At 73.0% G+C, this 55990-nt stretch carries 54 protein-coding genes (1 of these 54 cut by a window edge); 25 read left to right on the top strand and 29 right to left on the bottom strand.

Annotated features, from left to right (window positions below; genetic code table 11):
* Window positions 1–139: 139 nt before the first annotated feature.
* The 5 genes from fxsT to AB0K00_RS14575 all read right to left on the bottom strand — a co-directional run bounded on the left by fxsT (window position 140) and on the right by AB0K00_RS14575 (window position 5421).
* Window positions 140–2857: an FxSxx-COOH system tetratricopeptide repeat protein gene (gene fxsT / locus AB0K00_RS14555; protein WP_363520387.1), complete on the bottom strand. Its 2718-nt coding sequence runs from the start codon at window positions 2855–2857 to the stop codon at window positions 140–142.
* Window positions 2858–2869: 12 nt separating this feature from the next.
* Window positions 2870–3058 carry a hypothetical protein gene (locus AB0K00_RS14560; RefSeq protein ID WP_363520389.1) on the bottom strand — a complete coding sequence of 63 codons (189 nt, stop codon included), beginning with the start codon at window positions 3056–3058 and terminating at the stop codon, window positions 2870–2872.
* A 7-nt stretch (window positions 3059–3065) separates the two neighbouring features.
* Window positions 3066–4172 (bottom strand): cyclophane-forming radical SAM peptide maturase AmcB, encoded by a 1107-nt coding sequence (gene amcB, locus AB0K00_RS14565; RefSeq protein ID WP_363520392.1) that lies wholly within the window; start codon window positions 4170–4172, stop codon window positions 3066–3068.
* A gap of 32 nt (window positions 4173–4204) precedes the next feature.
* Entirely contained in the window at window positions 4205–4441 is a 237-nt protein-coding gene (locus AB0K00_RS14570) for a hypothetical protein (protein WP_363520395.1), read from the bottom strand.
* 143 nt (window positions 4442–4584) lie between these two features.
* A complete protein-coding gene (locus tag AB0K00_RS14575; RefSeq protein WP_363520398.1) occupies window positions 4585–5421 on the bottom strand; it encodes a universal stress protein in 837 nt (278 codons plus the stop codon).
* Between the two features lie 200 nt (window positions 5422–5621).
* Between AB0K00_RS14575 and AB0K00_RS14580 the strand changes: the two genes are divergently transcribed.
* Entirely contained in the window at window positions 5622–6641 is a 1020-nt protein-coding gene (locus tag AB0K00_RS14580) for a zinc-dependent alcohol dehydrogenase family protein (protein WP_363520400.1), read from the top strand.
* A 33-nt stretch (window positions 6642–6674) separates the two neighbouring features.
* Here AB0K00_RS14580 and AB0K00_RS14585 read toward each other — a convergent pair whose 3' ends face one another.
* Window positions 6675–7928, bottom strand: a complete 1254-nt coding sequence (locus AB0K00_RS14585; RefSeq protein WP_363520402.1) for an HDOD domain-containing protein — start codon at window positions 7926–7928, stop codon at window positions 6675–6677.
* Between the two features lie 388 nt (window positions 7929–8316).
* Between AB0K00_RS14585 and AB0K00_RS14590 the strand changes: the two genes are divergently transcribed.
* Window positions 8317–10701, top strand: a complete 2385-nt coding sequence (locus tag AB0K00_RS14590; RefSeq protein ID WP_363521029.1) for a phosphoketolase family protein — start codon at window positions 8317–8319, stop codon at window positions 10699–10701.
* Between the two features lie 210 nt (window positions 10702–10911).
* On the top strand, window positions 10912–11607 hold the full coding sequence (locus tag AB0K00_RS14595; RefSeq protein WP_363520405.1) for a hypothetical protein: 696 nt from the start codon (window positions 10912–10914) through the stop codon (window positions 11605–11607).
* A 25-nt stretch (window positions 11608–11632) separates the two neighbouring features.
* On the opposite strand, the gene AB0K00_RS14600 is transcribed toward AB0K00_RS14595, so the two are convergent.
* Window positions 11633–13864: a molybdopterin oxidoreductase family protein gene (locus AB0K00_RS14600; protein WP_363520407.1), complete on the bottom strand. Its 2232-nt coding sequence runs from the start codon at window positions 13862–13864 to the stop codon at window positions 11633–11635.
* 112 nt (window positions 13865–13976) lie between these two features.
* Window positions 13977–14906, bottom strand: coding sequence for a LysR substrate-binding domain-containing protein (locus tag AB0K00_RS14605; RefSeq protein ID WP_363520410.1), 930 nt, complete (start codon window positions 14904–14906; stop codon window positions 13977–13979).
* 73 nt (window positions 14907–14979) lie between these two features.
* Here AB0K00_RS14605 and AB0K00_RS14610 point away from each other — a divergent pair, with 73 nt between their 5' ends.
* Window positions 14980–15981: a DMT family transporter gene (locus tag AB0K00_RS14610; protein WP_363520412.1), complete on the top strand. Its 1002-nt coding sequence runs from the start codon at window positions 14980–14982 to the stop codon at window positions 15979–15981.
* Window positions 15982–16043: 62 nt separating this feature from the next.
* Here AB0K00_RS14610 and AB0K00_RS14615 read toward each other — a convergent pair whose 3' ends face one another.
* Both AB0K00_RS14615 and AB0K00_RS14620 read right to left on the bottom strand, forming a co-directional pair.
* The gene (locus AB0K00_RS14615) at window positions 16044–17648 is read right to left on the bottom strand and encodes an ABC transporter permease (protein ID WP_363520414.1); all 1605 of its coding nucleotides are present in this window, start codon (window positions 17646–17648) and stop codon (window positions 16044–16046) included.
* Window positions 17645–18538, bottom strand: a complete 894-nt coding sequence (locus AB0K00_RS14620) for an ABC transporter ATP-binding protein (RefSeq protein ID WP_363520417.1) — start codon at window positions 18536–18538, stop codon at window positions 17645–17647. The genes AB0K00_RS14615 and AB0K00_RS14620 overlap by 4 nt, the downstream gene beginning before the upstream one ends.
* A 59-nt stretch (window positions 18539–18597) precedes the next feature.
* On the opposite strand from AB0K00_RS14620, the gene AB0K00_RS14625 reads away from it, so the two are divergent.
* The 3 genes from AB0K00_RS14625 (at window position 18598) to AB0K00_RS14635 (ending at window position 20615) form a co-directional block, all read left to right on the top strand.
* On the top strand, window positions 18598–19155 hold the full coding sequence (locus AB0K00_RS14625) for a MarR family transcriptional regulator (protein ID WP_363520420.1): 558 nt from the start codon (window positions 18598–18600) through the stop codon (window positions 19153–19155).
* A gap of 78 nt (window positions 19156–19233) precedes the next feature.
* Window positions 19234–19788: a SigE family RNA polymerase sigma factor gene (locus AB0K00_RS14630; protein WP_363520422.1), complete on the top strand. Its 555-nt coding sequence runs from the start codon at window positions 19234–19236 to the stop codon at window positions 19786–19788.
* Window positions 19785–20615: a hypothetical protein gene (locus AB0K00_RS14635; protein ID WP_363520424.1), complete on the top strand. Its 831-nt coding sequence runs from the start codon at window positions 19785–19787 to the stop codon at window positions 20613–20615. The genes AB0K00_RS14630 and AB0K00_RS14635 overlap by 4 nt, the downstream gene beginning before the upstream one ends.
* A gap of 49 nt (window positions 20616–20664) precedes the next feature.
* Here AB0K00_RS14635 and AB0K00_RS14640 read toward each other — a convergent pair whose 3' ends face one another.
* Window positions 20665–21552, bottom strand: coding sequence for an RNA polymerase sigma-70 factor (locus tag AB0K00_RS14640; RefSeq protein ID WP_363520427.1), 888 nt, complete (start codon window positions 21550–21552; stop codon window positions 20665–20667).
* A gap of 177 nt (window positions 21553–21729) precedes the next feature.
* On the opposite strand from AB0K00_RS14640, the gene AB0K00_RS14645 reads away from it, so the two are divergent.
* On the top strand, window positions 21730–23070 hold the full coding sequence (locus AB0K00_RS14645; RefSeq protein ID WP_363520430.1) for an FAD-binding oxidoreductase: 1341 nt from the start codon (window positions 21730–21732) through the stop codon (window positions 23068–23070).
* A 24-nt stretch (window positions 23071–23094) separates the two neighbouring features.
* Here the strand turns inward: AB0K00_RS14645 and AB0K00_RS14650 are convergent, their stop codons facing one another.
* Window positions 23095–23472 carry an NmrA family NAD(P)-binding protein gene (locus AB0K00_RS14650; RefSeq protein WP_363520432.1) on the bottom strand — a complete coding sequence of 126 codons (378 nt, stop codon included), beginning with the start codon at window positions 23470–23472 and terminating at the stop codon, window positions 23095–23097.
* A 95-nt stretch (window positions 23473–23567) separates the two neighbouring features.
* On the opposite strand from AB0K00_RS14650, the gene soxR reads away from it, so the two are divergent.
* On the top strand, window positions 23568–24026 hold the full coding sequence (gene soxR / locus AB0K00_RS14655; protein ID WP_363520435.1) for a redox-sensitive transcriptional activator SoxR: 459 nt from the start codon (window positions 23568–23570) through the stop codon (window positions 24024–24026).
* Window positions 24027–24054: 28 nt separating this feature from the next.
* Here soxR and AB0K00_RS14660 read toward each other — a convergent pair whose 3' ends face one another.
* Window positions 24055–24690, bottom strand: coding sequence for a response regulator transcription factor (locus tag AB0K00_RS14660; protein WP_363520438.1), 636 nt, complete (start codon window positions 24688–24690; stop codon window positions 24055–24057).
* Window positions 24691–24862: 172 nt separating this feature from the next.
* On the opposite strand from AB0K00_RS14660, the gene AB0K00_RS14665 reads away from it, so the two are divergent.
* The gene (locus AB0K00_RS14665) at window positions 24863–25501 is read left to right on the top strand and encodes a hypothetical protein (RefSeq protein ID WP_363520441.1); all 639 of its coding nucleotides are present in this window, start codon (window positions 24863–24865) and stop codon (window positions 25499–25501) included.
* Between the two features lie 52 nt (window positions 25502–25553).
* On the opposite strand, the gene AB0K00_RS14670 is transcribed toward AB0K00_RS14665, so the two are convergent.
* Window positions 25554–27035, bottom strand: a complete 1482-nt coding sequence (locus AB0K00_RS14670) for an EAL domain-containing protein (protein ID WP_363520444.1) — start codon at window positions 27033–27035, stop codon at window positions 25554–25556.
* 187 nt (window positions 27036–27222) lie between these two features.
* On the opposite strand from AB0K00_RS14670, the gene AB0K00_RS14675 reads away from it, so the two are divergent.
* A complete protein-coding gene (locus AB0K00_RS14675; protein WP_363520446.1) occupies window positions 27223–27870 on the top strand; it encodes a GNAT family N-acetyltransferase in 648 nt (215 codons plus the stop codon).
* 75 nt (window positions 27871–27945) lie between these two features.
* Here the strand turns inward: AB0K00_RS14675 and AB0K00_RS14680 are convergent, their stop codons facing one another.
* Window positions 27946–28761: an NAD(P)H-binding protein gene (locus AB0K00_RS14680; protein WP_363520449.1), complete on the bottom strand. Its 816-nt coding sequence runs from the start codon at window positions 28759–28761 to the stop codon at window positions 27946–27948.
* 41 nt (window positions 28762–28802) lie between these two features.
* Complete coding sequence (locus AB0K00_RS14685) at window positions 28803–29597, bottom strand: NAD(P)H-binding protein (RefSeq protein ID WP_363520451.1); 795 nt, start codon at window positions 29595–29597, stop codon at window positions 28803–28805.
* A gap of 71 nt (window positions 29598–29668) precedes the next feature.
* Here AB0K00_RS14685 and AB0K00_RS14690 point away from each other — a divergent pair, with 71 nt between their 5' ends.
* Window positions 29669–30607 carry an AraC family transcriptional regulator gene (locus AB0K00_RS14690; RefSeq protein ID WP_363520454.1) on the top strand — a complete coding sequence of 313 codons (939 nt, stop codon included), beginning with the start codon at window positions 29669–29671 and terminating at the stop codon, window positions 30605–30607.
* Window positions 30608–30636: 29 nt separating this feature from the next.
* Here AB0K00_RS14690 and AB0K00_RS14695 read toward each other — a convergent pair whose 3' ends face one another.
* Entirely contained in the window at window positions 30637–31281 is a 645-nt protein-coding gene (locus tag AB0K00_RS14695) for a rhomboid family intramembrane serine protease (protein WP_363520457.1), read from the bottom strand.
* A gap of 39 nt (window positions 31282–31320) precedes the next feature.
* Between AB0K00_RS14695 and AB0K00_RS14700 the strand changes: the two genes are divergently transcribed.
* Window positions 31321–31887, top strand: coding sequence for a DUF488 domain-containing protein (locus tag AB0K00_RS14700; RefSeq protein ID WP_363520460.1), 567 nt, complete (start codon window positions 31321–31323; stop codon window positions 31885–31887).
* A gap of 43 nt (window positions 31888–31930) precedes the next feature.
* Here AB0K00_RS14700 and AB0K00_RS14705 read toward each other — a convergent pair whose 3' ends face one another.
* A complete protein-coding gene (locus AB0K00_RS14705) occupies window positions 31931–34135 on the bottom strand; it encodes a ricin-type beta-trefoil lectin domain protein (protein WP_363520463.1) in 2205 nt (734 codons plus the stop codon).
* Window positions 34136–34277: 142 nt separating this feature from the next.
* Window positions 34278–35219 (bottom strand): CehA/McbA family metallohydrolase, encoded by a 942-nt coding sequence (locus AB0K00_RS14710; protein WP_363520466.1) that lies wholly within the window; start codon window positions 35217–35219, stop codon window positions 34278–34280.
* Window positions 35220–35252: 33 nt separating this feature from the next.
* On the opposite strand from AB0K00_RS14710, the gene AB0K00_RS14715 reads away from it, so the two are divergent.
* Window positions 35253–36113, top strand: coding sequence for a macro domain-containing protein (locus tag AB0K00_RS14715; protein WP_363520469.1), 861 nt, complete (start codon window positions 35253–35255; stop codon window positions 36111–36113).
* A 21-nt stretch (window positions 36114–36134) separates the two neighbouring features.
* Here AB0K00_RS14715 and AB0K00_RS14720 read toward each other — a convergent pair whose 3' ends face one another.
* Together AB0K00_RS14720 and AB0K00_RS14725 are read right to left on the bottom strand one after the other, a co-directional pair.
* Entirely contained in the window at window positions 36135–36560 is a 426-nt protein-coding gene (locus AB0K00_RS14720; protein ID WP_363520472.1) for a DUF1801 domain-containing protein, read from the bottom strand.
* On the bottom strand, window positions 36557–37132 hold the full coding sequence (locus tag AB0K00_RS14725; RefSeq protein ID WP_363520475.1) for a TIGR03086 family metal-binding protein: 576 nt from the start codon (window positions 37130–37132) through the stop codon (window positions 36557–36559). Before AB0K00_RS14725 ends, AB0K00_RS14720 begins: the two co-directional genes overlap by 4 nt.
* Window positions 37133–37204: 72 nt before the next feature.
* Between AB0K00_RS14725 and AB0K00_RS14730 the strand changes: the two genes are divergently transcribed.
* A complete protein-coding gene (locus tag AB0K00_RS14730) occupies window positions 37205–37840 on the top strand; it encodes a PadR family transcriptional regulator (protein WP_363520478.1) in 636 nt (211 codons plus the stop codon).
* Window positions 37841–37851: 11 nt separating this feature from the next.
* Here AB0K00_RS14730 and AB0K00_RS14735 read toward each other — a convergent pair whose 3' ends face one another.
* Together AB0K00_RS14735 and AB0K00_RS14740 are read right to left on the bottom strand one after the other, a co-directional pair.
* Window positions 37852–39345, bottom strand: coding sequence for a M1 family metallopeptidase (locus AB0K00_RS14735; protein ID WP_363520481.1), 1494 nt, complete (start codon window positions 39343–39345; stop codon window positions 37852–37854).
* 131 nt (window positions 39346–39476) lie between these two features.
* Entirely contained in the window at window positions 39477–40817 is a 1341-nt protein-coding gene (locus AB0K00_RS14740; RefSeq protein ID WP_363520483.1) for a condensation domain-containing protein, read from the bottom strand.
* A gap of 214 nt (window positions 40818–41031) precedes the next feature.
* Between AB0K00_RS14740 and AB0K00_RS14745 the strand changes: the two genes are divergently transcribed.
* Window positions 41032–41682, top strand: a complete 651-nt coding sequence (locus AB0K00_RS14745; protein ID WP_363520486.1) for a GNAT family N-acetyltransferase — start codon at window positions 41032–41034, stop codon at window positions 41680–41682.
* Window positions 41683–41840: 158 nt separating this feature from the next.
* On the opposite strand, the gene AB0K00_RS14750 is transcribed toward AB0K00_RS14745, so the two are convergent.
* The 3 genes from AB0K00_RS14750 to AB0K00_RS14760 form a co-directional block, all read right to left on the bottom strand.
* Entirely contained in the window at window positions 41841–42257 is a 417-nt protein-coding gene (locus AB0K00_RS14750) for a hypothetical protein (protein WP_363520489.1), read from the bottom strand.
* Entirely contained in the window at window positions 42254–42472 is a 219-nt protein-coding gene (locus tag AB0K00_RS14755; protein ID WP_363520492.1) for a hypothetical protein, read from the bottom strand. The genes AB0K00_RS14750 and AB0K00_RS14755 overlap by 4 nt, the downstream gene beginning before the upstream one ends.
* A gap of 90 nt (window positions 42473–42562) precedes the next feature.
* Window positions 42563–43687, bottom strand: a complete 1125-nt coding sequence (locus AB0K00_RS14760) for a helix-turn-helix domain-containing protein (RefSeq protein ID WP_363520495.1) — start codon at window positions 43685–43687, stop codon at window positions 42563–42565.
* A 115-nt stretch (window positions 43688–43802) separates the two neighbouring features.
* On the opposite strand from AB0K00_RS14760, the gene AB0K00_RS14765 reads away from it, so the two are divergent.
* The 3 genes from AB0K00_RS14765 (at window position 43803) to AB0K00_RS14775 (ending at window position 47659) form a co-directional block, all read left to right on the top strand.
* Window positions 43803–44627 carry a hypothetical protein gene (locus tag AB0K00_RS14765; protein WP_363520497.1) on the top strand — a complete coding sequence of 275 codons (825 nt, stop codon included), beginning with the start codon at window positions 43803–43805 and terminating at the stop codon, window positions 44625–44627.
* A gap of 110 nt (window positions 44628–44737) precedes the next feature.
* Window positions 44738–45589: an alpha/beta hydrolase gene (locus AB0K00_RS14770; protein WP_363520500.1), complete on the top strand. Its 852-nt coding sequence runs from the start codon at window positions 44738–44740 to the stop codon at window positions 45587–45589.
* 36 nt (window positions 45590–45625) lie between these two features.
* Complete coding sequence (locus AB0K00_RS14775; protein WP_363520503.1) at window positions 45626–47659, top strand: cell wall-binding repeat-containing protein; 2034 nt, start codon at window positions 45626–45628, stop codon at window positions 47657–47659.
* Between the two features lie 7 nt (window positions 47660–47666).
* Here the strand turns inward: AB0K00_RS14775 and AB0K00_RS14780 are convergent, their stop codons facing one another.
* Window positions 47667–48503: a helix-turn-helix transcriptional regulator gene (locus AB0K00_RS14780; RefSeq protein WP_363520506.1), complete on the bottom strand. Its 837-nt coding sequence runs from the start codon at window positions 48501–48503 to the stop codon at window positions 47667–47669.
* A 164-nt stretch (window positions 48504–48667) separates the two neighbouring features.
* Between AB0K00_RS14780 and AB0K00_RS14785 the strand changes: the two genes are divergently transcribed.
* A complete protein-coding gene (locus AB0K00_RS14785) occupies window positions 48668–50092 on the top strand; it encodes an aldehyde dehydrogenase family protein (RefSeq protein ID WP_363520509.1) in 1425 nt (474 codons plus the stop codon).
* Window positions 50093–50095: 3 nt separating this feature from the next.
* Here the strand turns inward: AB0K00_RS14785 and AB0K00_RS14790 are convergent, their stop codons facing one another.
* On the bottom strand, window positions 50096–50842 hold the full coding sequence (locus tag AB0K00_RS14790; protein ID WP_363520512.1) for an SDR family oxidoreductase: 747 nt from the start codon (window positions 50840–50842) through the stop codon (window positions 50096–50098).
* 23 nt (window positions 50843–50865) lie between these two features.
* Window positions 50866–52125 (bottom strand): HDOD domain-containing protein, encoded by a 1260-nt coding sequence (locus AB0K00_RS14795; RefSeq protein WP_363520515.1) that lies wholly within the window; start codon window positions 52123–52125, stop codon window positions 50866–50868.
* Window positions 52126–52209: 84 nt separating this feature from the next.
* Between AB0K00_RS14795 and AB0K00_RS14800 the strand changes: the two genes are divergently transcribed.
* The 5 genes from AB0K00_RS14800 to AB0K00_RS14820 form a co-directional block, all read left to right on the top strand.
* On the top strand, window positions 52210–53214 hold the full coding sequence (locus tag AB0K00_RS14800) for an anti-sigma factor RsbA family regulatory protein (RefSeq protein WP_363520517.1): 1005 nt from the start codon (window positions 52210–52212) through the stop codon (window positions 53212–53214).
* 84 nt (window positions 53215–53298) lie between these two features.
* Complete coding sequence (locus AB0K00_RS14805; protein ID WP_363520520.1) at window positions 53299–54507, top strand: inorganic phosphate transporter; 1209 nt, start codon at window positions 53299–53301, stop codon at window positions 54505–54507.
* Between the two features lie 14 nt (window positions 54508–54521).
* Window positions 54522–54836 carry a hypothetical protein gene (locus tag AB0K00_RS14810; RefSeq protein ID WP_363520522.1) on the top strand — a complete coding sequence of 105 codons (315 nt, stop codon included), beginning with the start codon at window positions 54522–54524 and terminating at the stop codon, window positions 54834–54836.
* Between the two features lie 9 nt (window positions 54837–54845).
* The gene (locus AB0K00_RS14815) at window positions 54846–55163 is read left to right on the top strand and encodes a DUF3349 domain-containing protein (RefSeq protein ID WP_363520524.1); all 318 of its coding nucleotides are present in this window, start codon (window positions 54846–54848) and stop codon (window positions 55161–55163) included.
* An 84-nt stretch (window positions 55164–55247) separates the two neighbouring features.
* A protein-coding gene (locus AB0K00_RS14820; protein WP_363520525.1) for a phytase crosses the window boundary here: on the top strand, window positions 55248–55990 show its 5' portion. 535 nt of this gene lie beyond the right edge of the window; only the first 743 of its 1278 coding nucleotides appear in the window; its start codon is at window positions 55248–55250; its stop codon lies off the right edge, out of view.

The following is a 55990-nucleotide window of genomic DNA, read 5'->3' on the forward strand; positions in this document are numbered from 1 at the left end:
CGCCACCGACGACACGACCCTGCACACCACCATCGTGCTGGACGACCCGCCCGACCCGCTCAGCTGAGCACCGTCACGGTCAGCTGAGCACCCGTCCGCCGCGTGCTCCCGGGAGCACGCGGCGGACGGACGGCGCCCGTCAGGCGGGTCCGCGCAGGGCGGCCAGTTCGCTCGCCAGGGTCGTCGTCAGGACGTTGCCGGGGCCCAGCAACCGCATGCTGTCGGCGAGCGTCGCGTCGTACAGGGCGATCGCCTGCTCCGTCCGCCCGGCCGACGCGAGGGCACCGGCGAGGTTGGCGCGGGAGTACAGGATGGCGGGGTGGTCCGGGCCCAGCACCCGCACCCGGTCGGCCAGGACCGCCTCGTGCAACGCGACGGCCCGGTCGGGCTGCCCCGCCGAGGAGTACGTGTAGGCGAGGTTGTTCCGCGAGCCCAGCGTCACGGGGTGGTCGCTGCCGAGCACCCGCACCATGTCGGCCACGGTCTGTTCGTGCAGCGTGATCGCCTCGTCCAGGCGGCCGGTCGCCGCGTAGGCGTTGGCGAGGTTGTTCCGTGAGTTCAGGGTGTTGGGGTGGTCCTCGCCGAGGATCCGGGTCCGGTCGGCCAGCGTCTGTTCGTACAGGGTGATCGCCTCGTCCAGGCGGCCGGTTGCCGCATAGGCGATGGCGAGGTTGTTCCGCGAGGTCAGGGTGTTCGGGTGGTCCTCGCCGAGGATCCGCATCCGGTCGGCCAGGGTCTGTTCGTACAGGGCGATCGCCTGCTGCAGCCGCCCCGCCGACATGTACACGCTGGCGAGGTTGTTCCGCGAGCCCAGCGTGTAGGGATCGTCCTCGCCGAGCACCCGCGTCCGGTCGGCCAGCGTCTGCTCGCACAGCTCGATCGCCCGCTGCAGCTGCCCCGCCGACCGGTACGCCATGGCGAGGCTGTTGCGGGACCGCAGCGTGTCGGGATGGTCGTTGCCGAGCACCCGCACCCGGTCGGCCAGGGTCTGCTCCGACAGCTCGATCGCGCGCTGCAGCTGCCCCGCCGACCGGTAGGCGTTGGCGAGGTCGTTGCGCGAGGTCAGGGTGTCGGGGTGGTCGCCGCCGAGCAGGTCGGTGCACCGGGCGGCCAGGCGGCCCCAGTACTCGACGGCGGCACCGGCGAGCCCGGCGGTGTCCAGGCTGGCACCGGCCCGGAACAGCAGCGGATGGGCCTCGCGCTGCCACAGGTGGTCCTCGCCGTGCCGGCGCAGCGCGGCCGTGTTGTCGCGCAACGTCTGGCTCAGCACCGGGTCGCGCTCGATCTCGGGCCAGATGTCGAGCAGGCCCTGCGCGTCCGCCCTGATCACGTCGGCGAGCGTGCCGGCGTCCGTCAGCTCCCGGACGCTGCGCTGCACGAGACCGTGCACCGTCACCCGGCCCGCGCCGGCGCCGGCCAGGCTGAGCCGGGTCAGGGCCGCGAGGGCGTCGCGGGCGTCGTCACCGTCGACGGCCGCGGCCGCCGGCGCGGCCGGGCTCCGGTGCTGGGCGAGGTGCTCCAGCACCGCCGGCGTGGACAGCAGCTCGACGGGAAGGCCGTTCGGGTCCAGCACGCTCAGGGCGGCGAGGAGCGGGCGGGCCACCCCGACGGGCCGCAACGCGTCCGCGACGTCCACCGACAGCGACAGCGACACCGCCACGGGCAGCCGGTAGTCGTCCGGGAGGCTGCCCGGAGCCAGGTCGGCCATGGTCCGGCGCCGGTCCGCGAACCGGCGCCGGTAGCCCTCGCAGGTGATGCCCAGATCGACGATGTACGCGGCCGCCTGCGCCAACGCCAGCGGCAGGTAGCCCAGGTCGGCGGCGACGCCGGCAACGTCGGCGTCCGTGCCGCGGCTCGGGTGGCCGGCCAGCTTCTCCACCAGGAACCGGTGCGCCTCGGCCGGGGTGAACACGTCGATCGGCACGACGTCACCGTGCGTGCTCAACGCGGCGTCGGTGCGCCGGGTCGTCACCATGACCCGGCCGGTCGCGGTCCGCGGCGGCCACAGCCCCTCCAGCGCCGACGGATCGCCCAGGTCGTCGAGCACGATCAGCCACCGCTCCCGGGTGTTCCCCAGGTATTCCAGGAAACGGGCCGCCGCCGCGTCCACGTCGTCGCCGTCCGCACCCGCCAGTCGCTGCCCGGCGGCGGCGTAGGCGGCCACGACGTTGGTCCGGCTGGTCGCGATGATCCACAGCAGGATCGCCACCTCTGCGTTGTTGCGGGCCCGTCGAGCCACCGCCGCCGCCAGCTGGGTCTTGCCGACGCCGCCAAGGCCGGACAGGATCCGTGCCGACCCGCCCATCAGGATCACCGAGCCGCTGCCGCTCAGTTCCGTGTCGATCCGGTCGGCGACCGGGCGGAGCTGGAAGCAGTGCGCGGCGTCCGGCACCACCCCGGCCGCGTACCTGAGCGGCACCCGTCGCGTCAGCGAGCCGCGCAGGTACGCCAGCAACGGGCCGGACGGCATGCGCTGCCCACGCACGTCCTCGATCTGCAGCGACCCCGCCACCTCCGGCAGCGGCTCCTCCGACAGCCGCAGCCCGAAGATCGGCTTGCCGGCCAGCTTGGCGTGGCTGACCTCCATCGCCACCCATCGCGACGCCGACGCGGCCGCGGACATGACCACGACCACGCCCGCGCACACCTCGATGCAATGGCGCAGCACGGTCTGCCACCGCTGCCCGGTCGGAATCTCGCGGTCGTGCCAGGCCGACACGCCCTGCTCGCCCAGGAACGCGATCAGTCGTGCGACATACGCGTCGTCGGTCCTGGAATAGCTGACGAAGAAGAAGTCCCCACCCTCCGGAACGCCGGCGCCGTCCACCCGCCACCGCGCCCCGCCGCGATCGTTCACCGCCGCGCGACCCTACCAAGGAACCACGGGATCGGTGTCGCTCTTGTCCCACCATGGAATCCACTTGTTCCAGTCGCTGAAGTTGTTGAAGTTGTCCCAGTCGGCGGCATCGACAGGGTGGCCGACTTCGCCGGTGCCGGCGTCGAGGAGGTCGGCGAGCAAGCCGGACCTCGACGCGGCCAGCTTTTCCAGAATCGTCATCGGATCCTCACGCGCGAGTAGTCAGATCGCTGAGCGCGCCCACGAGCGCCTTACGGGTATTGACGCAGTACGCTGTTTCGGTGGCCCGGAACGTGCCGTGTTCGAAGTAGCGGTTCCCCGCCTGCGCGCCGCGGCAATAGTCGTAGAACTCGCAGGTCGCGGCGCATTCAGCGAGCGCTTCGACGAATTCGGCGACATACCGCACGTCATGCGCGCGTCCGAGCATTTCCGGAAACGTCTCCCGGGTCACGTTCCCCACCACGAAGTCGCCGTATTCCGGGGCCGTGACGCCGGCCAGCTCCGGTGACAGCAGGACCGTGTCACCGTTCCACGCGACCGTCGGGATCGGGTCGTATCGCGGCCGCGGCGACCGGTCGCCGGCGCGCACCGAACGAAGATAGGTGAGCAGCCCGTCGACTTCGCGCACCGGCAGCGCCGATCCGGCCGACCTTCGCAGGAACAGCTGCCGCCAGAACTCCTCGGCGGCCGTGTGGTCGATGCCGGAGGCGCGGGTGTTGACGCCCTCGAGCTCTTCCAGGTTGAAGCCGACGCGCCGGGCGCCGAGCCCCTCGAAGAACTGCATGATCTCGCCGGCCCTCCCGATGGTGTCGGCGGTGATCACCGCGATGACCGTGAACGGCAGGCCGTTGCGGTTCAGCGCCGCGATGCCCCGCATCGCCCGGTCGAACGTCGGGCGCCCGGCCTGGTCGCGTCGCTGTGCGTTCGCCCATTCCGGGCCGTCGATGCTCACACCGACGGACACCCCGTGTGCGGAGAACAGCTCGCACCACGAGTCGGTGAGCAACCCGGCGTTGGTCTGCACCGCGTGCTGAATGCGGCCCGCGGCGCGCAGCTCGGCAAAAGGCATCAGCAGCTGCTCGAACCGGTCCTGGCGCAGCGACAGCGGTTCACCTCCGTGCCATACGACGGTAACGCGTCTGTCGCTGTCCTGGGCGGCGATGCCACGCGCGACGCCCTCGGCCACCGCCACGGACATCTCCAGCCGGCGGTCCCGCGTGGGCAAATAGCAGTAATCGCATCTCCACGTACATAAAGACGTCGGCTGGACAACGACAGTCCGAAACGTTCGGCTGACGTACCGGTCGAAGTCCATGCACGAAGGCTGCCGAGCGCGAGTGGCGTAGGTCAATGGTCGGAAGGCCGCAGACTTCGACCATTCGGGTAACGCTCGGGCACCGGCGTCTGCTGGAGCAGGAGCCGAATGCGATCGGCGTCGGGCATCTGCCGTTCCGCGTAGACGCGCAGGGCATCCGACAGGTGCCGCCGGGCGGCGGACGGGTCCCGGCGGGCGACCGCGGCGGCAAGGCCCTCGTGCGCGGCCGCGGTGTGCAGCGCGTTCCCGGTGCCGGCCGCGGCCAGCACCTCCCGGTGCAGGTCCGCCGCCTCGTCGGTGCGGCCGGCGGCTTTGCGGTGACGCGAACGGGGGGGGCGACACGGCCGGCCGCCGTCCCGTCCCGGCAACACCCGCCGCCGCCGCCCGGTACGCCGGGCCGGCGCATCCACCGTCAGTGCCTGGCGACGAGCACCGGGGTGTCGGCGTGTTCGAGCACGTGCTGGCTGACCGAGCCGATCCGCAGGCCGGCGAGGCCACCGTGCCCGGAGGCGCCGAGCACGATCATCAGCGCGTCCCGCGACTCGTCGAGCAGGACCTGCGCCGGCGCGCCTTGGACCACCCGCGGCCGCAGCTCGACGGCGGGGTCCTTGTCCGCGAGCCGGTCGAGGTCGGCGGCGAGCTCGGCGGCGACCCTGTCCGGGTCGGCGCGGCGGGCGAGCCGGCTCGCCGGCTGCTGCCAGGCCCGGACCGCGACCAGCGGCACCCCGCGGACGGACGCCTCGCGGAACGCCAGCTCCAGGGCCTGCTGGCCGCCCGGCGAGCCGTCGGCGCCGACGACCACCGGCTGGCGCGTCGGCAGCGCGGTCTCCGGGCCGGCCCAGCGTTCGGCGTGGTGCACGACGAGCACCGGGCAGTACGCGTGCCCCGCGAGGTGCCCGCCGACGGAGCCGACGAGCAGCGCGTGGAAGCCGCCGTGACCGTGCCAGCCGACGACGACCAGCTCCGCGTACTTGGACTGCTCGCGTAGCACCTGGACCGGCTGGCCGCTCCAGGTCGAGGTCGTCACGTGCAGCCCCGGATACCGGTGCCGGGCCTCGACCGCGGCGTCCAGCACCAGACCCTGCTCGTCGGTGATCTCCTCGGCCGGGCCGGGGACGCCGAGCACGTGCGTGATGCGCAGCGGCCGGCCGAGACGGACCGCGGCGTCGGCGGCCCAGCGGAGGGCGCCGAGTGCGGCCGGCGACCCGTCCACGCCCGCGATCACCGGCCGTTGGATGATGATGGTCATGACGGCCTCCTTCACGATGTGAGGGGCGGTACATCCTCCACAGTGACCCGGCGCCGTCCCCGCCGGAAGGGCCGCAACACCGTCACCTGCTTGACGACCGCAACCACGACCGCGACCAGGCACGTGGCACCGGCCGCCGCTGATCGGCAGGCCCTCTGCCGCCGTGGTGATTTGTGCGCCGTGGTGGGCAGGATGGCCCGATGGGACAGATGACCGCGTGGCAGGTCGAGCGGCCGGGGCCGATCGGCGGGCGACCGCTGCGGATGACGTCGTTGCCGGTGCCGGAGCCGGCGCCTGGTGAGGTGCTGATCCGGGTCCGCGCGTGCGCCGTCTGCCGCACCGACCTGCACCTGGCCGAGGGTGACCTGCCGCCGCACCGGCAGGGTGCCGTGCCCGGTCACGAGGTGGTGGGCGAGGTCGAGCAGCTGGGCGGGGACACCGGCGACCTGCGGGTGGGGGACCGGGTGGGGGTGGCGTGGCTGCGGCACACCTGCGGTGTCTGCCGCTACTGCCGTTCCGGGGCGGAGAACCTCTGCCCGTTCTCGCAGTACACCGGCTGGGACGCCGACGGCGGGTTCGCCGAGCACTGTGTCGCGCCGGCCGCCTATGTCTACCGGATGCCGCCGGGGTACGACGATGCCCACGCCGCCCCGCTGCTGTGTGCCGGGATCATCGGCTTCCGGGCGCTGCGCCGGGCGGAGCTCCCGCCGGGTGGCCGGCTGGGCCTGTACGGCTTCGGCGCGTCCGCGCACCTCGCGGCGCAGGTCGCGATCGCGCAGGGCGCCAGCGTGCACGTCCTGACCCGCTCGGCGCAGGCCCAGCGACTGGCGCTGGACCTCGGCGCCGCGTCGGCAGGTGACGCGTCGGGGGCGCCGCCGGAGCCGCTGGACGCCGCGATCCTTTTCGCCCCCGTCGGCGATCTGGTGCCCGTCGCGCTGTCGGCGCTCGACCGTGGCGGCACCCTCGCGGTGGCCGGCATCCACCTCACCGACATCCCGCCGTTGCGGTACGCCGATCACCTCTTCCAGGAACGGACCCTGCGCAGCGTCACCGCCAACACCCGTCAGGACAGCCGCGACTTCCTGGCGTTCGCGCAGGAGCACCCGCTGCAGGTCACCGTCACCCCGTATCCGCTGTCGGCGGCGGACCGGGCGCTCGCCGACCTCGCCGCGGACCGGGTGCAGGGCGCCGCCGTCCTGACCCCCCAGCCGGATCACTGAGCCGGATCACTGAACTGGGCGCCCGCGGCGGCGTCAGTTGGAGCGGATGGCCTGCGCCGTCTTCGTGGCCCAGGCCAGCGCCGCCAGCTGCTGGACCACCATGTCGCCGCCGATGCCCGCGATGCCGGCCAGGCCCACCGCGGAACCGGCGGAAGTGGGGGACGCGGTGCCGTGTTCGTGGGCGTGGACCGCGGCGAGCACGTCGCCGAGCGCGCCGGTGCCGTGCAGCAGCGCGTCGCGGACCATCGCGGCAAGGGGGAGCTTGCCGGCGAGGGCCTCGATCGGCAACCCGAGCAGCCCTGCGACGGCGTCCAGCAGCCCGGCGGTGAACGCCTCGTCGCCGGCCAGCCCGGTGCTCTCGGCGATCAACCTGCACAGCTGCGCGTGCACGAGGATGTCGGCCGTCTGCTCCTCGCCCGCCTCCGTGAGGTCGCCGATCAGCATCAGGGTCACCCAGTTGCGGATCTGCGCGGTGCCCAGCATGACGACCGCCTCGTGGACCGACGACACCCGGTGCGCCGTGCCGGTCGCCGCGGTGTTGACCGCCTGGAGCATCCGGTAGCTCAGCGCCGGGTCGCTCGACACGATGGACACGACCCGGTCCAAGCCGACGTCCGGCGCCATCAGCAGCCCGAGCAGATGGACGCAGCGCAGCCGCGACGCGCTCAGCGTGCGGGCCGTCACGACCGCCGGACGGCTGAGCGCATACCCCTGGAAGAGCTCGAACCCGAGCTTGTGCGCCTCGGTGACGTCCGCCGCGGTCTCCAGTCGTTCGGCCACGAACCGCAGGTGGGGGTGGGCCGCCCTGACGTCGAGGATGGCCCGCCGCTGCGCGGCCGTCGTGCTCAGGAAGTCGACCTTGACGTAGCTCGCCAGGCCGAACAGCCGCTCGTGCCCCGAGCCGGACACGAAGTCGTCCAGCGCGATGACGTACCCGCGCTCGACCAGCTTGGCGACGCCGGCGACCAGGCGGTCGTCGACCTCGACCGTCTCGAGCACCTCGAGGACGGCGTGTTCGGGGGCGAACGGCACCGGGAGCTCGCCGAGCAGGAAGTCGGCGGTGAGGTTGATGAAGCAGGGCCGGCCGCCGGCGAGCTCCTCCAGGCCGACGGTGGTGAAGGCGGCGACCATCACCTGGCTGGTGGCCAGGGCCCCGCCGTTCGTCGCGGACCGGGCCCCGGGCGAGTTGCGGAACAGCAGCTCGAACGCGGCGATGTCGCCCTGCCGGTCGTAGATCGCCTGGCGGCCGACGTGGACATCGGCGACCTCAGGGATGACATGCGACATGGATTTCCCGATCCGTGTGTGTGCGAACACCTTGCGTGACCAATGGTGACCGGCGGTGGCATCCGGCGGCGACGGCCGACCGTGCGCGAACCTCGCTGATCGCGGTACACCGGCCGGCCGCCGCCCCTGGCCGGACGGGGGACAGGACCCTCGGCCCGTCGCGGCGTGACCACCGGCCCTGCCGCCGGGCTCCGCGGCCACGCGATCCTTGACCTGTGCCGCCGCGACCGTCTCACCCCATCCACGCGGCGCGCGGCCCGCGCGCGGCGTAGCGTCGGGCGGGTATGCCCGGGATGGACTGCTGACCTGACGACCACGGCCCTGATCACGCATATCGCAGAAAGGACGTCCGGTGACCTCTGTCGCGGACCGCACCACCGATGAGAACCTGACCGACGCGCTCGGCCGGCCCAGTGACGACGAGGTCGCGCAGCTGGACGCATGGTGGCGGGCGAACAACTACCTCACCGTCGGCCAGATCTACCTGCAGGGCAACCCGCTGCTGCGCCGCCCCCTCGAACCTTCGGACATCAAGCCCCGGCTGCTCGGCCACTGGGGCACCAGCCCGGGGCTGTCGCTGATCTACGCGCACGTGTCGCGGCTGATCCGGATGACCGGCCAGGAGGCGATCTACCTCGCCGGGCCCGGTCACGGCGGTCCGGCGCTGGTGGCGGCCGGCTACCTGGAGGGCACCTACAGCGAGATCTACCCGGCGGTGCCGCAGGACGAGGCGGGCCTGCTGCGGCTGTTCCGGCAGTTCTCCAGTCCCGGCGGCATCCCCAGTCACGTCTCCGTGACCACGCCTGGCTCCATCCACGAGGGCGGCGAGCTCGGCTACGTCCTCGTGCACGCGTTCGGCTCCGTCATGGACAACCCCGACCTGCTCACGGTCGCGGTCGTCGGGGACGGTGAGGCCGAGACCGGCCCCCTCGAAGGCTCGTGGAAGGGCATCTCCTTCATCAACCCCACCCGTGACGGTGCCGTCCTGCCGATCCTGCACCTCAACGACGCGAAGATCGCCGGGCCGACCGTGCTGGGCCGCAAGGACCCGGCCGAGGTCCGCTCCCTGCTGGAGGGCCACGGCTACGAGGTCCTCGAGGTCGGCGGCGACGACCTGCCCGGCATGCACCACCGCTTCGCCGCCACCCTCGCCGAGGCGTGGGGCCGGATCCGGGCGATCCAGCGCGCCGCCCGCGACGGCGACTGGGACGGCAAGCGCCCGCACTGGCCGATGATCGTCCTGCGGTCGCCGAAGGGCTGGACCGGACCCGAAGAGGTCGACGGCATCAAGGTCACCGGCACGTGGCGCTCGCACCAGGTGCCGCTGTCCGGGGTCAAGGACAACCCGGAGCACCTGGCGATCCTGGAGCGGTGGCTGCGCTCGTACCGGCCGGAGGAGCTGTTCGACGACGCCGGCACGCCCGTCGCACTCGTCCGCGACCTGCCGCCGGACGGCGACCTGCGGATGAGCGCCAGCCCGCACGCCAACGGCGGCCGGCTCACCCGGGACCTGGACCTGCCCGATTTCCGCGACTACGCCGTCGAGGTGAAGACGCCCGGCGGTGCGCACGCGGAATCGACCCGGCGGCTCGGGGAGCTGCTGCGCGACGTGTACAGCGGCAACCCCGACCGGTTCCGGCTGTTCTGCCCCGACGAGACCAACAGCAACCGGCTCGGCGCCGTGTTCGAGGTCTCCGACCGCGCGTTCATGGAGCGGGTCACCGACACCGACGTCGCGATCAGCCGCGACGGGCGGGTCATGGAGGTGCTGTCCGAGCACAACTGCCACGGCTGGCTCGAGGGGTACACGCTCACCGGCCGGCACGGCATGTTCGCCACCTACGAGGCGTTCGCGATGGTGTCGGCGTCGCAGACCGTCCAGCACGGCAAGTGGCTGCAGGAGGCGAAGCGGCTGTCGTGGCGGGCGAAGGTGCCCAGCCTCAACGTGCTGCTCACCTCCACCGCGTGGCGCAACGACCACAACGGCTTCTCCCACCAGGGTCCCGGCCTCATCCAGGTCGTGCTGACCCAGCGTGGCGACGTGGCCCGGGTGTACCTGCCGCCGGACGCGAACACGCTGCTGTCCGTCGCCGACCACTGCCTGCGGTCCCGGTCGTACATCAACCTCATCGTCATCGACAAGCAGCCGCAGCTGCAGTGGCTGAGCATGGATGAGGCCGTGGAGCACTGCGCGGAGGGCGCCGGGATCTGGGACTGGGCCGGCACCGACGACGGCAGCACCGATCCCGACATCGTCCTGGCGTGCGCCGGCGACGTCGTCACCATGGAGACCGTCGCCGCGGCCCAGATCCTGCGGGAGCGGCTGCCGAAGCTCAAGGTGCGCGTCGTCAACGTGGTGGACCTCATGACACTGCCACGGCCGAAGGACCACCCGCACGGGATGAGCCCGACCCGGTTCACGGAGCTGTTCACCGACCGCGTCGACGTCGTCTTCGCCTTCCACGGCTACCCGGGCGCGATCCACCAGCTCGTGCACGGCCGGCCCGACGCGGACCGGTTCCGGGTCCGCGGCTTCATCGAGGAGGGCACCACCACGACCCCGTTCGACATGACGGTCCGCAACCGCGCGTCGCGCTACCACCTCGTGATGGACGCCATCAACAACGCCAAGCGGCTGCCCCGCGGCGCCACCGAACTCAAGGAATGGTGCGAGCAGAAACTCGCCGAACACGAGACGTACGTGGTGGAGCACCTCGAGGACATGCCCGAGGTCCGCGACTGGACCCTCGGCGACTGGGCAACACGCGGATGACCGCCGTACCGGCCCGGGCGGCGGACGCGTGCCGCCGGGGCCGGTCGTGCGTCGGCGACCGTCCATTGTGCTCGATCCGGTGGTGGTCCTGCCCCACGTCTTCCAGACGATCCGTCAGCCGTGCCGCGGGAGTGGATCCCGCGGCGTAACACGGCGGCGCGGTGTCCCGCTTCTTGATGGGAGGGCGCGGATCAGGGACTGGAGAGGGCGATGGGGGTGGGCGCGATCGGGCTGTGGTTCGGGTCCGGGGCGGCGGCGTTGCGCCGGCGGCGGAGCTGGTCCGCCCGGCGGTACGCGGAGCTGCTGGCGCGGCTGCGCGAACTCGAGTCCGGCCGCGCGACCGGTGGCAACGGATCCGATGCCGACGCGGCCCACACCGTCGACCGGCGGGCGCGGGAACTATCTGCCGTCATCGGTGCGACCCGCGCCGCCACCGACCCGGCCGTGCGGGCCCTGACGGCCCGGGCCGAGACGGCGTTACGGCACGCGTTGCGGGACCTGTGCGAGCTGGCGCTCGCCGGCGATCCGGCGGTGCCGGACCTGGCGGCGTTCGACGCCACGGTGCGCCGGCTCGCCGCCGCCGTGCCGTTGACCGTCCAGGTGACCGTCGACGCCGTGCCGGCCGCGCCGATGGCGGTCTCGACGGCCTACGCGGTGATCTGTGAGGCGCTCGGCAACGTCGTCGGCCACGCCGGCGCGCGGCGGGCGATCGTCACGGTGCGCCGCCACGGCCCGACGGTGCAGATCGCGGTCAGCGACGACGGCGCCGGCGGCGCGCAACCGGTCATCGGCGGCGGCATCGTCCTGCTCGCCGCCCGGATCACCGCGCTCGGTGGCATACTGCACGTCGACAGCCCGCCCGGCAGCGGCACCCACCTCACCGTGGAGCTGCCGTACCACACGTGAAGCCGGTGCCGGCAGCTCGCGCAGATCAGGCGGTCGGGACGACCGTGACCGGGATGCCGTTGAGGACGCTGTTGCCCGACAGCGGGTCGATGGCCCGGTCGTCGGTGAGGATGTTGCTGTTGACGCCGGGGCTGGCGGCCGCGACCGGCATCCGGGTCCCGGGCGCCCCGTGCCCCCAGCCGTGCGGCAGGCTCACCACGCCCGGCATCACCGTGTCGGTGATCTCGACGGCGACGGTGAGCGTGCCGACCCGGGAGGCGACGGTCGCCTGGGCGCCGTCGGCGAGCCGCAGCGCTGTCGCGTCGCTCGGGTGGATCTGCAGCGTGCACCGGTCGCGGCCCTTCATCAGCGCCGGCACGTTGTGCATCCAGCTGTTGTTGGAGCGCAGGTGCCGCCGGCCGACGAGGACCAGGCCGTCGCTGGGGCGGTCGAGGGCCGCCCGCAGCCGGTCGACGTCGGCGGCGACGGGCTCGGGGCACAGTTCGACCTGCCCGCTCGGGGTCCGCAGCACCTCCGGGATCCGTGGCTGGAGCGGCCCGAGGTCCAGGCCGTGCGGGTGGTCGAGGAGCCTGCGCAGCGTCAGCCCGTCCGGTTCGGCGCCGAACCCGTCACCGTAGGCGCCGAGCCGCAGCCGGGCATCGAGGAGGCGCTCGGCCGGGCCGTCGCCGTCGACGAGGTCCCGCAGCTGCGCCACGGGCCGGCCCGCGACCGGCGAGTCCGGGTCGTCGGCGGCGCGCCGCAGCAGCTGCGCCAGCAGGTGCTCGTGCCCGGCCGCCACGTCCGTGCCGCCCTGGCCGGCCGCGATGAGGGTGAGCCGGGCGAGGATGTCGCTCTCGTCCATGCCGCCGGGGTCCTTCGGCAGCACCGGCGGGGAGTACGCGGCCATGTTGTGCACGACCAGGGTCAGGAACGCGAAGTCGTAATGCCCGACCCGGGCGGGGTCGGTCGGTGGAAGGATCACGTCGGCGTGCCGGGTGGTCTCGTTGAGGTACGGGTCGACGCTCACCATGAACTCGAGCCCGGCGAGCGCCTCGTCGAGCTGGCCGCTGTTCGGCGTCGACAGCACCGGGTTGCCCGCGACGGTGACGACGGCCCGGACCTGCCCGTCGCCGGGCGTGGTGATCTCGTCGGCGAGCGTCGCGACCGGCAGCTCACCCTTGACCTCCGGCAGCCCTCGCACCCGGCTGGCCCACCGCCCGACCCGGAAGCCCTTCCCGCCCGGCCGCTGGTTCTGCCGGGCGTGCGGGGCGAGGGGGAACATCACCCCGCCCGGCCGGTCCAGGTTGCCGGTGAGGACGTTGACGACGTCGACCAGCCAGCTGGTCAGGGTGCCGAACTCGACCGTGCAGGTGCCGATCCGGCCGTACACGGCGGCGGCGGGCGCGGCCGCGAGCTCCCGGGCGAGCCGGCGGATGTCGGCGGCCGGCACGCCACAGCGCGACGTGACGACCTCGGGTGCGAAGTCCTTGGCGAGGACCTCGACCTGCTCGACGCCGCGCACGTGCCCGTCGAGCCGGCCCAGCGCGACCAGGTCCTCGTCGAACAGCGTGTGGACGAGCCCGAACAGCAGCAGCGCGTCACCGCCGGGCCGGATGAAGACGTGTTCGTCGGCCATCGCGGCGGTACGGGTCCGCCGCGGGTCGACGACCACGAACCGCCCGCCGCGGGCCTGGACGGCGGCGAGCCGGCCCGGGAAGTCCGGGGCCGTGCACAGGCTGCCGTTGGACTCCAGGGGGTTCGCGCCGATGAGGACCAGCAGGTCGGTCCGGTCGACGTCGGGCACCGGGATCGCGTCGGGGTTGCCGTACAGGTAACCGCACGACACGTGCTTCGGCATCTGGTCGACGGTGCTGGCGGAGTACACGTTGCGGCTGCCGACGGCCTTGACGAGCGGGCCGCCGTACAGCGGTCCCGCCATCGTGTGCACGTTGGGGTTGCCCAGGTAGACGGCGACGGCGTCGCGCCCGTGCCGGGACACCACGCCGGTCAGCCCGGCCTCGACCGCGGCGAATGCCTCGTCCCAGGTGACCTCGTGGTGCTCGCCGTCGGCGCCGCGCAGCAGCGGCCGCCGCAGGCGGTCGGGGTCGTGCACCACCTGGCCGAACGTGGCACCCTTCGGGCAGATGAAGCCGGCGCTGAGGACGTGGTCCCGGTCGCCGCGGGCCGCGGTGATCCGGTCCTCGATGACGGTGAGCTCGAGACCGCAGACGGCCTCACACAGCGGGCAGGTCCGGTATGCCGTGCGGGTCGCGTTCATCGTGCCTCACCGTCGTTGGTCGAGGATCGTCGTTGTCAGCTTCACCCGTGAGACGCGGTCCCAGCAAGCGCTGCCGTCGTCCCCCGGCTGGCTGGCGGTGGCCGGGCGTCGTTCAGGCCGCTGTCGTTGCTGCCGCTTTCACCGCCGCCGCTTTCACCGCCGACAGGAATGCGATCAGCGCGGGAGCCGGCGGGGTGTCGCGCGTGACGGTGACGAGGCGGCGCTGGAGGGTGGCCTCCGCGAGGTCGCGGACGGCGAGCCCCGTGTCGCCGGCCGGCAGGGCGAGCGGCGGCATCAGGGCGACGGCTCCGGCGGCGCGGACGAGTTCGAGCTGGACGTCGGCGTCGTTGGAGCGGTGCCGGACGTCGGGTTCGTAGCCGCCGAGCGTCCGGCAGGTGCCGACGACCATCGCATGGTGGCCGGTCCCTTCGGCGGACGAGGTCCACACGTCGGAGCGCAGGCTGCTGATCGCGACGGGCGCGCCGGACACCGCGAGCGGATGGTTCGCCGGCAGCACCACCCTGATCGGCTCTTCGAGGAGGACCGAGAAGCGCATCCCGGCCGGGCGTGGGCGGGGATGACCGTCGTACTCGTCGCCGATGACCAGGTCGACCGCGCCCAGCCGCAGACCGGGCAGGGCCTGTTCGAGCTCCAGCTCGAAGATCTCCACCCGGACCTGCGGGCTGCCGGCCTGCATGCGGGCCACGGCGGGCACGAGCAGGCGGCGGGCCGCCGACTGCAGGCCGCCGGCGCGCACGGTGCCGCGGAGGTCGCCGCCGAGCCCGGCGAGGTCGGCCTCCGCCGCCTCGGCCGCCGACAGCAGGATCCGCGCGTGCTGGGCCAGGAGCCGCCCGGCGTCGTTGAGACGTACGCCCCGGCCGGCCTGCTCCAGCAGCGGCCTGCCGACGTCCTTCTCCAGCAGCGCCAGCTGCTGCGAGATCGTGGACGGGCTGTAGCCGAGGGCCGCGGCGACCGCGGCGAGGGTGCCCCGCTCCTCGAACTCGCGCAGGAACCGCAGGCGCCGCAGATCCAACGCGACCATGCGGGAATCCTAACGAATCAGCACCGGGATTCATCGCTGGACCCGCACGGTGTTCTGGCCGATGCTCGACCGCATGGGTCCGGCACTGTGTCTCGTCTCCGCGGCGTGCTTCGGCGCGCTGGCAATCTTCGGCAAGTTCGCCTACGACGCCGGCGTCTCACCCTCGGCCCTGCTGCTGGTCCGCTTCACCCTCGCGGCCGCGCTGCTCGGGGCGGTCCTGCTTCTGCGCCCCGACCTGCGCCGCGCGGCGCCCGGCGGACGGCGCTCAGCCGGCCCCGCGGATCAGGCGCCGACCCGCCGGCTGCCGGCCCACCGGGTGCTGGCCACCGCGATCGGGCTGGGCGCGATCGGCTACGCGGCGCAGGCGAGCCTGTTCTTCTCCGCGCTGCGGCTGATGGACGCGTCGCTGCTGTCGCTGATCCTCTACACGTACCCGGTCCTCGTCACCGTCGCGGCGGTGCTGCTCGGCCGGGACCGCCTCACCGCCCGCCGCGCCGCCGCGCTGGTGGCCGCGTCGGCCGGCACGCTGCTGGTCCTGGCCGGCGCGGGCGGCGCGAGCTTCCACCCGCTCGGGGCGCTGCTCGGCTTCGGCTCGGCGGCCGTCTACACGGTGTACATCCTCGTCGCCGACACCATCGTGCACCGGCTGCCACCCGTCGTGCTGTCGGCGCTGGTGATGACCGGCGCCGCCGGCGCACTCGCCGCCCGCGCCACGTTCACCGGCGGCGTCGACCTGACCTTCCGGCCGGCGGGATGGTTCTGGCTGGCATGCATCGCCGTCGTGTCCACGGTCGCGGCGATGCTGACCTTCTTCGCCGGCCTGCAACGCACCGGCCCGTCCACGGCCGCCATCCTGTCCACGTTCGAACCGGTGGTCACGACCGCCCTGGCCGCGCTGACCCTCGGCGAGTCCCTCACCCCGCTCCAACTCGCCGGCGCCGCTTTGGTGCTGTCCTCCGCCGCCGTGCTCCAGACCGCGAGCCGCCCCAAACCAGCATCCGGAACGGCCGAACACGCCGCGCGTGCCCCGTCACGGACCCAGCCCGCGGACGTCCCGGTCCAGACCGGCTCGTAGGCGGCGGGCGAAAGCCGGCGCCGGCTGGGTGCGGCCGGCGCCGGGGGACAGTCGTCAGGGGGTCAGGTCACGGGGACGTCGCGCCGGCGGAAGCCCGCGAGACCGGCCGCGACCAGCGCGACCGTGATGACGGTGAGGATCAGCAGTGGCACCACCGTCACCGGCCCGCCGGGGACGCGCGGGATGTGGGTGAACGGGGACACGTCCAGCAGCGCCTGGCTCAGCTGGAGTGCGGCGCCGATCTGGCCCAGGACCACGCACACCGACAGCGCCGCCCAGCCGATCGCGGGCGCCCGGCGGGGGGCCAGCCCGAAGACCGCCACGGTGAGGGCCGCGAGGACCCAGATGGCGGGCAGCTGCACCAGCGCGCCGCCCAGCACGCGGGGGACCTCCCGGCCGATGTCGCCGGTGGTCGCGCCGTAGAACAGCCCGGCGGCCAGGCCCGTGACGAGCATGACCACGGTCGGGCCGAGGAACGCGAAGACCAGGTGGCTGGCGGCCCACCGCAGCCGGCTCACGCCGGTGGCGAGCAAGGCCTCGCTGCGCAGGGCCGCCTCCTCGGTGCGCATCCGCAGCGCGGCGGAGATCCCGTAGGCGGCGACGGCGATCGCGCCGAGGCCGAGCGTGCCGGCGAGGAACACGTCGGCTGCCCCGGACGCGCCACCGATGCGCTGCATGATCTTGGTGAGTTCCTCGTTGTCGGCCAGGAGGTCGGCGGAGGTCTTGGCGACCCCGCCGAACAGCAGCCCGCCGACGATGCCGAGGCCGACGAGCCAGCCGAACAGCGATCCGCGGTGCAGCCGCCACGCCAGGGCGAGGGGGCTGGACAGGCTCGGGGCGGCGGACGCGGGGCCGAGGCGTGGTGGCAGCAGCCCGGCGCCGACGTCGCGGCGCGCGGACAGGCGCAGCGCCAGGGCGGTGATCGCGAGGGTGGCGACGATGATGACGCCGAACACCCACCAGTGATCACCGGCGTAGGCGTGCACGTTGTAGATCCAGCCGAGCGGTGAGATCCAGGACAGCCAGGACAGTCCGCTGGTCACGTCGCCGGCGCCGCGTACGCCGAACGAGATGCCGAGCACGGCGATGCCGATGCCTCTGGCCGCGCCGGCGCCCTCGCTGAGCTGGGCGGTCACCGCGCCGATCGCGCCGAACAGGATGCCGGCGAACGCCCAGGCCAGGCCCATGGCGAAGGCGCCCGCGGCCGGGGTGTCCTGGCTGATCATGCCGAGCGCCACGAGCACGCCGACGATCAGGCTCGCGCCGGTCATGGTGGCCAGCGCCGCGGCGACGGCGGCGTGCCGGCCGACCACGGTGGCGCCGAGCAGCTCGCGCCGGCCGGCCTCCTCCTCGACCCTGGTGTGCCGGATGACGAACAGCACGCCGATCAGCGCCATGATCACCATGCCGGTCGCGGCGCGCCAGAAGATCAGCGCGCCGAGGTTGGGGTCGCTGGGCTTCGGGCCGTAGAAGAGCAGCAGCAGGGGGCTGCTGCCGAGGTCGTTGATGTAGCCCTGCCGTTCGGCGTCGGTCTTGTACAGCGTCGCCGTGCCCGACGCCAGGGACAGCGGCAGGACGGCCAGGAACAGCATCCAGATCGGCAGCAGCACGCGGTCGCGGCGCACGATCAGCCGGGCGAGGGAACCGGTGCCGGTGAAGGCGGTCATTTCGCCGGCTCCGTCTCGTAGTGGCGCAGGAAGAGCTCCTCGAGCGTCGGCGGCTGGCTGACGAGGCTGCGCACGCCGTGCGACGTCAGCTGCCGCAGCACGGTGTCGAGCTGGGCGGAGTCCACCTGCAGCCGCACCTGGTTGGCCTCGACGTGCAGGTCGTGTACGCCGGCCAGGTCGGCCAGGCCGTTGGGCGGCGTGCTCAGCTCGGCGGAGATGAACGTGCGGGTCAGGTGCCGCAGCTGGGTCAGGGTGCCGGTCTCGACGGTCTTGCCCTGCCGGATGATGCTGACCCGGTCGCAGAGGGCCTCGACCTCGGACAGGATGTGGCTGGACAGCAGCACGGTGCGGCCGCGATGCTTCTCCTCGGCGATGACCTGCCGGAACACCTCCTCCATCAGCGGGTCGAGCCCGGAGGTCGGCTCGTCGAGCAGCAGCAGCTCGACGTCGGAGGCGAGGGCGGCGATGAGGCCGACCTTCTGCCGGTTGCCCTTGGAGTAGGCCCGGCCCTTCTTGCGTGGGTCGAGGTCGAAGCGCTCGAGCAGCTCGTCGCGGCGGGCCGGGTTGAGGCCGCCGCGGAGCCGCCCGAGCAGGTCGATGACCTCGCCGCCGGACAGGTTCGGCCAGAGCGTGACGTCGCCGGGCACGTAGGCGAGCCGGCGGTGCAGCGACACGGCGTCGTGCCACGGATCGCCGTCGAGCAGGCGCACGGTGCCGCCGTCGGCGCGCTGCAGGCCGAGCAGGATCCGGATCGTGGTGGTCTTGCCCGCCCCGTTGGGACCGAGGAATCCGTGCACCTCGCCCTGCGCGACGGTCAGGTCGAGACCGTCCAGCGCTGTGGTCTGGCCGAACCGTTTGATCAGTCCGGCGACCGAAATGGAATTTTCCATGCTTCAGACGCTACACTCGTTTCACACAAGTGTGAAAGTACGTGTTGGACAATTGACGGATGGAACCGCAGATGCCCCAGCGACCGCAGCGCGACGAGGCCGCGTTACGCGCCTTCGTCGAGGACATGGCCAGGCTCCTCGGCGACTGGGGCTTCCCGCGCATGGCCGGCCGGGTCGTCTTCACCCTCATGGCCGCCGACGAGCGGTCCCTGAGCGCCGGCGAGCTCGCCGACCGGCTGGGCGCCAGCCCCGCCGCCATCTCCGGCGCCGTGCGCTACCTGGGGCAGCTCGGCATGCTCACCCGCGAGCACATCCCGGGGTCACGGCGGGACCGCTACCGGCTGGTCGACGATTCCTGGTACGAGGTGACCGTCGCCAAGATGACGCTGCTCAAGACGCTCGCCGACGCGGCCGGCGAGGGCGCTGCCGCGGCCGGCGGCCCCGACACCGTCGCCGGCGCGAGGCTGGCCGGGATGCGCGACTTCTACGACTGGATCCAGGACAACATGCCGTCGCTGCTGGACCAGTGGGCCGCGGTCAAGGCCGCCAAGGCCGGACAGCCCCCGCCCGAGGCCACCGGCCCGGCGGTCGCCGACTCCACGGTCCGCCCCTGGTGACCCCCGGACTTTCCGCCGCGATGTGAGGGAACCGCCGCACCCGGTCGCCCCGTGTCTATCTGCGACCGAGGAGGACGGATGGGCTTGCTGTGGCCGATCGGCCGGCGGAGCGTCGACGAGGACTTCGTCGCCTACTACGCCGCCCGGGGCACGGTGCTGCACCACACGGCGTATCTGCTGTGCGGCGACTGGCACCTCGCGGAGGATCTGACCCAGATCACGTTCACGAAGCTGTACCGGGTGTGGCACCGGCTCGAGCGGCACGACGTGCTCGACCAGTACGCCCGGCAGGTGCTGCTGCGGGCGTTCCTCGACGAGCGGCGCCGGCCCTGGCGCCGGGAGCTGTCGACCCCGCCGGAGAGCCCGGATCTGGACGGCGCCGTCCCGGACGGCCCAGGACCCGACGAGCGGCTGCTGCTGCAGCGGGCGCTGATGGGGCTGTCGAAACGGCACCGGGCGGTGCTCGTGCTGCGGTTCTGGGCGGACCTGTCGGTGGAGCAGGTCGCCGACGTTCTCGGTTGTTCGACCGGCACGGTGAAGAGTCAGACGTCCCGGGGCCTGGCCGGCCTGCGGGCGTCGATCGGCACCGACGGCCACATCGCGTTGCGTGAGACCCCTGGAGGGCACCGATGAACGACGTCAAGGACATCTGCGACGACCTGCTGAGCGCCTCGCCGCCACCGCCGGACAGCGCGGCCGTGCTCGCCGCGGCCCGCCGGTCCGCGGGCCGGCACCGGGCCACCGTCGCGGCCGGGGTGGGGACGCTGGTCCTCGTCGTCGCGGCCGGTGGCAGCGCGCTGGCGCTGCGCCCGGCACCGGTGGACACCCCGGCGCAGCAGCCACCACCGGCCGTCGCCGCACCGACCGCCGCACCGACCTCCGCGCCGGTCGCAGTGGCGAAGGAGACGCCGGCCGCGCGAGCCGCGTACACCCATGGCGCGACGATGCGCGGGCTGCTGCTCGCCGCGATCCCCGCCGGCTACACCACCGAGGACTACCCGACCAGCTACGGCAAGGACTTCGACCCGACCGCCGTGCTGCCGAACGCGCAGTTCCCCGCACCGGCCAACGGCCTGCTCAACGTCGCGTTCGGCGGCCTGCTGCTGCAGTCCGGCGGCGGCGAGGGCATGCTCACCGCGGCGATCTGGGCCTCGTCGGCGCCGGCCGCGGAGGAGTGCCTGCCGGGGTCGTGCGAGGTGGTGACCGCGGACGGCGTCAGCGTCGAGGTGCGCACCTGGTCCGACGAGGGCGGCCGGCACATCAGTGCCACCCGCCGCCTGACCGGCGGCCTGCTGACCGTCACCGCCAGCCAGGGCCTGGCCACCGGCGGCACGGAAGCCCCGCTGGACGGCGTCCAGAACCGGCATCCGAGGGTGAAGCCGGCGCTGCCGACCCTGCCGTTCACCACCCAGCAGATCGCGGCCCTCGCCCTCAACCCGGCGATGCTGCAGTTCCCGTGACCCGGCCCCGCGTCAAGCGTGCTTGACGCGGTTCGCCAGGCCGTCCACGTCAGCGGGACAGGGTCGTCTCCCGCTGCATGAACGACAGCTTCTCCGGGTTGCGCACCGCGTACAGGCCGGAGATGAGGCCGTCGTCGATGCGCAGCGCCATGACGGTGTCGACCTTGCCGTCGCGCCAGAAGATCAGGGCCGGGTAGCCGTTGACCTGGGCCGGCTGCAGCTCGACCACGTCGGCGATCCTGCCCAGCAGTTCGGCCACCGCGCCGGCGCCCACGTGCGGCACCAGGGCGGCCCGCGCGACGCCGCCGCCGTCGCCGACCAGGACGACGTCCGGGGCGAGGATGTCGAGCAGCCGCTGCAGGTCACCGGTCTCGACCGCCCGCTGGAACGCCCCCAGCGCGTCCCGGGTCTCGGCCGCGGAGACGACCCCACGCGGCCGGCGGGCCGCGACATGTGCCCGGGCGCGGTGCGCGATCTGGCGGACCGCGGCCGGGCTCTTGTCGACGGCCTCGGCGATCTCGTCGTAGGCCAGGTCGAACACCTCCCGCAGGACGAACACGGCCCGTTCGGTCGGCGTGAGCGTCTCCAGCACCAGCAGCATCGCCATCGAGACGCTGTCGGCGAGTTCGACGTCCTCGGCCACGTCGGGCGCGGTCAGCAGCGGCTCGGGCAGCCACGGGCCGACGTAGGACTCCTTGCGCCGGCGCAGCGTCCGCTGCCGGGTCAGCGCCTGACGGGTGGTGATCCGGACCAGGTACGCCCGGTGGTCCCGCACCGTGTCCAGGTCGACGCCGACCCACCGCAGCCAGGTCTCCTGCAGGACGTCCTCGGCGTCGGCGGCCGAGCCGAGCATCTCGTAGGCGACGGTGAACAGCAGGTTGCGGTGGGCGACGAACGCCTCCGTGGCGGCGGCCATGCGCTCGCTGGGCTCCTGCATCGCTGGCTCCTTCCCGCTCGGTCTCGAGGTCACACCCACGAGACGCCGGCGCCGGCCGCCGTGTGACAGCCGCGGCCGGTGGCGTACGTCACCGTCACAGGCAGGTCGTCGCCGGCCTCTTCATGGACGTCCGGTCGCTGCGGTCCGGACTTTCCTCCCGTGGAAGGAACCATCCCCATGAGTGCAACGCTGGAAGCCCTGCGCCGTGAATTCGGCGGCGACATCATCGAACCCGGCGCGGCGGCGTACGAGGCGGCGAGAAGCTCGATCCTGGTCTCGGGGAGCCCCGCCGTCGTGCTGCGGCCCAAGGATGTCGCGGACGTGCGGGCCGGCGTCAGGTTCGCCACCAGGGCGGGACTTCCGCTCTCCGTGCGCGGCGGCGGGCACGCCTTCGCGGGCTTCGGTACCAACGACGGCGGCGTCGTGATCGACCTCAGCAACCTCGCGACCGTGGAGATCGTCGACCCGGAACGGCACCGCGTGCGCATCGGCGGCGGCGCGACGTGGGGTCAGGTTGCGGCCGTCCTGGCGCCGCGCGGCCTGGCGATCTCCTCCGGCGACACCAAGAGCGTCGGGGTCGGCGGGCTGACGTTGAGCGGCGGCATCGGCTGGAAGGTCAGGAAGTACGGCCTGGCCCTGGACAACGTGACCGAGGCGGAGGTGGTCACCGCCGGCGGCGACGTGGTGCGCGCGAGCGCGCTGGAGCACCCGGACCTGTTCTGGGCGATCCGCGGCGGCGGCGGCAACTTCGGGATCGTGACCGCCTTCGAGTTCACGGCGCACCCGACCACGGACGTCTTCCACGGCCGGATCACGTTCCCGGCGGCCGAGGTGCCCGGCGTGCTGCGGGGCTGGGCGGACCATCTGCGTACCGCCCCGGAGGAGCTCAGCTCGATCGTGAGCTTCGCCAACCCGTTCGCCGGTGGACCCGAGGCGCCGATCGAGATCCACGTCGTGTTCGACGGTGACGACGAGCGGCTCGCGGCCCAGGCCCTGGACCCGATCCGCCGGCTCGGCACGGTGCTGGAGGACGACGTCGCGCTGACACCGTACGCGGACACGCTCGTGGACGGCGTGACCCCGCCGCCCGGTATCCAGCTGGTCACCCGCAGCGCGTTCGCCGACCGGGCGGCGGTGCCCGCGGTCCTGGACATCCTCGCCGAGGTCGGGGCGTCGCAGCGGCCGCCGTTCATCGCCGTGCGCAGCGTCGGCGGCGCGGTCTCCCGCGTCCCCGCCGACGCCACCGCCTACGCGCACCGCGCCGCAGAGCTGATGTTCGCGACCACGGTCGCCGGCCCGGCGCCGGTCATCGACGCCGCCCGGCCGGGGCTGGAAGGGATCTGGCGCCGGCTCGCACCGCACACCAGCGGCGCCTATGCGAACTTCCTCGCCTCGGCCACCGAGGAGGACGTGGCCGCGATCTACCCGGCGCCCACGTATCAGCGGCTCGCGGCCGTCAAGCGCCGGTACGACCCCGCCAACCTGTTCGCCGGCAACCACAACGTCCGGCCGCAGTAGGCCCGCACGATGCTCACACCGGGCTCACACCGGGCTCACACCGGCGTCGGGCTGTGCAGGACGCGGTCCCAGTCGACCGTGCGGGCCCAGCGGCTTGCCGGCGGACAGCGGGTTGGCCAGCACGCCGTCGGTGAGCCGGCTGAACCCGACGTTGAGCACGTTCTCCATGAAGTACACGGGCCCGAGCACGGTCGCGCGGACCTCTCGGGCCCGCAGGTACGCCTCGACCAGCTGCTTGCTGTCCGCGTGGGCAATGTCGGTCTCGACCATCCGGCCGGCGCCGCGTACCGACGAGTAGACGAGGTGCACGTAGGCGGCGACGTCATGGCCGTGGCGGAGCAGCAGCTCGGCGACGGCGCCGCCCTGCTTCCCGATGGCGCCGACAACGAGAACGGTGGTCACGGGCGGACTCCCTTGATCGCAGCGGATCGCAACGGCTCGACGACCCCGATCCTCTGGCCTCAACCAAGGTTCAGGTCAAGCGCTACGGTCGAGCCATGCCGAGGCCCCGCACCACCTTCCACGAACTCACCGTCGGCCAGGTCGCCGACCGCAGCGGCGTCGCGATCTCCGCCCTGCACTTCTACGAGCGCCACGGCCTCATCCGCAGCACCCGCACCGCCAGCAACCAGCGCCGGTTCAGCCGCGACACGCTGCGCCGGGTCGCCTTCATCCGGGCGTCCCAGCACGTCGGCATCGCCCTCGCGGTGATCCGGGACGCCCTGGACCAGCTGCCGAGCGAACGCACCCCGACCCGCGAGGACTGGGCGCACCTGTCCATGCTGTGGCGGGCCGAGCTCGACGCGCGCATCGCGCAGCTGCAGGCGCTGCGCGACGACCTCACCGAGTGCATCGGCTGCGGCTGCCTGTCGCTGCGGTCCTGCCACCTGACCAATCCCCGCGACGTCCTCGGCCGCGAAGGCCCTGGCGCCCGCCGCCTCCCGCGGCTGCGATGACGCCGTCCGCCGGGGCGATGGCCGCGGCTCAGTGCTTGTTGAGCAGGCGGGACGCGAGGACGGCGGCCTGGGTACGGCGTTCGAGGCCGAGCTTGGCCAGGAGGCTGGACACGTAGTTCTTCACGGTCTTCTCGGCCAGGAACATCCGCTCGGCGATCTCCCGGTTCGTCAACCCCTCCGCGACGAGCAGCAGGATCTTGCGCTCCTGGTCGGTGAGGCTCTTCAGCTCGTCGGGCTGCTCCGGCCCGTTCCGGATGCGGTCCAGCACCCGCGTCGTGACCGCCGGGTCCAGCAACGACTGGCCGGCCGCCACCCGCCGGATCGCGTCGACGAGGTCCGTGCCGTGGATCTGCTTCAGCACGTACCCCGACGCGCCGGCCATGATGGCGGCGAACAGTGCCTCGTCGTCGTCATACGACGTGAGGATCAGCGCCTTGATCGACGGGTCCACGGAGCGCACGTCGCGGCAGACGTCGATGCCGCTGCCGTCGGGCAGCCGGCCGTCGAGGACCGCGACGTCCGGGCGCAGCGCCGGAATCCGGTGGGTGGCGTCCACCGCTGAACCCGACTCGCCGACGACCTCGATGTCGCCCTCGCGCTCCAGCATCTCGCGCAGCCCGAAACGGACAACTTCGTGGTCGTCCAGCAGATATACCCGAATCATACGAACCTTTGTACCTCAGCGCGGGCCGCCGCGACCGGGCCGAAGGTCCTGGCGGTGGCGGGACCGATGCCCCTTCGACGTGGGTGGTTGTCCTCTGTGGTGCGTCGGCGCGGTGCCAGAGGCTGATGGCGGAACACAGCGGCACCCCATCGACGCCCCCGGAGGGCACGCCATGAAGCGCAAGACGCTCGACATCCTCGTCGGTTTCGGCCTGGTCGTCCTCGCCGGGCTGCTGCTGGTCGCCGGCATCGTGCTGACCAGCAACGCCAACTTCGCCAACGACTACGTCAAGGACCAGCTCGGCCAGCAGCAGATCACGTTCAAGACCGCCGGCACCATGACCGCCGAGGAGAAGGAGTCGGCGTGCCTGGTGCGGTACGCGGGGCAGCAGCTGACGACCGGTAAGCAGGCGGAGTGCTACGCCAACGAGTTCATCGGGCTGCATCTGAAGTCGATCGCGGGCGGTAAGACGTACGCGCAGCTCGGCGACGTGCAGACGGACCTGAAGGCGAAGATCGCCGCGCTGCCCAAGGACGACCCGGCGGTGGCGGGCCTGCAGCAGCAGCTCGCCGACGCCACCACCGCGCGGGAGACCGTGTTCAAGGGCGAGACGCTGCGCGGGCTGCTGCTCACCTCGTACGGTTTCAGCGAGTTCGGCGTGAAGGCCGGCCAGGCCGCCGTCGTCGCGTACGGCGCCGCCGGACTGCTGCTCCTGCTCGGCGCCGCGGGTCTCATCCACGCCGCCGCGACCCCCGGCAGCAAGGGCTTCGCCGTCCCGGACCAGACCGGCAAGGGACTCGTCAACGCCTGAGCGGCGCGCACCCGACCCGGGCCCGCACACGGGGCCCGGGTTTCGCGCGCCGTCAGCCGTGGTGGTGGACGCCGCCGGCGAGGGTGTCCACGGTACACAGGATCTGCCGCATGACGGTCCGGCACAGGTCGGGGTTCTGGCTGACCGCGATGTCCCACATCGGGGGGTCCTGCGGGTGCCCGCCGTGCGGCTGCCCGGCGACGGCCATGGACAGCCCAGGGGACAGGACCACGAAGCACGTTTCGTGGGTGTACGCGTGCCCGACCGGCATGTCGGCGGCCCTGACCCGCCAGTCGCTCCACGCCGAGACGTTGGGGCCGACGATGATGATGAGCGGGCAGCGTTCCAGCAGCATCGTGAACATCACCTGCCGCTCCGGTGCCATCTCGGCGGTCGCCGGGATGACGACCGCGACCGCCGGTGGCTGGTCGCCGACGGCGGCCCGGGTGGTGATGCCCAGGATCAGGTGGTCCAGGCCGGCCTGGCTGACGGCGGACGTCAGCCGGGCGCCACCGGCCGACAGGACGCCCCACGGGGTGCTGACCGTCTCGTCCGGGTCCGGATGGACCAGCAGCGGGATCGGTTGCAGCGGCTGCGGCAGATGCTCCGGCAGCGGCCCCGGCTTGCCCAGCAGGTGCCCCTGCTGGAAGTGCGAGCCGGCCGCGCGGGCGATCATCGCGGCGTCGCTGTTCTCGACCCGCTCCACCAGCAGGGCCGCGCGGGTGCGTTCACACTCGGCCATCGCGGCGATCAGCGCGATGTTGGCCTGCCCGAGCCCGCTGGAGATCAGCTGGTGGTTGAGCTTGACGACGTCGGGTTCCAGGGTCGGCAGCAGCGCGGCGCCGGCGGCGCTGAACTCGATGTCGTTGATGGCGACGCCCCAGTTCGCGGCGCGGGCCCGGCGCGCGGTCTCCAGGGCCTGGCACGGGAAGCGGGAGATGGCCCGGCCGGTGAGGTCCACGTACACCCGCAGCCGCTGCTCGGCCTCCTGCACGGTCGGCAGCAGGTCCGGCGGGCAGGGCTCGATCAGCGAGTCGGCCTCGACGTTGACGAACAGCGAGATCGACGGCGGCAGACCGGCGTCGAGCATCTCCCGGAACGCGGTCACCCGGCAGATCCAGTCGAGCTCGCCGAGCCGACCGGCGGCCTGCGCCGCGGCGAACAACTGCACCGGTGAGCGCAGCGGCCCCTCCGGTCCCCGGGTGAGGGCCTCGAACCCGACGACCTGGCCGTGCTCGGTGTCGTGGACGGCCTGGTACTCGATGCGGATCGCGCGGTCGGCGATGATCTGGTCGATGAGCGTGCCGGTGCCGGCCGGGCGCGGGCGCGCGGGTCGTCTGCGGGCCGCGGGTGCGGGTGCGCGTGCGCCTGCGGGCCCGGGGTCGTCCTGGTCCGGCGGTTCGTCCGGGTCGTCGGGGTCGTCGGGCTCCGGGTCGCCGCCCGTGCCGCCGCCCGGCTTGAGGTCGCTCGGTCCCCGGTAGCCGCTGCGCGACCACAGCGTCCAGCCCCGGGTCTTGATCGTCTTGTCGGCCATCCCCACCTCCTGCACCGCAGCTTCCGGCTCATCGGCGGCGGCGCGAGCGGGATGAGCAGTTCCCGGCGAAGCGCGGTGACCGGCGACCGTCCCGATGCTGTTCGGCCCCGGTGCCGGGCGGCACCGTCCACGCGACGGTCGTCCGGGCCCGCACTGTCGCCCGCTGCGGCGGCTATACCTGGACACTGTGGATCAGACCCTGGCACAGATGCTCGACGCGGCGGCCGCAGGGCGGTTCCCGCCCGCGGACGGCGGCGTGACCGTCGTCGCGCAACCCGGGCCGCGGGACGCCGGGGTGGTCGCGTTCACCGCGCACTCGGTGGTGTTCACCGGCGAGGACCCGCGGTGGGTGCACGCGACCCTGGCCGGCCTCGACTGCGACCCCTTGGCGGCCGCGATGCACCCGAGGTTCCTGGCCGCGCTGCTCGACCGCACGGGCCGGCGGATGGACACCATCGACCTGCTGACCGTGGCGGCGGCGCTGCCCGGCGACCCGCCGGTCGGGCTGCGCCGGCTCACCGACCCCGGGCATCCCCGCGTCCGCACCGCCCTGCGCCGCCGCGACGACGTGCGGGTGTGGGCCGCCGACGGTGGCATCCTCATCCTCGGCCGTGGGGTGGCGGGCCGCTGGGAGACCGCGATCGAGGTCGACGAGGCGGCCCGCCACCGAGGGCTCGGCCGCGCCCTCGCCGCCGCCGCCCGCCATCTCGTCCCGGACGGTGGGCCCGTCTGGTCGCAGCAGGCAGCGGGGAACTCCCGGAGCATCCGCGCGTTCCAGGCCGCCGGCTTCCGGCCGGTCGCCTCCGAGGCGCTGATGCACCCCGGCGAGACCTGAAACCTAGTGTCCTAGGATGCCTGACGCGGTGCGGCCGCCGTCACCGCGGGAACGCAGGCGGCGGCCCGAGGCGGCTCAGGCGTCGCGGAGCGCCTCGGTCACGGTCTGGCGGAGGGACGTCGGCGGGCGGCCGAGGAGGCGCTCCAGGTCGGTGGTCTGCCGTTCCAGCAGCCCGGCCTTGGCGAGGTTCATCAGGAACCCGATCGGCGTCTCCACGGTGCCGTCGACGTGCTCGACCGGACGGCCGGTGACCTCGGTCAGGGTCGCCGCGAGCTGCGGGTACGTCCACAGCGCTCCGGTCAGGTCGTAGCCGTGGCCGAGGTGGGCGTCGTCGGTCAGTACCGTGGCGGCCGCCGCAGCGAGGTCGGACCGCAGTGCGGTGTTGAGGCCGCGACCGCCGGTGCCGCTGACCAGCTTGCCGGAGGTGACCGCGTCGCGGAGGCCGGCGTCGACGAACGCGTCGGTGTAGAAGGGGTGGCGCAGCAGGGTGTACCCGAGGCCGCTGTCGATGATCGCCCGTTCGGTGGCGTGGTGGGCGGCGTTCGGGCCGTCGCCGCCGCGGTCGGCGCCCAGGAAGCTGGTGTAGGCGACGGCCCGGACGCCGCTGTCGACGGCCGCCGCGACCGCCGCCAGGTGCTGGCGGGTCCGGTGGTCCGGGTCCATGACGGGGGAGGAGATCAGCAGGAGCCGGTCCGCGCCCCGGAACGCGGAGCGCAGCGTCGCGGGGTCGTCGTAGTCGCCGTGGCGGACGTCGACGCCGCGGGCGGTGAGGTCGGCGCACCGGCCGGGGTCGCGGACGGCGGCGACGACCGGGCGGTCCGGGAAACGGGTGAGCAACTGCTCGACGACCAGCCGGCCGAGCGCGCCGGAGGCGGCGGTGACAACGATCATGGGCGCTAGGCAACACCCGGCCGGCCGGTCGCGCCAGCGATTTACCAGCCGGCGGCCGCCTCCTTGGCGTATTCGGCGAAGTCGCGGGGCTCCCTGCCGAGGACCCGCCGCACGTCGCCGGTCAGGTAAGCGTTGCGGCCGTCCAGGACCGTGGTGAACAGGTACATGAGCAGCTCCGCGACCTCCGGCGGCAGGGCGGCGGCAAAGTCCTGCGGCGGCACCTGGACGAACGTGATGTCCCGGCCCGTCGCGGCGGCGATCTCGGCGATCGCGGCGGCGAAGGTGAGCAGGCGGGGGCCGGTCAGCTCGTACACCTGACCCGCGTGGCCGTCGCCGGTCAGCGCGGCCACGGCGACGTCGGCGATGTCCTCGGCGTCCACGAACGGCTCGGGCACGGCGCCGACGGGCAGGGCGACCTCGCCGCCGAGGACCGCTTCGAGGAGGTAGTCCTCGGAGAAATTCTGGTTGAACCAGCTGGAGCGCAGGACCGTCCACTCGACCCCGGCGCCCCGCACGATCCGCTCGCAGGCCTCGGCCTCGTCCTCGCCGCGGCCGGACAGCAGCACCAGCCGGGTGACGCCGGAGGCGACCGCGAGCTCGGTGAACGCCTGGATGTCCGCCGGTGCGCCGGGGACGGCCAGGTCGGGGTAGTAGGAGACGTACACGGTGCGGACGTCGCGCAGCGCCGGCGCCCAGGTCGCCCGGTCGGACCAGTCGAAGGGCAGCGGGGCCGAGCGGGAGCCGACCCGGACCGGGACGCCGGCCGTGCGCAGGCGTTGCACGATGCGGCGGCCGGTCTTGCCGGTGCCGCCGAGGACCAGGATCTCGTGTGTCATGCGTCCATTGCAACGCGGGCGGGTGAGACGCTCCATAGCCAAGACGCGCGGTTCTGTGTTCAATCGTCTCCATGGACGCTTTCGTCAGTCTGCTGGACGGCCCTCGGGCGCAGGGCGCGTTCCTGCTGCGGTCGGTGCTGGACCCGCCGTGGTCGATGCGGATCGAGGACGAGGCGCCGCTGACCCTGGTCGCCCTGGTCCGCGGCGACGCCTGGGTGGTGCCCGACGGCGCCGCGCCGGTCCGGCTCCGCGCGGGGGACCTGGCGGTCGTGCGCGGCCCCGGCCACTACACGGTTGCCGACAACCCGTCCACGGCACCGCAGGTGGTCGTGCATCCGGGGCAGCTGTGCACGACCCCGGACGGCCGGGAGCTGGCGGAGATGACCGAGCTGGGCGTCCGCACCTGGGGCAACCGCGTGGACGGCGCGACGACGCTGCTCACCGGGACGTACACGATGCGGGGTGAGGTGAGCCGCCGGCTGCTCGGGGCGTTGCCGCCGCTGCTGGTGGTGACGGGTGACTCGTGGGACTCGCCGTTCGTGCCGCTGCTGGCGGCCGAGATCGTCAAGGACGACCCCGGGCAGGAGGCGGTCCTGGACCGGCTGCTGGACCTGCTGCTCATCGCGGTGCTGCGGGAGTGGTTCTCCCGGGCCGCGGCGGACCCGCCCGCCTGGTTCGCCGCGCACCACGACCCGGTCGTGGGCAAGGCGCTGCGGCTGCTGCACAACAACCCGGCGCTGCCGTGGACGGTGGCGTCCCTCGCCACGAGGACCGGGGTGTCCCGGGCGGCCCTCGCGCGGCGCTTCACCACACTGGTCGGTGAGCCGCCGATGTCGTACCTGACCGAGTGGCGCCTGGCCCTGGCGGCGGACCTGTTGCGGGAGCCGGGTGCGACGGTCGGCGCCGTCGCGCACCGGGTCGGCTACGGCAGCTCGTTCGCGCTGAGCACCGCGTTCAAACGCCGCCGCGGCGTCACCCCCACCGGACACCGCCGGGCCACCGGCGCCTGACCTCCGCCGGGCAGCGTCAGGCGGGTGACTCAAGCGCTTCGGTGGTCGATGCGGCGGTGCCGGTGGGGGATGGTGAGGGCCGCGCCGGCGAGGGCGCCGGTGAGGGCGGCGCCGCCATGGATGTCGGCCAGGGCGAGGAGCGTGAGGGTGGCGATCAGGGCGGCGGTCGCGGGCACGCGGGTTCTGGGGGCGGTTTCGCGCAGGAGGGCCGCGGCGGCGAGCGCGCCGGCGAGGCCGAAGTTGACGAGGGACGTGCCGGCGCCGACGGGCTGGACGACGAGGCCCCACAGGCTGCCCAGGAGCTGTGCGGCGAGCGCGATGGCGACCCACCGGGCCGGGCCCCAACAACGTTCGGCGAGGGTACCGAGGACGGCGAGCGCGATGAGGTTGAAGATCAGGCCGGGCCAGCCGCTGTCCTGCACGGCGAACGACGTCACCAGGCGCCACAGCTGGCCGTCGGCGATCGCCGCCCGGTCGCGTCGCAGCGCCTCGAACAGCGCGGGTGCGAGGGTGAGCTGGAGCAGCGACGGCACGGCGGTGAGCGCGAACGCGACCATGGTGGCGACCGGTGGCCGTCGCGCCGGTGCGGCCGGGCCCGCGGGGTGCAGGCCGCCGCCGGCGGTTGCGGCGGTCACGAGCAGCACGACGTACAGGACGGACAGGAGGGCGGTCACGCGACCATGGTGGCGCATGCGGCGGGTAGCGTGCCTGCGGTGGACAGCGATGCGGCGCGGCCGGTGCGGATCTGCACGGTCGGGCATGGCGCGCGGCCGGTCGGGGTGCTGCTGGAGATCCTGGTCGGGGCGGGCGTGGACAGCCTGGTCGACGTGCGCCGGTTCCCGGGGTCGCGGCGGCATCCGCAGTTCGGCCGGGACGCGCTCGCGGCCGCCGTCACCGGGGGCGGGTTGCGGTACACCTGGCAGGGCGAGGCGCTCGGCGGGCGGCGTCATGCGGTCCCGGGCTCGCGGCACACCGCGCTGCGCAACGCCGCGTTCGCCGCCTACGCCGATCACATGGACACCGCGGCGTTCCGCGGCGCCGTCGACGACCTGATCGTCCGGGCCGGGACGGAGCTTCCGGCCGTGCTGTGCGCCGAGACGCTGTGGTGGCACTGCCATCGCATGCTCGTCGCGGACGCGCTGGTGATGCGGGGTGCGGTGGTTGAGCACCTGCTGGACGTCGGCACCGCACAGCCGCACCGGCTCACGGCGGGGGTGCGCCGCGGCCGGGACGGCTGGCCCGTCTACGACGACGCCCAGGAGGCGTTGCCTGGCCTGTGACGAGCCGGATGGGCCACCCGCACGCGGGTGGCCCAGGGCCCGGTTACGGGAAGTTGAGCAGGTACACGTTGTTGGTGGCAGAGTTCGCGGCGGCGCCGGTGTTGTTGATGACGTGGGAGATGGTGCCGACGCCACCGAGGGAGACGACGGCCATGTTGTGGAACTTCACGCCGGCGACCGCGGGCACCTCGAAGGCGCGGGCGGAGGTGACGGCCGGGTTGACGTTGAAGAAGCAGTAGCTGCCCAGGCCCCACGCCTCGAAGGTGGTGACGCCGGAGGCGACCTTGATGGCCGGGTAACCCTGGGTCGAGCCGTTCATCCAGGCGGCCTGGTTCGGCGGGTCGTAGGGCATCTCGTTCTGGAAGAAAATGATCCTGCCGTTCGCGCCGTTCCAGACGACCTCGTTCTTCTGGTAGTGCTCGACGAACAGGCCGGTCGCCAGGACGTTGTCGCCGTTGACGGTGAGGCCGTTGTCGGCGGTGTTGACGGTCCAGCCGACGCCGCTGCCGTGGTCGGCGCGCCAGGCCCAGGTGTGGTCGATGATGGTGTTGTTGGTGTTGACGACCAGGCTGTTGGTGGCCTTGCCGGCGACCATGCCGCCGATGCGGAAGAACACGTCCTGGATCGTGGTCGGGTTGCCGGCGTGCGACACGCCGGTCTTGGCCAGGCCGACCTTGAGCAGGGTGTCGCTGTTGCTGGTGCCGGCGTCGAAGAGCAGGCCCTTGATCCGGACCCCGTCGACGTCGGCGACGTCCATCGCGTTGACGCCGTTGTCCGGGATGATCGTCGCGTACCCGATGCCGAGGACCGTGGTGTTGGCCTTGGTGACGTGCAGCGTCTGGTTGACGTGGTACACGCCGGGGGTGAAGAAGACGTTGCAGCCGTTGGCGAGCGCGGTGTTGATCGTCGCGGCGGAGTCGCTGGGCTTGGCGACGAAGAAGGTGCTCATCGACACCGACGTGCCGGGCGTGGAGCCGCCGGCCCAGCTCGGGCCGGAGGCGTTGGTGCGCAGGCTGGGCAGGAACACCCGGTACTTGCCGGCGCCGTCGATGTAGAGGTACGGCACGTCCCGCGAGACGGGTGTCGTGGCCAGGGTCGTGTAGCGGGGGCCGGCGGCGGGGTTGGTGTTGAAGTTCGTGGCCGGTGCGCCGCCCGTGCCGGAGAAGACCATGTTCCAGTTGGAGCCGCTCCAGCTGCCCAGCGTGCTGTCCTTGGTGTACCACTGCTGCTGCGACGCGGACTCGCTGTTGCCGTCGATCTTCGAGTCGGAGATGTAGCCGCCGCTGGCCCAGCCGTAGCTGGCGGGGAAGAGGTTGAGGCCGCCGATGATGTGCATGCGGCGGAACGGCGCGGCCTGGGCGACGGCCCACCGGTTCGTGCCGCCGAGCGTGTTGACGGACAGGTTCTCGGTGGAGCGCCAGAAGTTCTGGGTGGCGTTGCCGGCGTCGCTGGCGTTGAACGCGTCGACGGTGACGGCGCCGTTGATGCGGGTGTCGTCGGGGTTGAGGCCGAGACCGGCGATCGAGGTGTTGAACCCGATGTTGGCGCCGACGGCGTACGGGGTCGCGCTGGGCTTGAACAGCAGCGCGTCGCGCCGGGTGGCGAACTGGGCGGTCTGGGTGCTCTTCTGCGCCTCGAACACGCTGTTGAGGGACGCCTGGATGGTGGCGTCGCTCATGCCGTGGTCGTAGATGTGGACGTTGGCGCCCAGGTCCGGGGTTTCGGAGTAGGTCGGGCAGGTGCCGGTCGGCGGGGTGACCGTGGTGAGGGAGAACTTCTGCGCGCCGGAGCCGTTGCAGTCCCAGATCTGCAGGCGGGTGCCGTTGGCGGTGGCGCCGCCGGGGGAGTCCATGCAGCGGCCGGACTGCGGGTTGCGCAGCGAGCCGTCGGCCTGCTGCGTCCACTGCTGGGCACCGGTGCCGTTGCAGTCCCACAGCTGCAGCTTGATGCCGTTGGCGGTGCCGCCGCTGATGATGTCGAGGCAGCGGCCGATGGCGGTCAGGGCGGTGCCGCTCCACGTGTAGTGCTGGTCGGCCGCGCCGCTCTGGCAGTCCCACAGCTGCACGGCGGCACCGTTGACGCCGGTGTCGTCGCCGGCGACGTCGACGCACTTGCCGCCGGGAGCCGCGATGGGGTTGCCGACGACCGCGGCGCCGGCGGGGTGGAGCACACCCAACCCGAACGCGGCAATGAGTGTCAACGTTGTCAGAATCAGCCCGCGATACAGCGGCCTTGGCACGGCTCTCATGGCCTACCTGCTTCCTCTGCTCATCTGCCGGGCGCAGTCATGGCGGTGAGAGCGCTCTCAGCAATGGCTGAAGTGTTGCGTCGGCCGCTCCGGCATGTCAAGGGCTCTCGATGCCTGGGCATCGCGGACGCCCTGCAAGCACCTACGTCAGGATGATCGGGTTGGTGAGCGCCGCCATGTGGCCCGTCGGGTGGCGGACCTCGACGCGGACGAACGCGGAGTCCCGCACGCTGGTGGACCACCGCACCGAGCCGGTGCCGTCGCGGGGGAGCACGTCGCGGTGTGTCCGGCCGCGGTCGGTGTGGAAGGTGACCACGCCGGACGGCACGCCACTGATCTCGGCCCGCACCACGACCGGCTCGCCGTCGGTCCGCAGGTGTTCACCGATGCCGGCGGCGCGCGCACCGGCGCCGGCCGCGCAGGAGAGCCGGATCCCGGCCGACCCGGCGATCCAGCAGTGCCCGGCGCGAAGGCCGGCGAGCACGGCGGCAGTGGTGCGCGCCGCGGCCCGCACGACGGTCTGCGGGGTGCCGAGCTGACCGGCCAGGTGCGCGTCGCTGTTCCCGATCGCCGGTCGCCACCGGCCCTGGCGCACGCCGGCCGCGAGGTCGCCGCCCCACGCCGCGAGGGCGGCCTCGTTGTCGGCGTTCCAGGGCAGGTCGGAGCGCCACCGGCCGTTCCACACCTCGACCGCGTCGAATCCGTCGAAGGGGTAGGTGAACGTGCCGGAAGGGTACGGTGCGAACGGGTGCGCCACCACGCACAGCCCGCCGCCGCGACGGACCTCGGCCACCCGCCGGTCGACGGGACCGTCGCGCCAGTCGATGACCTGGCCGGGTCCGACGCCCAGCGCCAGCCAGTGCCCGGCGTCGGTGACGACCTCCTGGCCGAGGATGACCAGCAGGTCGTCGCCGGTGAGCGACCCCAACGCCCCGTGGGTGTCGGCGGTGTTGTGCTCGGTGATCGCGATGAAGTCGAGCCCGGCCGCGCGGGCCGCCGCCGCCAGCTGCTCCGGCGTCAGCTCGCCGCCGTGTGAGCGGCGCGAGTGCACGTGGCAGTCGCCCCGGTGCCAGCCGCGGACCATCCGGGCATCGTATCCGCGGGGCAGAATGGCGGCATGCCGGTCATCACCGCCGTTCTCGGCGACGTCACGACGCAGGACGTCGACGCCGTCGTCAACCCCGCCGACCCGGCGATGCGCGGGGGCGGCGGCGTCGACGGCGCGGTCCATCGCGGCGGGGGGCCGGCGATCCTGCGGGACTGCGTCGCCCGGTTTCCCGACGGGCTCGCCGTCGGTGACGCCGGGTGGACGGCGGCGGGCGACCTGCCGGCCCGGTGGGTCATCCACACGGTCGGCCCGAACCACGCCGCCGGGCAGCGCGACCGTTCGCTGCTGGTGTCGTGCTACCGGCGCGCGTTGCGGGTCGCCGACGAGCTCGGCGCGCGCAGCGTCGCGTTCCCGCTGATCGGTGCGGGCGTCCATGGCTGGCCGCGCGCCGAGGCCATCGCGGCGGCGGTCGAGACCGTCGCCGCGGCCACGACCCGGGTCGGCGAGGTGCGGCTCGTCGCGGTCGAGGAGGTCGTGCACCAGCAGCTCCGCGCGGCGCTGTGGGTGCACTGCCCGCCGCCCGTCGGCGCGGGCACGGTCGGCGCACTGTTCGAGCGCCGGCCGCACCAGTTCGGGCTGCGCGGCGACGCCTACCTGTGGCGGGAGCTTCGCGCCCGGTTCGCCGGCACCGCGCTGCCGGAGGACTGGTTCACTCTGCGGGCGCTGCTCACGGCCGCCATCGAGCAGGTCGTCGGCGAACCGCTCGGCAGCCGCGAGTCCGTCGGGTGGCACGACCCGACGGCGGCGGTGTACGTGCCCGCGTTCGATCCGGGCCACGGCATGTCCGCCGGCGCGGTGCACCTTCCGTGGTGGGTCCACACGGGAGTGCCGATGCTGCTCGACCGCTACGCGGCGCTGCGGGACGAGTAGCCCCCGGAGCGGGGCTGCGGGTCAACGCCGGCGCCCACCCGCCGGCAGGTGGTAGGTCAGCGCAAGCTCGATGCAGTGGCGCAGCTCGTCGGTGGGCAGCGGCCGGTCGGTGGCGAAGCGGATCTCACGGTTGCCGATGAGGTCGAACACGTCGGGGTACAGGGTGGCGAAGGTTTCGATGAGCGTCGTCTGGCAGTGCACGTAGAGGCTGAAGGTGTGCGGCTGCGGCCGGTGCCAGCCGAGGCGGATCGTGGTGCCGCTGCGTGACGTCGCCGGCAGGTAGCTCGGCTGGCCCCACCGCAGGGCCTCGGTCAGCGGGCCGACCGCCGGGAGCTGCCCGGCGGTGTGCAGGATCAGCGCGCGCACCGCAAGGACCCCGGCCCGGACGTCGCCGGGATACGTGGCGACGACCGCGGCCACGGCGGCGTCGACCGGGCGGTCGGTCACGCGAACGGGTCTCGTCCGTGCGTGGCGAGCAGCCGCGCCTGGGCGTCGGCGCCCGCGGGCAGCTGCGGCGGCGCGGCGAACAGGCCGGTCGCGGGAAGATACTGCGCGGTCGGCTCGACCAGCTCCTGGCAGGCCGTGACCTGGTCCGCGTCGAGGCGGGCGGGCAGGCCCAGCGCGCGGGCCAGGTCCCAGCTGTGGATGAGGTTGTCGTCGAAGCGGAACAGCGCCAGCTGCGTGCCGGGCAGGACGCCGGCGGGGCTGTGCACCAGCACGTCCAGGCCGCCCGGGCGGGCGAACGCGTCGATCGCCGCGTCCACCGAGCGCCGGCAGGCGGCGGCGGGGTCGTCGCCGAGGACGTCGGCGCCGATCGCCGCGGTCAGCTGCTCGACGGTCGCGCCGTCGAGCTGGTGCGGCACCGCCAGGTTCCACCGCACGACGTGCTCGACCAGCGCGCGCACGTCCCAGGCCGGGCACGGGGTGGGCAGCGCCCACTGGTCCGGTCCGATCTGCTCGACCAGGTCGCAGAACCGCCGGCAGGCCCGGGCGTGGTGCGCCACCACATCGTGTCCCATACGAACATCCCTTCCTCCTGACAGGGGTATAGCGTAATACTCCTGACAGGAGTAAAGCCAGAGAGGGAAATGATGACGGATCGGAACCGGACGCTGACCACCACGGCATACGCGCTGCTCGGGCTGCTCGACATCCGGCCCTGGACGACGTATGAGCTGGCCAAGCAGGTCGCCAGGTCGTTGCGGCTGATCTGGCCGCGGGCGGAGAGCAACGTCTACGAGGGGCCCAAGGCCCTCGTGGCGCACGGCCTGGCCACCGCCCGGCAGGAGCACGTCGGCCGGCGGCCGCGCACGGTGTATGCGATCACCCCGGCCGGCCGGGAGGCGCTGCGCCAGTGGCGGGCCGAGCCCGGCGCCGGCCCGACGATGGAGTTCGAGGCGTTGCTGAAGGTCCTGCTCGGCGACGCGTCGGACAAGGAGTCGCTGCTCACCAACATCCGCGCGGCCCGCGACTGGGCCGACCGGGGCCAGCAGATCTGCGCCGACATCGGCCGCGGCTACGTGCAGGACGGCGGCCCGCTGCCGGAGCGGCTGCCGATCATCTCGCTGACGTTCCCGTTCCTGCTGGAGTTCGCCGAGCTGGTCGAGCGGTGGAGCGAGCGGGCGGAGCAGGAGGTGCGCCGCTGGCCCGACGATCCCACACCCGCCGACGCCGACCTGAGCCAGTTCCAACGCGCCGCCGCGCTCAAGCCGGCCGCCGGCGGGTAGGGCCGCGCGGTTCAGCGGGTCGGGCGGCAGCCGGCGTGCGGCACCGCGCAGGCGGCCGGCGGGGCCGTCCGGCGCAGGCCCGGCGGCAGCGGGTCCGGGTTCGGCGGCTTCTGCGCGCCGCTGAGCCAGGCGGCGAAGAACGCGCCGAGCGACTGCCCCGACTCGCGTTCGGCGAGTGCGACGAAGTCGGGCGTGGAGGCGTTGCCGTGGCGGTGCCCGGCGGTCCAGGCGCGCATGGTCCGCCAGAACGCGGCCTCGCCGATCCGCAGCCGCAGTGCGTGCAGCGTCATCGCCCCGCGCTGATACACCGAGACCACGAACGGGTTTTCGGCGGCCGGGTCGTACGGCGGCGGGCTCCAGAAGCCGTCCTCCACCGGCGTGTCGTAGAAGAGGTTGAACCACTCCCGTGCCGACATGACACCGTCGTGCTCGCTCCACAGCCACTCGGCGTAGGTGGCGAACCCCTCGTTGAGCCACAGGTCGCGCCAGAACCGCACGGAGACGCTGTCGCCGAACCACTGGTGCGCCAGCTCGTGCGCGACCAGGTTGTCGTCGAACGGGTTGGGGCCGTCGGCGAAGAAGCTCGCCGGGTAGATCGGCCGGGTCTGGGTCTCCAGCGCGAACAGCAGCGGCTCGTGCTTCTCGACGATGGCGCCGTTGGCCTCGAACGGATACGGCCCGAACTGTGACTCCAGGAAGTCGGTGATCTCGTCGGTGCGGGCGACCGCGTCGTCGGCGAGCGTCGGCGGCAGGGTCTCGTCGACCGCGATGATGCTCTGCCGGCCGTCGTGCGTGTGCTGGTCGATGCGCCACCGCCCGATCGCGATCGTGCTCAGGTAGCTGGCCATCGGACTCGTCGACGCCCACCGCCACGTCGTCCACGCGTCGCGGGTCGTGGAGCCGAGCAGCACGCCGTTGCTCAGCGCGGTGAGCCCGGCCGGCACGGTGACCGCGACCGTGTAGGTCGCCTTGTCCTGCGGGTGCTCGTTCACGGGGTACCACGACGCCCCGGACTGCGGTTCGCCGGCGACGATCGCCCCGTCGTCGGTGGGCATGAACAGCGACTCCAGGGGAATCTCGGGCACGCTGAAGGTCCGCGGTACACCTTGGTAGCGGACATCCACGACGAACGGCCGGCCGACCGGAAGGCCCCGTGCGGGCGTGACGACGAGCTCGTCGGCGTGGCGGGACCACGTGGCGCGCCGCCCGTTGACGGTGACGTCCTCGACAGTCAGGTCCATGAAGTCGAGGTTGAACCGGGACAGGTTCTGCGTCGCGGTGGCGATGATGGTGGCGTGGCCGTCGAGATGGTGGGTGGCGGGCTGGTAGCGCACGGCGAGGTTGTAGTGCCGCGCGTCGTAGCCGCCGTTGCCGTCCGTCGGATACTGCGGGTCCCCGATGCCGGGCGCCCCGGGCAGGTAGCGGACACCGGTCGCGCCGGCCGGCGTCGCCGGAGTGAGCAGGACGAGCGCGAGCGCCGCCGACACCACGTGCAGTGATCGCACCGTGTCCCCCGATCAGCCGAAGCGGTCCACAGGGGACCGTCGTATCGGAGGGGTGCCGTCACCCGCAACGGTGCGCCTCGATATGTGCACCGGCCGGGTTTTCGCCGGTCACCGGCAACCGGGCGCCGATCTCACCGGTCTTGCAGTGCCGTGCCGGCGGCCACCTGGTCGGCGGCGTCGACCGCGATGCGCTCCATGGCGCGCAGGACGCCCTCGCCGTCGGCGGGTGACAGGTAGTCGGCGTCGAGCTGGATGGTGAGGCGCATGGTGCCGGGTGCGTCGTCGACGTGCACGAACAGCGGCTCGACCGCCGGTGCGTCCTGTTTGGACACCCAGCGAAGTCCGGAGCCCTCGGGCGCGTGCTCGGGCGCGTGCTCGGGCGTTTCGAGGTCCTGTTCCCGGTTGGGGCCGCGGCGGTCGTTGTAGAAGCAGCCGATCTCGACGGCGGTGCCGCGTTCGCGGCCGACCCGGTCCAGCAGCTCGGCCACGGCATCCGGGTCGAAGTACGCGTACTTGTACGCCGACAGGGTCACCCGCCTGGTCCGCTCCAGCAACTCGTCGAACGGGGTGCCGGCCACGTGCAGCATGAGCAGGCCGGCCTGGACCAGGGTGCAGACCACGTCGGCCAGGCCGGCGCGGAAGCGGTTGCTCACCGTCGGCCGGATCGCCACCGGGTCGATGCCGGAGACCTCGCCGAGGGCCGCGGCGTACAGCGCCACCAGGACCGTGGAGGAGTCGACACCGGTGCGCCGGACGATCGCGCGCACCGCGCTGTGCAGGTCGGGGGAGATGAACTCGCCCTGCCAGTACCGTGGCGACGTGTGAACGACAGGGGCGGTGAACCTGCAGGGACCCAGCGTGCGCAGGATGCCCTCCCAGTAGCGCAGCGCCGCGGCGTTGTGCCGCACCCCGGCCGGCGAGCGCTGCCAGGCCGCCTGTTCGAGGGGCTGCTGTCCCGTCATCGGCGTGGTGTCGCGGGTGGACACGCCGGCCAGCATGACCGTGGCGCCGGTGGCGTCGACGGCGAAGTGGCTCAGCAGCGCGACCAGGTGGGTGAGCTCGCCACCCTTGCGGACGGCCGCCATCCGGATGGGCCATTCCGCGGTGAAGTCGAGGTCGGTGTCGCGGTAGTGCTCGTGCACCTCGCGGGCCACCGCACCGGCGTCGCGGTCGCCGGCGTCGTACACCTCGAGCGTGATCTCGCCCGAGCCGGCCACCACCTGCGTGGGCGGCGCACCGTCGGCGAGCCGCAGGCGGGTGCGCAGCGACGGGAACCGGCTCAGCAGGTAGCGCAGCTCGTCGGCGACGCCGGCGACGGTGCTGCCCGCGGGCAGCGGCAGGGCCCCGCCGAGCGGCAGCCAGGTCTGCTGCCGCTGGATGGCCAGCCAGTTCTCCGTCTGACCCCAGGACAGGGGTCCCTCGCCGGCGCCGTCCCCCTCGAACCGCACCACGACCTGCTCCGGTGCCTGCATGCGCTCGTCCTCCGATGGGAAAGGTTGGCCACAGATCCACCTCTGCCGTGAATTTGCGGCAATCAGAGCGCAAAGCGCGCATAATCTTGCCGACTTCTTGCCAGAGGTGATGTTCAAGGTTGCAGATTCGTCACTGGTCGTCAATCCGCCATCCGCCCGCCGGAACGAGCGCCGGCCACCGCCGGTGAGCCGGGGCGCGCGGTACCGTGGGCCGGTGCTGACGACCCGCGTCGGGGGCCCGGCCGATGCCCCCGCCGTCGCCCGCCTGTGGACCGTCGCGAACGTCGCCCGCCAGGCGCATCTCGGCCTGCCGCTGGGCCCGGTCGCCGGCGCCGCCTCCCTGCCGGCCGCCGAGGACCGGGTCCGCGAGCGGCTGGCCGGCCCGGGTGCGGTGCTGATCCTCGCCGCCGACCCGCTCGCCGCCGATCCGCTCGCCGCCGATCCGCTCGCCGCCGATCCGCTCGCCGCCGATCCGCTCGCCGCCGATCCGCTCGAGGACGATCCGCTCGAGGACGATCCGCTCGAGGACGATCCGTTCGAGGACGGTGGTGAGCCGGTCGCGATGGCGCTCGTCGTGCAGGCCCTCGCCCTGGACGGCGCCAGCACCGAGCCGCTGCCCGGCCTCGCCCACGTGTCGATGGTCGCGGTCCACCCCGACCGCTGGGGACGCCACCTCGGCGGCGTCGTCATGGCCCGCGCTCAGCTCGAGGCCCGCCACGCCGGCTACACCCGGGCCCAGCTGTGGACGCACGAGACGAACCACCGCGCCCAGCGCCTGTACGAGCGCCTCGGCTGGACGCCGTCAGGTCGCACGACGCTCGACGAGCGCGGCGAAAGGATCCGCCATTACACGCTCGACCTGTGACGCACCCCGCGGGTCCTCGTATGCGGAGCGCGGCACCACCGGAACGTCGTTTACCTGACGCGGTTGTGTCGTCGCTCGGTGTTGCTGCTCGGAGGTGTCATCATCGAGCCCGGAAGGGGCGGTGAGATGGGCAGCTCCGCAGACGGCGCCGGCGGTCGTCATGTCGACCTGCGGTACAGCCAGGGCGCGCAGATCGGCGACCGGCAGCGAGCCGACGTCAGGGAAGATGCTCTGCGCCGAAGTGCGGGTGACCACGTTGTCGTGCGTCCGGCGTATGCGTGGACCGGGATCGGGCATTCGCGGTCGCTGAGGGTCTGGGCGTTCACCACCGAACGCAGGAACGTGCGCCGGGCCTCGGTGGCATCGGCGACCAGCGTGGCGAGCTGCCCGGCCTGCGGGTGGCGGCCGAAGCCGAGCGCCCGGCGGATGGTGCCGAGGTACTCGGAGCCCTCGTTGGGGCAGGCGAGCAGCACGATCGCGCGGATGCGAGCGAGTTCGCGGGCGCGGCCCTCGTGGACCATCCAGGCGACGTGCCGCTGCAGGATCAGGCCGCCCTGGCTGTGGGTCACGATCATGACCGGCCGGGCAGGATCGTGCAGCGCGAGGTGGCTGCGAAGGGAGTGGGCGATGTCGTCGTAGTCCGGGATGTGGGCGAGAGCGGCAGGCGAATTTTCGGCGATTCGTAGCCGAAGCGGTCGACACGTACGCCGGTCAGATCGGCGTCGGACTCCACGAGCCGCGCGAGCCGGTCCCAGGTGCGCGGCGATGACCAGAATCCGTGGATGAACACGAGATCGCCAGTGAGTATGGAGCCTCCCGTTGCGGCGTTATCGGCATGATACGCACCGTTGTGCCAGTCGAACTGTGCCAGCGCGGCGGGTCAGCGCAGGTCGGCGGCGGTGAGGGCGGCGTCGAGGATCCTGGCGTGGGCGGGAACCGCCGGGTCGAGGCCGGTCATGGTGGTGATGCGGTGCAGCCGGTAGTCCAGGGTGTTGCGGTGGATGTGCAGTTCCAGGGCCGCCTGGCGGCGGTTGTGGCCGTGGCGGACGAAGACGCGCAACGTCTCCAGCAGATACGGGTGCTCCGCCAGGGGATCGAGCTTGGCGGCCAGCCGGCGCAGCCCGGGGCCGGGGCGGGCCAGCTGGTACTCCACGAGGACGTCGTCGAAGCGGTACAGCCCCGACGGATGGCCGATCCGGGTGACCAGGTCGAGGACCTCGCGGGCCTCGGCGGCCGCGGCCGGGATCGCGGCAACGGTGGCAGCGTCGGCGGCGGTGGCCAGCACCGTGGTGTCCAGGGCCTCGTGCAGGCTCGCGACGAGGGACGCGGCGTCGACGCCGTCGGGGAGCAGCGCGACGCCGTCGATGTGGTCGACGAGGACGGGCGTGCCGGCGTGCGCGTCGACGGCCACCTGCACGAGCCGGTCCGGCGGGCGGGGGGACAGGCGCACCATGAGCACCGTGTGGCGGGGGCCGACCTCGACCCGGGCGTCCTGCGCCAGGGCCTGGAACGGGTGGCCGTGCAGGAGGGCGGCGAGCAGCTCCTGCCGGGAGCGCGCGGACTCGCCGCGCAGGTCCTCCTGCGCCTGGATGTGGGCGAGGACGACGGCCGGCATCACGGCGGCGAGCCCGTCGAGCAGCCGGGCCCCGGCAGTGGCGAGGTCGTCAGCAGTGGCGAAGTCGTCGGCGACCCGGGTGACCGTGCGCCACCAGGCCTTGGCGCCGATGAGGTACGCCGCGAGCGCCGCCTCCAGCGGCACGTGGTCGCGGGCGCGGCGGGCGGACAGCTCCACCACCCACGTCAGGTCGGCCGGACGCAGCGGGCCAGGGTCGCGCAGCATCCTCAGCAGGAGGCCCAAGACGGCGCCGACCGACTCGCGGACCGGGCCGTCCAGGGTCTCGGCCGGCAGCCCGCGGTAGAAGGGCACGTCGGCGGCGCATCCGGCGACGATCTCACCGGTCAGGTCGGCCAACCGGCCGGCCATCCGATCATGCAGGTCCGGCACCCCGGCATCGTCACATTGCCCAAACCGGCGCGTCAATCATTGCCGCAGATGCGCACTGACAGCGGGCCCCGCCGGTTGTGAGGATTCGGTGACCCCCAAGCAACGAGGAGGCACGATGTCTCACCGTTCCCGCCTTGCCGCCGCGCTGTGCGCGGCGGCGCTGCTGATCCCCGCAACCCCGGCCGCCGCCACGGCCGCAACCGCCGCCGCCCAGGACCCGTGGGACGCCCCCGGTCCCTACGCCACCGCCGTGCAGGTCGGCGCCGTCAACACCCTGTACTACCCGCGCGACATCGCCTCGAGCCCGCGCCGCCACCCCGTCATCGTGTGGGGCAACGGCACCGGCGCCGCGCCGCTGGTCTACCGGGACCTGCTGCTGTACTGGGCGAGCCACGGCTTCATCGTCTCGGCCGCCAACACGCCCGCCTCCAACCTCGGCATCTCGATGCGGCTCGGCATCGACGCGCTCGCCCAGGCCGACACCACCCCCGGCAGCGTCTTCCGCGGCAAGGTCGACCTGGCGCACATCGGCGCCTCCGGCCACTCGCAGGGCGGCGCCGCGGCGATCGTGGTCGGCGCCGACCCGCGCATCGACGCGATCCTGCCGATCCAGCCCGGACCGCTCGCCGACATCGACGACGTGCACGTGCCGGCGTTGCTGCTGGCCGGGCAGTACGACAGCATCGTCTTCCCGTTCCTGGTGAAGGCGTTCTACAACGACGCGACCCACATCCCGGCGATCTACGGTGAGGTCAGGGGCGCGGACCACTTCACCGTCGTGGGCGACCCGGGGCCGTTCGCGGCGCCGACCACCGCCTGGTTCCGGTTCCAGCTGATGGGCGACACCGCCGCCCGCGCCGAGTTCTATGGCCCGTCCTGCGGCATCTGTACCGACAGCAGTACGTGGTCCGACGTGCGCCGCAACGCCCTCGTGCCGTAGCGGCACCGATCAGACCTCGTGCCGTAGCGGCACCGATCAGACCTCGTGCCGTAGCGGCACCGATCAGACCTCGTGCCGTAGCGGCACCCGACCAGAGAGGAACACCACCCATGCACAGCGTCCAGATCGGCCCGTTGCACGCACTGCGGTCCGGATCCGGCGACGGGCCGGTCGTGCTCGCCGCGCACGGCATCACCGCCTCGGCGATGTCGTTCGCGGCGGTCGCCCGGGCGCTCCCGGCGGGCTGGACGCTGCTCGCCGTCGACCTGCGAGGCCGTGGCCGCAGCAACACCCTGCCCGGCCCGTTCGGCATGGACCGGCACGCCGAGGACCTCGCCGCCGCCGCGCGGCACCTCGGCGCGCCGGTCGTGCTGGCCGGTCAGTCGATGGGCGCGTACGCGGCGCTGCGAGCCGCGGCCAGGTTCCCGGACCTGTTCACCCGTCTGGTGCTCATTGACGGCGGCCTGCCGCTGCCGGTCCCGGCCGGCGCTGACCCCGACGCGGTCCTGGAGGCGACCCTGGGCCCGGCGATCCTCCGGCTGCGGATGACGTTTCCGACCGAGGAGGCGTACGTCGATGTCTTCCGCCACCACCCGGCGCTCGCGGGATCCTGGAACGACGACCTCGACGCGTACGCCCGCTACGACGCGACCGGCGAACCCGGGGCGATCCGCTCCCGGGTCAACCCCGACGCCGTCGCCGCCGACGGCCGGGACCTGCTGGTCAACGCCGCCACGTTCGGCGACGACCTGCGCGGCCTGCGGCTGCCCGCGCAGCTGCTGTTCGCGCCGCGGGGCATGTTCGGCCAGGAACCCGGCATCCTGCCGCAGCCCCTCGTCGAGCAGTGGACGGCGCAGAGTGCACTGCGTGCCGAGCTGATCCCGGACTGCAACCACTACACGATCCTGACCAGCCCGGCCGCAGCGGCCCGGATCGCCGGGGCCTTACACTCCTCGCGATGATCACCGGGCGGTGGTCGGAGACTCAGGGAGACCATCGTGTCGTTCGCACTCACCCGCCGCTCGGTGATGCTCGGTGCCGCGACCGCGGCGACGGCCGTGGCGGTCCCGGGCCTGGTGCCGGGACAGCGCAGCGCGCACGCGACGCCGCCGGGCCAGCAGGGGCTGATCACCTACCGGCGCCTCCTTCAGGTCTTCGTCGCCGATGCCGACGGCAGCAACGAGCGCCTGCTCGCCCCGCAGATGTTGGAGGGATCCGGCGACTGGGCGCCCGACGGCAGCCGGTTCGTGTTCTCCGCAGGTAGCACCATCGAGTCGGTGCGCCCGGACGGCAGCGACCGGTTCACCGTCCTCGGCGTGCCCGAGGTGACCGCCTTCGTAGCGCCGGTGTTCGGGTACGGCGGCGCGTACGTCATCCTCGTGGCCTACGGTCAGCTGGCGATCACGCCGGCCGGCCAGTACGGCGGCTCCACCGGGAGCCAACTGGTCAGCGTCCCTGTCGACAGCGACTACGAGTTCGAGGTCGCCGTCGCCCCGGACGGCACGGTGGTCTACCAGCACGGCATCGGGCCCACGGCGGTGATCCGCCGGATCGACAGCTTCACCGCTGTCACGAAGATCGTCACCGGCGGCGAGCAGCCCGACTTCTCCCCGGACGGCACCAAGCTGGCGTTCAGGCGGACCACCGGCGGCAACGGCTCGCCCTGGGTCCAGCAGATCTGGGTCGCCGACGCCGGCGGCACCAACCAGCAGCAGCTCACGACCGTTGCCAACGCCGGCACCCGCAACGCGGATCCCGCCTGGTCGGCCGACGGCGGCGCCATCCTGTTCACCAGCCTCGACGGGCAGGGCTCGTCCGACATCAAGCGGATCGACCTCGCCGCGGGCGACGTCATCACGCTCGTCAAGGGCGCCTCTCAGCCGACCTGCCAGCCGGTCGTCCGCAACACCGTCGAACGTGTCTGGGGCGCCACCGCACTCGGCACCGCCGTCGCGACGTCGCGGTACAACTGGGCCGACAAGGGCGCCGCCGACGGCGTCCGGGCGCAGGCGAAGGCGGTCGTGCTGACCCGCGACGACATGTACTTCGACGCCCTCGGCGGCTCCGCCCTCGCGGTGAACAAGCAGGGACCGCTGCTGATCACGCCGCCCGGGTCGCTGGACACCCAGACGCAGGCGGAGATCCAGCGCATTCTCGGCGGCAGTGGCACGGTGTACCTGCTCGGCGGCACCCTCGCCCTGTCCGCCAAAGTCGAGAACACGCTCAAGACGCTCGGCTACCAGACGGTGCGGCTGTGGGGGCAGAACGAATACGAGACGGCCGTCGCCGTGGCCAAGGCGATCACCGCGAAACCGACGGCGGTGATCGTCGCGACGTCGCTGAAGTACTACGACGCGCTCGCCGCGGGTGCGGCCGCCGGCGCCAACCCGGGCACCGTGATCGTGCTGACCGCCGGCGACACCATGCCGGCCGCGACCGCCGCGTACCTCAACGGCCTCAACCCCGACCCGGAGACCGGCACCGCGATGATCGGCGTCGGCGGCCCCGGCGTCCGGGCGCTGATCAACGGCTTCCAGAACAACCAGATGCCCAACTGGCCCGACGACCTGTCGTACTACGACGTCTTCGGCGCGACCGAGTTCGAGACCGCCGTCGCGGTCGCCGAGTTCTTCTTCACCGGCCCGCGGACCGCGGCCATCGCGACCGCGACGACCTGGTTCGACGCGCTCACCGGCGGTGCGATGATCGGCGCGAACCTCGGCCCGCTGCTGCTGTCGGCCCCCGGCACGCTGAGCGCCCCGACCCGCGACTACTTCTCCCGCAATTCGTCCACGATCAGCTACGGCGTGCTGCTCGGCGGCCCCCTCGCGTTGAAGGACGGCCTGATCGCGCCGCTGGGCAACGCCATCTCGGTGCCGAACGCGTACGACTACGCGCAGTACACGGAGACGTACACGACCGCGAAGGCGAAGACGCTCAGCCGGTCCACGGCGCACCAGCGGGCCGGTGCCACGGGCCGGGCCGGCAACATCCCCGGCACCGGGCAGCGCCCCACCACGCTCGGCCGGTGACCGCCGGTCACGGCAGGCGCTGGTCGCCGATGACGCTGAGCAGCTGCAGCTTCTCGTGGGACTCGCTGCCCGCCGCCGCGGTGTAGACCACCAGCAGCTGCGACTGGTCGGGGTCGACGAGGGTCTGGCAGTGCAGGTCGAGCACGCCGAGCCGCGGATGCTGGATGCGTTTCGGCGCGCAGTAGGGCCCCGCGACCGGATGCTCACGCCAGATGCCGGCGAACTCGGGGCTCGCGGCCAGCAGCGCGTCGACGATCGCGGCGGCCCGGGAGTCGTGGCCGTCGCGGGTGTGGACGTCGTGCAGGTTCGCGGCGATGCGCCGGGAGTGCGTCGCGTGGTCCTCCGGCGGATAGATCAGCCGCGTCGCCGGGTCGGTGAACCAGCGGTAGTGCATGCTGCGCGCCAGCCCGGTGTGGACGCTGTCGTCGCCGAGCAGCGCCGCGGCGAGGCGGGTCTGCCGCAGCGTCTCGCCGACGTTGTTCACCACGCGGGCCGCCGCGTCCTGCAGGCCGTCCAGGATGCGCATCATGCCCGGGTTGACGTGGTCGGCGCGCAGGGAACGGTGCGGGGTAGCGTGACCGGCGAGGCGGAACAGGTGGTCGCGCTCCTCCAGGGACAGCCGCAGGCCGCGGGCCAGGGCGGCGAGCATCTGCCCGGACGGGTGCGGGCCGCGCTGCTGCTCGAGGCGGCTGTAGTAGTCGATCGACATGTCGGACAGGACCGCGACCTCTTCGCGGCGCAGCCCGCCGGTACGGCGCCGCCGGCCACGTGGCAGGCCGACGTCCTCCGGTTGCAGCGCCTCCCGGCGGGTGCGCAGGAAGTCGGCGAGTCGGGCCCGGTCCACGGCGTCCAGTCTCCTCTCGATCAGGTCCCTGGAAGCCTCAACACTGCCCCCGCACCCGCCGCGGATCCATGTACCGGCGATCCTGCGATCGGCGTCACAGCACCGCGGATCCACGGATCAACGGAACATGCCTGCGGCCGCGGGCCGGTGGCACGGTCGACGGCATGAGCACACCGACACGCACCGCACCCGCCCACTGGATCGGCGGCACCGCCGTCGCCGGCACGGGCGCCACCATTCCCGTCGTCAACCCGGCCACCGGCGAGGTCGTCGCCGAGGTCCCGGCCGGCACCACCGCCGACGTCGACGCCGCCGTCGCCGCGGCCACGGCGGCCTTCCCGGGCTGGGCCGCCACCCCACCGGCCGAACGCGCCCGCGTCGTCGGCCGGGTCGCCGACGGCCTGCACGCCCGCGCCGAGCAGATCGCGGCCACGATCACCGCGGAGATGGGCGCGCCGATCACGCTGTCCCGGTTCGCGCAGGCCGCGTTCCCGGTCGCGGTGGCCCGCTCCTTCGCCGGGCTCGCCGCGGACTTCCCGTGGCGGGAGGAGATCGGCTCGTCGCTCGTGCTGCGCGAGCCGATCGGCGTCGTCGGAGCGATCACGCCGTGGAACTTCCCGCTGCAGCAGATCGTGTCGAAGCTGGCGCCGGCGCTGCTGGCCGGCGACACGATGGTGTTCAAACCGTCCGAGATCGCGCCGCTGACCGCGCAGATCCTCGCCGAGGTCGTCGCGGATGCCGGGGTACCGGCGGGCGTGTTCAACGTCGTGCACGGCACCGGACCGGTCGTCGGCGAGGCGATCGCCGCGCACCCCGGCATCGACATGGTGTCCTTCACCGGCTCCACCCGCGCCGGCCGGCGGGTGTCCGCGGTCGCCGCGCAGACGGTGAAGCGGGTCACCCTCGAACTGGGCGGCAAGTCCGCCAACGTGATCCTCGACGACGCCGACCTGGCCGCCGCCGTCGAGCACGGCCTGGCGAGCGCGTTCGCCAACGGCGGCCAGGTCTGCGGCGCGCTGTCACGGATGCTGGTCCCCGCCGCCCGCCACGACGAGATCGTCGACCTGGTCGTCGCCGCGGCGGCGCGGTACACGGTGGGCGACCCGCTGTCGGAGACGACCCGGATCGGGCCGATGGCGACCCGGGCCCACCAGGAACGCGTCACCGGCTACATCGAACGGGGCGTCGCCGACGGCGCGACCCTCGCGTTCGGCGGTCCCGGCCCCGTCGACGGGCTCACCACCGGCGCGTACGTGCGCCCGACGGTCTTCGCCGATGTCGACCCGCGCGCCGTCATCGCCCAGGAGGAGATCTTCGGGCCGGTGCTCGCGGTCATCCCGTACACCGGCGACGACCACGCGGTCGAGATCGCCAACGGCACGATGTACGGGCTGGGCGGCGCCGTGTTCGGCGAGCACGACCACGCGGTCGAGATCGCCGGGCGGCTGCGGACCGGACAGGTCGACGTCAACGGCGCGCACTGGAACCCCCTCGCGCCGTTCGGCGGCTACCGGCAGTCCGGCAACGGCCGCGAGTTCGGCCGATTCGGCCTCGAGGAGTACCTGGAGACCAAGTCGATCCAGCGGTGAACGTCAGCCGATGGTGTGCCCGCCGTTGACGGTGAGGCGCTCGCCGGTGACGAACGAGGCCGCGTCCGACAGCAGCCAGCGCACCGTCCCCGCGACGTCCTCGGGGCGGCCGATGCGGCCCAGCGGCACGCCGGCGACGTACTGCTCGAGGTCGTCCTCGGCGACGCCGGCGTGCCGTTCGACCGGGATCCAGCCGGGGGCGACGACGTTGACGGTGACGCCGTGCGGGCCGAGCTCGCGCGCCCAGGTGCGGGCCAGCCCCACCTGGGCGGCCTTGGCCGCGACGTACGCCGACCAGCCGGGCAGGGCCCGGTCGACCATGTCGGAGCCGATGAGCACGACCCGGCCGGAGCCCGCGGCCCGCATCGCCGGCAGCGCTGCCCGCACCAGCAGGGTCGGGCTCTTGACGAAGAACAGCAGTTGGCCGAGGTGGTCGTCCCAGGTGAGGTCCTCGACGGCCACCTCCGGCTGCGGGCCGGTGGCGTTGGCGACGAGCGCGGTGACCGGGCCGAGCCGGTCGGTCACCGCGGCGACCAGCGCGGCGACGGCCGTCTCGTCGGTCACGTCGGCCGGGAACGCCTCGGCGGTGCCACCGGCGGCGCGGATGCCGGCGACGACCGCACCGGCCGCGTCGGCGCCGTGCCGGTAGTTGACGGCGACCGCCCATCCGCCGGCGGCGAGCTCCCGCGCGATCGACGCACCGAGCCCGCGGGACGCGCCGGTGACCAGTACCACCCCTGCAGCCGACATGGCCGAGGACGCTAGCAGGTGCGCTACACGTCCGCGGTCAGTTCGGCGAGCGTGACGTTCGTGGCGCGCACGGCCGACAGGTACGCCATGGCCATCTCCGCGGTGTCCATCGACGGCTGCGGCGGCAGGCTGCCGGCCGGTGGCATCTCCGCCGACGGCGTCATGTACGCCCGGGCCGTGGTCAGGACGTCGCCGAGTGGCCCGCGACCGGTGGTGAGCGCCTCCACGAGCGTGGCGTCCAGCGGCAGGTCCTGCAGCATCCGGTCGGCGGGCTCGTCGAAGAGGTCCGCGATCGCCGACAGCAGCCCGCCCATGTAGGCGACGTCGCCGGGCACGCCCGCGCCGCCGGCGAGGAACTGGCAGAACCTGGCCCGGACCAGCACGCCGGTGAGCTGTTCGGGGTCGGCCTCGGTGAGGTCGGCGACCAGCATCAGCGTCACCCACTGCCGGATCCGGTTGAGCCCGAGCGTGACGACGGTGTCGCGGACCGACGAGATGGTCCGGTTGAGCCCGGTCGCGGCGGCGTTGGTGGCGCGCAGCAGCCGCAGGCTCAGCGCCGCGTCCTGGCCGACGAGGTCGACGACCTCGTCCATGTCGACGTCGGCGGCGCTGAGGGTGTGCAGCATCCGCAGCCTGGTCAGCCGGGCCGGGGCGAGCGTCACGGTCGAGTTGACGTGCGGGCGGCCCAGGATGTCGCCCTGGAACAGCTCGAACCCGAGCGTGAACGCGAGCCGCAGCGCGTCGGGGGTCTCCAGGCGCTCCGCGACCAGCTGCAGGTGGCCGTGCCGGCGGCACACGGCGACGGCGGCGCGGACCTCGGGCTCGGAGGCGTGCAGCAGGTCGATCTTCACGTAGGTCGCCAGGGGCAGCAGCGGCTCGTGGCCACCGCCGAGCACGAAGTCGTCCAGCGCGATGATGTACCCCTGCTCGACCAGTGCGGTGACGCCGGCGATGACCTCGGCGTCGACGGCGGTCGTCTCGAGGATCTCCAGGACGGCCTGGCTGCCGTCGAACGGCAGCGGCAGGCGGCCGGTGAGGAAGTCGCGGGTCAGGTTGACGAAGCAGACCCGCCCGCCGGACAGGTCCCGCAGCCCGAACTCGGTGAACGCCGCGACCAGGACCCGGGCCGTGGCGAACGAGTCGCTGCGGTCGGCGCCGGACGAGGTCGCTCTCGCCCGGAACAGCAGCTCGTCGGCGACGACGACGCCGTCCCGGTCGTAGATCGGCTGCCGGGCGACGTGCACGACGTGATCGTTGTCAGGGTCCCCCACATGCTCGCTCACCAGGCCATGATCGCTCTAAAATGGGCCGAATAGTGCGGAATAGTCCATATACCCTTTACCGTTGCTGCCGGCCGCCGAGGTACCGTGGTCCGCAGTGAGCTGAGTGTCGTCGATCCGGGCGTGCCGGCGTTGAAGCCGGTGGAGGCGCGGATGGCGGTGCGGGACCGGCTGACACACGACGCGTTCTTCTACGGCACCGACGAGCGCTTCACCGACGTGCTCGCCCCGTTCGTCCGCGACGGGCTCGAGCGCGATCACGCCGTCGTGGCGGCCGTCACACCCGCCAACGCGGGCCTGCTGCGCGACGCGCTCGGCCCGGACGCCACCACCGTGACGTTCATCGACCGCGACGACTGGTACCGGCGACCGGCGAGCACCGTCGCGGGCTGGCGCCGGCTCCTGGCCGACGCCACCGGCCGAGGGCACGACACGGTCCGCATCATCGGCGAGGTCGGCTTCGGCCCGCCGGCGCGGCACGTGACCTGGACCCGCTACGAGTCGGCGCTCAACGCGGTGTTCGCCGACGCGCCCGCCTGGATCGTCTGCCCGTATGACACCCGGGTCCTGCCCCGCACGGTGCTCGCCGACGCCCGCCGCACCCACCCCTCGGTGACCGTCGTGCGGCGCGCCGGCAGCGGGGCGTACCGGCCGCCGGAGCAGTTCCTCGACGCGGTGCCGGAGCCGGCACCGCCCGTCGACGGCCCGCCCACGGTCGTGGCGGCGCTCGGCGAGAGCGTCGCCGACGCCCGCCATCTGGTGCGCCACGTCGCCGTCGAGCACGGCTGGGACGGCACCGACCGGCTCGACGAGCTGCTGCTGGTCACCAGCGAGATCGCCGCCAACGCCGTGCTGCACGGCGGCGGCCGCCGGGAGCTGCGCGTCTGGACGTCGGCGATGGCGCTGGTGTGCGAGGTCAGCGACGACGGCCCCGGCCCCACCGACCCCCTCGCCGGCTACCGGCCCCCGGACGAGTCGATGCTCGGCGGCCGCGGCATGTGGATCGCCCGCCAGCTGTGCGAGGCGCTCGCCGTGAGCCGCGACGACGGGTGGACCCGCGTGCGGTACATGCTGCTGCACCCGCCTGTATGACCAGGTCGTGACGGCCGGGCGAACTCGCGGGTTGGCATGGTCCCTGCGGTAGCCGAGATGTGCTGGCCGCGCGACGATCTGCTTGTGACCGAAACAACCGTGGTCCTCATTCTGGTGATCGTGACGGCGCTCGGGTTCGACTTCACGAACGGGTTCCACGACACCGCCAACGCGATGGCGACCTCGATCGCCACCAACGCGCTGCGACCGAAGGTCGCCGTGCTCCTGTCAGGCATCTTGAACCTGGTGGGTGCCTTCCTGTCCGTCGAGGTCGCACTGACGGTGAGCAATGCCGTCGTGAAGATCCAGAACTCCAACGGCACGCCGAAACCGGACCTGGTCGCCGACGGCGGGTCAGCACTGTTGCTGATCATCCTGGCCGGCCTCGTCGGCGGCATCACCTGGAACCTGCTGACCTGGCTGCTCGGCCTGCCGTCGAGCTCGTCGCACGCGCTGTTCGGCGGGCTCATCGGTGCCTCGATCGCCGGGCTCGGCTGGGCCGGCGTCAACTGGAACGGCAACGGCACCAAGCTCGACGGCGTGGTCGGCAAGGTCATCCTGCCGGCGATCATGTCACCGGTGATCGCGGGCGTCATCGCGGCGGTCGGCACCTGGGTCATCTACCGGATCACCACCGGGGTCGCCCGCCGGTTCACCGACAACGGCTTCCGGTGGGGGCAGATCGGCAGCGCCTCGCTGGTGTCGCTCGCGCACGGCACCAACGACGCGCAGAAGACGATGGGCGTGATCACCCTCGCGCTGATCGCGACCGGCGACTGGACCGACACCAAGAGCATCCCGTTCTGGGTGAAGGCCGCGTGCGCCGTGACCATCGCACTGGGCACCTACCTCGGCGGCTGGCGGATCATCCGGACGCTCGGCAAGGGCCTCGTGGAGATCTCCCCGCCGCAGGGCCTGGCCGCGGAGTCGGCGTCGGCGGCGGTCATCCTGACCTCCAGCCACCTGGGCTTCGCGCTGTCCACCACGCACGTGGCCACCGGCTCGATCCTCGGCAGCGGCGTCGGCCGCCCCGGCGCGCTGGTGCGCTGGGCGGTCGCCGGGCGCATGGTCGCCGCGTGGCTGACCACCCTGCCGGCGGCCGCCGTCGTCGGCGCGCTCATGTGGTGGATCGGCCACGCGATCGGCGGCCTCGCCGGAGCGGTCGCCATCTTCGTGCTGCTCGTCGCCGCCGCCGCGTACATGTACCTGCGGTCGCGCCGCGAGCCGGTCGACCACAACAACGTCAACGACGACTGGGACGCCCGGCGCGAGCTCGCCGACGCGGAACGCTGAGAGGACCGGGCGAGATGCAGCACAACCTTGGATTCGCGCTCGAGGCCGCCTGGAAGGTCCTGCTGGCAGGGCTCATCCTGGGCGCCGGCCTCCCGGCCCTGTTCGCGCTCGGCGTCAGGTCCCTCGCGTATGGCGCCGGCGGTGACGCCGAGGACCACCAGGCGGGCACCGCAGGACCGCGGGCGCACCCGATCGGCACGGTCGCCGGCTACGCCTGCTTCGCCGTCGTCCTGCTGGGCGTCGCGCTGGGCATCACCTTCATCGTCGCGTCGGGCTTTGGCAAGGCGCTCAGCTTCGAGCACGTGTACCCGTCGATCGTGAACAAGTGAGGAGCCGTCGTGGGTGAGCTTCGCTCGAACTTCCTGACCCGCACCGTGGAGTGGATGCGCGCCGGGTACCCGGCCGGCGTCCCCCGCCAGGACTACGTGGCGCTGCTCGGGCTGCTGCGCCGCAAGCTGACGGACGTGGAGATCCATAAGATCGCGCAGGACCTGGCCGACGAGTCGCAGCGCACCGCGGACCCGATCAGCACCGCCGACATCGAGGCGATGATCAACGACTCGGTGCTGCAGCAGGCCTCGACCGAGGACGTCGCCCGGGTGTCGGCGCGGCTCGCCGCCGGCGGCTGGCCCCTGGCGGACCCGCCGACCGACTGAGCGCACCGGTCCCGCCCGTCGGGCGAACGCCGGTGTTCCATCGGCGTTCGCCTGGCGGACCTCGGCGCATCATAGTTTCGGTCGATGCGACGACTTTTGACGCTCACGGCGGTGGCTGTGCCGCTGCTGCTCGTTCCGGCGGCCGCCAGCGCCGCACCGGCGGCGCCCGCGACGGGGCTGCGGACCGTGACCCCGGCCGTGGAGACACCACCCCTGTATGACGACGAGGCCGGCGGCGACGCCAACGCCGACGACCCGGCGATCTGGATCAACGAGCGCGACCGCGGCGCCAGCCGGGTGATCGCCACCGCCAAGAACGGCGGCCTGCGCGTGTACGACCTCGCCGGCCGCGAACGGCAGGCGATCGCCACCCCGCCGGCGCCCGGCGAGGACGACGAGGCCGGCCGGTTCAACAACGTCGACCTGGTCGAGGGCTTCCGGCTCGGCGGCCGGACCGTCGACCTGGCCGTCGTCACCGACCGGGGCCGCGACCAGCTGCGCTTCTACCGCATCGACCCGGCGACCGGCACGCTCACCGACGTGACCGCGCCGGGCGTGCCGTTCGCGTTCAGCACCACGCAGGCCGAGGTCAACGACCAGCGCACCGCGTACGGGCTGGCCACCTACCGCGACTTCGACGGCACCCCGTACGCGGTCGTCAGTCGCCGCAGCACCAGCGACGTCGGGCTGTTCAAGCTCGTCGCCAAGGGCTCCGCCGTGACCTACCAGCGCGTCGACCGGCTGACCCTGCCCTCGACGTTCCGGCTGCCGAACGGCTCGACGTGGTCGCCGTGCGCCGACCCCGGCGACGGGCCGCAGGTCGAGGG

The sequence above is a fragment of the Dactylosporangium sp. NPDC049525 genome, from assembly GCF_040676755.1.
Classification (GTDB): domain Bacteria; phylum Actinomycetota; class Actinomycetes; order Mycobacteriales; family Micromonosporaceae; genus Dactylosporangium.

Excerpts from the sequence above, each read along its gene's own strand:
- AB0K00_RS14630 (WP_363520422.1), top strand. The coding sequence starts at position 19,234 with ATGGGCTTGCTGTGGCCGATCGGCCGGCGGAGCGTCGACGAGGACTTC.
- AB0K00_RS14730 (WP_363520478.1), top strand. The coding sequence starts at position 37,205 with ATGACGGATCGGAACCGGACGCTGACCACCACGGCATACGCGCTGCTC.
- AB0K00_RS14790 (WP_363520512.1), bottom strand. The coding sequence starts at position 50,842 with ATGTCGGCTGCAGGGGTGGTACTGGTCACCGGCGCGTCCCGCGGGCTC.
- AB0K00_RS14740 (WP_363520483.1), bottom strand. The coding sequence starts at position 40,817 with ATGCAGGCACCGGAGCAGGTCGTGGTGCGGTTCGAGGGGGACGGCGCC.
- AB0K00_RS14560 (WP_363520389.1), bottom strand. The coding sequence starts at position 3,058 with ATGACGATTCTGGAAAAGCTGGCCGCGTCGAGGTCCGGCTTGCTCGCC.
- AB0K00_RS14605 (WP_363520410.1), bottom strand. The coding sequence starts at position 14,906 with ATGGTCGCGTTGGATCTGCGGCGCCTGCGGTTCCTGCGCGAGTTCGAG.
- AB0K00_RS14645 (WP_363520430.1), top strand. The coding sequence starts at position 21,730 with ATGAGTGCAACGCTGGAAGCCCTGCGCCGTGAATTCGGCGGCGACATC.
- AB0K00_RS14690 (WP_363520454.1), top strand. The coding sequence starts at position 29,669 with ATGGACGCTTTCGTCAGTCTGCTGGACGGCCCTCGGGCGCAGGGCGCG.
- AB0K00_RS14770 (WP_363520500.1), top strand. The coding sequence starts at position 44,738 with ATGCACAGCGTCCAGATCGGCCCGTTGCACGCACTGCGGTCCGGATCC.
- AB0K00_RS14620 (WP_363520417.1), bottom strand. The coding sequence starts at position 18,538 with ATGGAAAATTCCATTTCGGTCGCCGGACTGATCAAACGGTTCGGCCAG.
- amcB (WP_363520392.1), bottom strand. The coding sequence starts at position 4,172 with ATGGACTTCGACCGGTACGTCAGCCGAACGTTTCGGACTGTCGTTGTC.
- AB0K00_RS14615 (WP_363520414.1), bottom strand. The coding sequence starts at position 17,648 with ATGACCGCCTTCACCGGCACCGGTTCCCTCGCCCGGCTGATCGTGCGC.
- AB0K00_RS14625 (WP_363520420.1), top strand. The coding sequence starts at position 18,598 with ATGGAACCGCAGATGCCCCAGCGACCGCAGCGCGACGAGGCCGCGTTA.
- AB0K00_RS14705 (WP_363520463.1), bottom strand. The coding sequence starts at position 34,135 with ATGAGAGCCGTGCCAAGGCCGCTGTATCGCGGGCTGATTCTGACAACG.
- AB0K00_RS14725 (WP_363520475.1), bottom strand. The coding sequence starts at position 37,132 with ATGGGACACGATGTGGTGGCGCACCACGCCCGGGCCTGCCGGCGGTTC.
- AB0K00_RS14635 (WP_363520424.1), top strand. The coding sequence starts at position 19,785 with ATGAACGACGTCAAGGACATCTGCGACGACCTGCTGAGCGCCTCGCCG.
- AB0K00_RS14640 (WP_363520427.1), bottom strand. The coding sequence starts at position 21,552 with ATGCAGGAGCCCAGCGAGCGCATGGCCGCCGCCACGGAGGCGTTCGTC.
- AB0K00_RS14580 (WP_363520400.1), top strand. The coding sequence starts at position 5,622 with ATGGGACAGATGACCGCGTGGCAGGTCGAGCGGCCGGGGCCGATCGGC.
- AB0K00_RS14665 (WP_363520441.1), top strand. The coding sequence starts at position 24,863 with ATGAAGCGCAAGACGCTCGACATCCTCGTCGGTTTCGGCCTGGTCGTC.
- AB0K00_RS14595 (WP_363520405.1), top strand. The coding sequence starts at position 10,912 with ATGGGGGTGGGCGCGATCGGGCTGTGGTTCGGGTCCGGGGCGGCGGCG.
- AB0K00_RS14660 (WP_363520438.1), bottom strand. The coding sequence starts at position 24,690 with ATGATTCGGGTATATCTGCTGGACGACCACGAAGTTGTCCGTTTCGGG.
- AB0K00_RS14810 (WP_363520522.1), top strand. The coding sequence starts at position 54,522 with ATGCAGCACAACCTTGGATTCGCGCTCGAGGCCGCCTGGAAGGTCCTG.
- AB0K00_RS14715 (WP_363520469.1), top strand. The coding sequence starts at position 35,253 with ATGCCGGTCATCACCGCCGTTCTCGGCGACGTCACGACGCAGGACGTC.
- AB0K00_RS14750 (WP_363520489.1), bottom strand. The coding sequence starts at position 42,257 with ATGATCGTGACCCACAGCCAGGGCGGCCTGATCCTGCAGCGGCACGTC.
- AB0K00_RS14710 (WP_363520466.1), bottom strand. The coding sequence starts at position 35,219 with ATGGTCCGCGGCTGGCACCGGGGCGACTGCCACGTGCACTCGCGCCGC.
- AB0K00_RS14680 (WP_363520449.1), bottom strand. The coding sequence starts at position 28,761 with ATGATCGTTGTCACCGCCGCCTCCGGCGCGCTCGGCCGGCTGGTCGTC.
- AB0K00_RS14685 (WP_363520451.1), bottom strand. The coding sequence starts at position 29,597 with ATGACACACGAGATCCTGGTCCTCGGCGGCACCGGCAAGACCGGCCGC.
- AB0K00_RS14765 (WP_363520497.1), top strand. The coding sequence starts at position 43,803 with ATGTCTCACCGTTCCCGCCTTGCCGCCGCGCTGTGCGCGGCGGCGCTG.
- soxR (WP_363520435.1), top strand. The coding sequence starts at position 23,568 with ATGCCGAGGCCCCGCACCACCTTCCACGAACTCACCGTCGGCCAGGTC.
- AB0K00_RS14785 (WP_363520509.1), top strand. The coding sequence starts at position 48,668 with ATGAGCACACCGACACGCACCGCACCCGCCCACTGGATCGGCGGCACC.
- AB0K00_RS14585 (WP_363520402.1), bottom strand. The coding sequence starts at position 7,928 with ATGTCGCATGTCATCCCTGAGGTCGCCGATGTCCACGTCGGCCGCCAG.
- AB0K00_RS14610 (WP_363520412.1), top strand. The coding sequence starts at position 14,980 with ATGGGTCCGGCACTGTGTCTCGTCTCCGCGGCGTGCTTCGGCGCGCTG.
- AB0K00_RS14600 (WP_363520407.1), bottom strand. The coding sequence starts at position 13,864 with ATGAACGCGACCCGCACGGCATACCGGACCTGCCCGCTGTGTGAGGCC.
- AB0K00_RS14575 (WP_363520398.1), bottom strand. The coding sequence starts at position 5,421 with ATGACCATCATCATCCAACGGCCGGTGATCGCGGGCGTGGACGGGTCG.
- AB0K00_RS14670 (WP_363520444.1), bottom strand. The coding sequence starts at position 27,035 with ATGGCCGACAAGACGATCAAGACCCGGGGCTGGACGCTGTGGTCGCGC.